This window comes from Aquabacterium sp. T101 (assembly GCF_057219775.1).
Genome location: NZ_JBXVVZ010000001.1, coordinates 616072 through 670999 on the forward strand (window position 1 = coordinate 616072; position 54928 = coordinate 670999).

General features: G+C 70.4%; 53 protein-coding genes (2 of these 53 running past the window's edge). 16 read left to right on the top strand and 37 right to left on the bottom strand.

Going from position 1 to position 54928, the window contains the following annotated elements:
* From AC2EAQ_RS02860 to xseB, 6 genes are all read right to left on the bottom strand, one after another.
* Positions 1-441, bottom strand: the 5' portion of a protein-coding gene (locus tag AC2EAQ_RS02860; protein ID WP_484640210.1) for a riboflavin synthase subunit alpha. 246 nt of this gene lie to the left of the window's left edge; the window shows 441 of its 687 coding nt (coding positions 1-441); its start codon is at positions 439-441; its stop codon lies off the left edge, out of view.
* A 71-nt stretch (positions 442-512) separates the two neighbouring features.
* Positions 513-971 (bottom strand): hypothetical protein, encoded by a 459-nt coding sequence (locus AC2EAQ_RS02865; protein WP_484640211.1) that lies wholly within the window; start codon positions 969-971, stop codon positions 513-515.
* Positions 972-1026: 55 nt separating this feature from the next.
* Positions 1027-1821, bottom strand: coding sequence for a GTP cyclohydrolase FolE2 (gene folE2, locus AC2EAQ_RS02870; RefSeq protein WP_484640212.1), 795 nt, complete (start codon positions 1819-1821; stop codon positions 1027-1029).
* 71 nt (positions 1822-1892) lie between these two features.
* The gene (gene dxs, locus AC2EAQ_RS02875) at positions 1893-3788 is read right to left on the bottom strand and encodes a 1-deoxy-D-xylulose-5-phosphate synthase (RefSeq protein WP_484640213.1); all 1896 of its coding nucleotides are present in this window, start codon (positions 3786-3788) and stop codon (positions 1893-1895) included.
* Positions 3789-3795: 7 nt separating this feature from the next.
* On the bottom strand, positions 3796-4689 hold the full coding sequence (locus AC2EAQ_RS02880) for a polyprenyl synthetase family protein (protein WP_484640214.1): 894 nt from the start codon (positions 4687-4689) through the stop codon (positions 3796-3798).
* A gap of 8 nt (positions 4690-4697) precedes the next feature.
* Entirely contained in the window at positions 4698-4943 is a 246-nt protein-coding gene (gene xseB / locus AC2EAQ_RS02885) for an exodeoxyribonuclease VII small subunit (RefSeq protein WP_484640215.1), read from the bottom strand.
* A gap of 254 nt (positions 4944-5197) precedes the next feature.
* Here xseB and AC2EAQ_RS02890 point away from each other — a divergent pair, with 254 nt between their 5' ends.
* From AC2EAQ_RS02890 to AC2EAQ_RS02905, 4 genes are all read left to right on the top strand, one after another.
* Entirely contained in the window at positions 5198-6331 is a 1134-nt protein-coding gene (locus AC2EAQ_RS02890; protein ID WP_484640216.1) for an aromatic ring-hydroxylating oxygenase subunit alpha, read from the top strand.
* 37 nt (positions 6332-6368) lie between these two features.
* Positions 6369-7268: a DMT family transporter gene (locus tag AC2EAQ_RS02895; protein WP_484640217.1), complete on the top strand. Its 900-nt coding sequence runs from the start codon at positions 6369-6371 to the stop codon at positions 7266-7268.
* Positions 7268-8116, top strand: a complete 849-nt coding sequence (locus AC2EAQ_RS02900; RefSeq protein ID WP_484640218.1) for a sulfurtransferase — start codon at positions 7268-7270, stop codon at positions 8114-8116. The genes AC2EAQ_RS02895 and AC2EAQ_RS02900 overlap by 1 nt, the downstream gene beginning before the upstream one ends.
* Positions 8117-8192: 76 nt before the next feature.
* Entirely contained in the window at positions 8193-8627 is a 435-nt protein-coding gene (locus AC2EAQ_RS02905; protein WP_484640219.1) for a universal stress protein, read from the top strand.
* Positions 8628-8753: 126 nt separating this feature from the next.
* On the opposite strand, the gene AC2EAQ_RS02910 is transcribed toward AC2EAQ_RS02905, so the two are convergent.
* Positions 8754-9542 (bottom strand): ZIP family metal transporter, encoded by a 789-nt coding sequence (locus AC2EAQ_RS02910; protein ID WP_484640220.1) that lies wholly within the window; start codon positions 9540-9542, stop codon positions 8754-8756.
* Between the two features lie 136 nt (positions 9543-9678).
* Between AC2EAQ_RS02910 and AC2EAQ_RS02915 the strand changes: the two genes are divergently transcribed.
* Positions 9679-11211 carry a Ppx/GppA phosphatase family protein gene (locus AC2EAQ_RS02915; protein ID WP_484640222.1) on the top strand — a complete coding sequence of 511 codons (1533 nt, stop codon included), beginning with the start codon at positions 9679-9681 and terminating at the stop codon, positions 11209-11211.
* A 25-nt stretch (positions 11212-11236) separates the two neighbouring features.
* Here the strand turns inward: AC2EAQ_RS02915 and AC2EAQ_RS02920 are convergent, their stop codons facing one another.
* The 6 genes from AC2EAQ_RS02920 to AC2EAQ_RS02945 form a co-directional block, all read right to left on the bottom strand.
* Positions 11237-12538 (bottom strand): glycerate kinase type-2 family protein, encoded by a 1302-nt coding sequence (locus AC2EAQ_RS02920; protein ID WP_484640223.1) that lies wholly within the window; start codon positions 12536-12538, stop codon positions 11237-11239.
* A 124-nt stretch (positions 12539-12662) separates the two neighbouring features.
* Positions 12663-13874, bottom strand: coding sequence for an HD-GYP domain-containing protein (locus AC2EAQ_RS02925; RefSeq protein ID WP_484640224.1), 1212 nt, complete (start codon positions 13872-13874; stop codon positions 12663-12665).
* 50 nt (positions 13875-13924) lie between these two features.
* Positions 13925-15859: a methyl-accepting chemotaxis protein gene (locus AC2EAQ_RS02930; RefSeq protein WP_484640225.1), complete on the bottom strand. Its 1935-nt coding sequence runs from the start codon at positions 15857-15859 to the stop codon at positions 13925-13927.
* Positions 15860-15991: 132 nt separating this feature from the next.
* The gene (locus AC2EAQ_RS02935; RefSeq protein ID WP_484640226.1) at positions 15992-17179 is read right to left on the bottom strand and encodes an MFS transporter; all 1188 of its coding nucleotides are present in this window, start codon (positions 17177-17179) and stop codon (positions 15992-15994) included.
* Complete coding sequence (gene aroC, locus AC2EAQ_RS02940; RefSeq protein WP_484640227.1) at positions 17176-18276, bottom strand: chorismate synthase; 1101 nt, start codon at positions 18274-18276, stop codon at positions 17176-17178. Before aroC ends, AC2EAQ_RS02935 begins: the two co-directional genes overlap by 4 nt.
* Positions 18277-18321: 45 nt before the next feature.
* Positions 18322-18798: a CBS domain-containing protein gene (locus tag AC2EAQ_RS02945; protein WP_484640228.1), complete on the bottom strand. Its 477-nt coding sequence runs from the start codon at positions 18796-18798 to the stop codon at positions 18322-18324.
* A gap of 75 nt (positions 18799-18873) precedes the next feature.
* Here AC2EAQ_RS02945 and AC2EAQ_RS02950 point away from each other — a divergent pair, with 75 nt between their 5' ends.
* From AC2EAQ_RS02950 to AC2EAQ_RS02960, 3 genes are read left to right on the top strand one after another with little or no spacing between them, the layout of a single operon-like run.
* Positions 18874-20172, top strand: coding sequence for an O-acetylhomoserine aminocarboxypropyltransferase (locus AC2EAQ_RS02950; protein ID WP_484640229.1), 1299 nt, complete (start codon positions 18874-18876; stop codon positions 20170-20172).
* The gene (locus tag AC2EAQ_RS02955; RefSeq protein WP_484640231.1) at positions 20169-20969 is read left to right on the top strand and encodes an alpha/beta fold hydrolase; all 801 of its coding nucleotides are present in this window, start codon (positions 20169-20171) and stop codon (positions 20967-20969) included. Before AC2EAQ_RS02950 ends, AC2EAQ_RS02955 begins: the two co-directional genes overlap by 4 nt.
* Positions 20970-20983: 14 nt before the next feature.
* Positions 20984-21322, top strand: coding sequence for an Mpo1-like protein (locus AC2EAQ_RS02960; protein WP_484640233.1), 339 nt, complete (start codon positions 20984-20986; stop codon positions 21320-21322).
* On the opposite strand, the gene AC2EAQ_RS02965 is transcribed toward AC2EAQ_RS02960, so the two are convergent.
* From AC2EAQ_RS02965 to polA, 3 genes are all read right to left on the bottom strand, one after another.
* Positions 21319-21780, bottom strand: coding sequence for a SixA phosphatase family protein (locus AC2EAQ_RS02965; RefSeq protein WP_484640235.1), 462 nt, complete (start codon positions 21778-21780; stop codon positions 21319-21321). The genes AC2EAQ_RS02960 and AC2EAQ_RS02965 overlap by 4 nt on opposite strands.
* Positions 21771-23834, bottom strand: a complete 2064-nt coding sequence (gene ppk1 / locus AC2EAQ_RS02970; protein WP_484641141.1) for a polyphosphate kinase 1 — start codon at positions 23832-23834, stop codon at positions 21771-21773. The genes AC2EAQ_RS02965 and ppk1 overlap by 10 nt, the downstream gene beginning before the upstream one ends.
* Before the next feature lie 179 nt (positions 23835-24013).
* Complete coding sequence (polA, locus tag AC2EAQ_RS02975; protein WP_484640236.1) at positions 24014-26809, bottom strand: DNA polymerase I; 2796 nt, start codon at positions 26807-26809, stop codon at positions 24014-24016.
* A 32-nt stretch (positions 26810-26841) separates the two neighbouring features.
* Here polA and AC2EAQ_RS02980 point away from each other — a divergent pair, with 32 nt between their 5' ends.
* Genes AC2EAQ_RS02980 through AC2EAQ_RS02990 form a run of 3 tightly spaced genes read left to right on the top strand, consistent with a single transcriptional unit; the run spans position 26842 to position 28979 of the window.
* Positions 26842-27144: a hypothetical protein gene (locus tag AC2EAQ_RS02980; RefSeq protein ID WP_484640237.1), complete on the top strand. Its 303-nt coding sequence runs from the start codon at positions 26842-26844 to the stop codon at positions 27142-27144.
* Between the two features lie 7 nt (positions 27145-27151).
* The gene (locus AC2EAQ_RS02985) at positions 27152-28144 is read left to right on the top strand and encodes a homoserine kinase (RefSeq protein WP_484640238.1); all 993 of its coding nucleotides are present in this window, start codon (positions 27152-27154) and stop codon (positions 28142-28144) included.
* Positions 28145-28160: 16 nt separating this feature from the next.
* Complete coding sequence (locus AC2EAQ_RS02990; protein ID WP_484640239.1) at positions 28161-28979, top strand: BPSS1780 family membrane protein; 819 nt, start codon at positions 28161-28163, stop codon at positions 28977-28979.
* On the opposite strand, the gene phoR is transcribed toward AC2EAQ_RS02990, so the two are convergent.
* From phoR to AC2EAQ_RS03050, 12 genes are all read right to left on the bottom strand, one after another.
* A complete protein-coding gene (phoR, locus tag AC2EAQ_RS02995; RefSeq protein WP_484640240.1) occupies positions 28980-30338 on the bottom strand; it encodes a phosphate regulon sensor histidine kinase PhoR in 1359 nt (452 codons plus the stop codon).
* Positions 30335-31045: a phosphate regulon transcriptional regulator PhoB gene (gene phoB, locus AC2EAQ_RS03000; RefSeq protein WP_484640241.1), complete on the bottom strand. Its 711-nt coding sequence runs from the start codon at positions 31043-31045 to the stop codon at positions 30335-30337. The genes phoR and phoB overlap by 4 nt, the downstream gene beginning before the upstream one ends.
* Before the next feature lie 10 nt (positions 31046-31055).
* A complete protein-coding gene (gene phoU / locus AC2EAQ_RS03005; protein WP_484640242.1) occupies positions 31056-31763 on the bottom strand; it encodes a phosphate signaling complex protein PhoU in 708 nt (235 codons plus the stop codon).
* A 15-nt stretch (positions 31764-31778) separates the two neighbouring features.
* A complete protein-coding gene (pstB, locus tag AC2EAQ_RS03010) occupies positions 31779-32582 on the bottom strand; it encodes a phosphate ABC transporter ATP-binding protein PstB (RefSeq protein WP_484640243.1) in 804 nt (267 codons plus the stop codon).
* Positions 32576-33529 carry a phosphate ABC transporter permease PstA gene (pstA, locus tag AC2EAQ_RS03015; RefSeq protein ID WP_484640245.1) on the bottom strand — a complete coding sequence of 318 codons (954 nt, stop codon included), beginning with the start codon at positions 33527-33529 and terminating at the stop codon, positions 32576-32578. The genes pstB and pstA overlap by 7 nt, the downstream gene beginning before the upstream one ends.
* Before the next feature lies 1 nt (position 33530).
* Positions 33531-34478, bottom strand: a complete 948-nt coding sequence (gene pstC, locus AC2EAQ_RS03020) for a phosphate ABC transporter permease subunit PstC (protein WP_484640246.1) — start codon at positions 34476-34478, stop codon at positions 33531-33533.
* A gap of 91 nt (positions 34479-34569) precedes the next feature.
* Entirely contained in the window at positions 34570-35556 is a 987-nt protein-coding gene (locus AC2EAQ_RS03025) for a PstS family phosphate ABC transporter substrate-binding protein (protein ID WP_484640248.1), read from the bottom strand.
* A 146-nt stretch (positions 35557-35702) separates the two neighbouring features.
* Positions 35703-36023, bottom strand: a complete 321-nt coding sequence (locus tag AC2EAQ_RS03030) for a hypothetical protein (RefSeq protein ID WP_484640249.1) — start codon at positions 36021-36023, stop codon at positions 35703-35705.
* 209 nt (positions 36024-36232) lie between these two features.
* Positions 36233-37570, bottom strand: a complete 1338-nt coding sequence (glmM, locus tag AC2EAQ_RS03035) for a phosphoglucosamine mutase (protein WP_484640250.1) — start codon at positions 37568-37570, stop codon at positions 36233-36235.
* The gene (gene folP, locus AC2EAQ_RS03040) at positions 37567-38418 is read right to left on the bottom strand and encodes a dihydropteroate synthase (protein ID WP_484640251.1); all 852 of its coding nucleotides are present in this window, start codon (positions 38416-38418) and stop codon (positions 37567-37569) included. Before folP ends, glmM begins: the two co-directional genes overlap by 4 nt.
* Positions 38419-38476: 58 nt before the next feature.
* On the bottom strand, positions 38477-40363 hold the full coding sequence (gene ftsH / locus AC2EAQ_RS03045; RefSeq protein WP_484640252.1) for an ATP-dependent zinc metalloprotease FtsH: 1887 nt from the start codon (positions 40361-40363) through the stop codon (positions 38477-38479).
* 118 nt (positions 40364-40481) lie between these two features.
* Complete coding sequence (locus AC2EAQ_RS03050; protein WP_484640253.1) at positions 40482-41156, bottom strand: RlmE family RNA methyltransferase; 675 nt, start codon at positions 41154-41156, stop codon at positions 40482-40484.
* A gap of 20 nt (positions 41157-41176) precedes the next feature.
* Here AC2EAQ_RS03050 and AC2EAQ_RS03055 point away from each other — a divergent pair, with 20 nt between their 5' ends.
* Entirely contained in the window at positions 41177-41659 is a 483-nt protein-coding gene (locus AC2EAQ_RS03055; protein ID WP_484640254.1) for a YhbY family RNA-binding protein, read from the top strand.
* Here the strand turns inward: AC2EAQ_RS03055 and greA are convergent.
* The 4 genes from greA to AC2EAQ_RS03075 form a co-directional block, all read right to left on the bottom strand.
* Complete coding sequence (greA, locus tag AC2EAQ_RS03060) at positions 41650-42126, bottom strand: transcription elongation factor GreA (protein WP_484640255.1); 477 nt, start codon at positions 42124-42126, stop codon at positions 41650-41652. The genes AC2EAQ_RS03055 and greA overlap by 10 nt on opposite strands.
* 74 nt (positions 42127-42200) lie before the next feature.
* Positions 42201-45458, bottom strand: coding sequence for a carbamoyl-phosphate synthase large subunit (gene carB / locus AC2EAQ_RS03065; protein WP_484640257.1), 3258 nt, complete (start codon positions 45456-45458; stop codon positions 42201-42203).
* A 1-nt stretch (position 45459) separates the two neighbouring features.
* Positions 45460-46611: a glutamine-hydrolyzing carbamoyl-phosphate synthase small subunit gene (gene carA, locus AC2EAQ_RS03070; protein ID WP_484640258.1), complete on the bottom strand. Its 1152-nt coding sequence runs from the start codon at positions 46609-46611 to the stop codon at positions 45460-45462.
* A gap of 156 nt (positions 46612-46767) precedes the next feature.
* Positions 46768-47181 carry a GlcG/HbpS family heme-binding protein gene (locus tag AC2EAQ_RS03075; RefSeq protein ID WP_484640259.1) on the bottom strand — a complete coding sequence of 138 codons (414 nt, stop codon included), beginning with the start codon at positions 47179-47181 and terminating at the stop codon, positions 46768-46770.
* A 160-nt stretch (positions 47182-47341) separates the two neighbouring features.
* On the opposite strand from AC2EAQ_RS03075, the gene AC2EAQ_RS03080 reads away from it, so the two are divergent.
* On the top strand, positions 47342-48040 hold the full coding sequence (locus AC2EAQ_RS03080) for a Bax inhibitor-1/YccA family protein (protein WP_484640260.1): 699 nt from the start codon (positions 47342-47344) through the stop codon (positions 48038-48040).
* A gap of 49 nt (positions 48041-48089) precedes the next feature.
* Here AC2EAQ_RS03080 and rlmD read toward each other — a convergent pair whose 3' ends face one another.
* Genes rlmD through surE form a run of 5 tightly spaced genes read right to left on the bottom strand, consistent with a single transcriptional unit; the run spans position 48090 to position 52730 of the window.
* Complete coding sequence (rlmD, locus tag AC2EAQ_RS03085) at positions 48090-49427, bottom strand: 23S rRNA (uracil(1939)-C(5))-methyltransferase RlmD (protein WP_484640261.1); 1338 nt, start codon at positions 49425-49427, stop codon at positions 48090-48092.
* A 34-nt stretch (positions 49428-49461) separates the two neighbouring features.
* Positions 49462-50241 carry a 3'-5' exonuclease gene (locus tag AC2EAQ_RS03090; RefSeq protein ID WP_484640262.1) on the bottom strand — a complete coding sequence of 260 codons (780 nt, stop codon included), beginning with the start codon at positions 50239-50241 and terminating at the stop codon, positions 49462-49464.
* 22 nt (positions 50242-50263) lie between these two features.
* Positions 50264-51205: a LysM peptidoglycan-binding domain-containing protein gene (locus tag AC2EAQ_RS03095; protein ID WP_484640264.1), complete on the bottom strand. Its 942-nt coding sequence runs from the start codon at positions 51203-51205 to the stop codon at positions 50264-50266.
* Complete coding sequence (locus AC2EAQ_RS03100; RefSeq protein WP_484640266.1) at positions 51202-51981, bottom strand: protein-L-isoaspartate(D-aspartate) O-methyltransferase; 780 nt, start codon at positions 51979-51981, stop codon at positions 51202-51204. The genes AC2EAQ_RS03095 and AC2EAQ_RS03100 overlap by 4 nt, the downstream gene beginning before the upstream one ends.
* Positions 51978-52730 (bottom strand): 5'/3'-nucleotidase SurE, encoded by a 753-nt coding sequence (gene surE / locus AC2EAQ_RS03105; protein WP_484640270.1) that lies wholly within the window; start codon positions 52728-52730, stop codon positions 51978-51980. The genes AC2EAQ_RS03100 and surE overlap by 4 nt, the downstream gene beginning before the upstream one ends.
* Before the next feature lie 41 nt (positions 52731-52771).
* Between surE and AC2EAQ_RS03110 the strand changes: the two genes are divergently transcribed.
* The 3 genes in view from AC2EAQ_RS03110 to AC2EAQ_RS03120 are tightly spaced (at most 34 nt apart) and all read left to right on the top strand, a layout consistent with a single transcriptional unit that may run on beyond the window.
* The gene (locus tag AC2EAQ_RS03110) at positions 52772-53740 is read left to right on the top strand and encodes an NADPH:quinone oxidoreductase family protein (RefSeq protein ID WP_484641142.1); all 969 of its coding nucleotides are present in this window, start codon (positions 52772-52774) and stop codon (positions 53738-53740) included.
* Between the two features lie 26 nt (positions 53741-53766).
* Positions 53767-54504 (top strand): LuxR C-terminal-related transcriptional regulator, encoded by a 738-nt coding sequence (locus tag AC2EAQ_RS03115; RefSeq protein WP_484640271.1) that lies wholly within the window; start codon positions 53767-53769, stop codon positions 54502-54504.
* Between the two features lie 34 nt (positions 54505-54538).
* On the top strand, positions 54539-54928 hold the beginning of the coding sequence (locus AC2EAQ_RS03120) for a sensor histidine kinase (RefSeq protein WP_484640273.1). Its footprint extends 1875 nt past the window's final position; the window shows 390 of its 2265 coding nt (coding positions 1-390); its start codon is at positions 54539-54541; the stop codon falls past the right edge of the window.

Here is a 54928-nt window from a genome sequence, read left to right on the forward strand (position 1 = left end):
CGTGAGGCTGGCGCCGTCCACCGCAACGTAGCCCTTGGCGAACACGTAGCGCATCCATGGCGCCGGCAGCGCGATGCGCAGCACCCGGTTGTTCTCGGGTTCGAGCAGCGCCTCCAGCCGGCCCTGCACGTCGACATGGCCCGACAGCACATGGCCACCGACCTCCGCGTCCTGGGCCGCCGCGCGCTCCACGTTGACGCGTGCGCCCGGGCGCAGGCGGCCCAGGGTGGTCAACGCCAGCGTCTGCTGCATCACGTCGAAGTCGGCGCTGCCGTCGTGCAGCGCGGTGACGGTCAGGCAGGTGCCGTCGACGGCCACGCTGGCGCCGATCGCGAGCCCGCGGTCGAAGCCGGGCGGAAAGGCCAGTCGCAGAGAGCGCAGGCCGGTGCGGTCATGGACGTCGGCGACCTGCGCGACGCCCTGGACGATGCCGGTGAACATGGCCGCACTGTAGCGCGGCATCGTCCACCGGCCCGAGGGTGCGGCGGCGCGGCGTGACGGCCGGACCGGGCTCAGTCGTCCGGCCGGCGCGCGTCGTCGCACAGCGGGTCGGCGGCGTAGTTTGCTTCGCGCACCTTGCCGTCCACCAGCCACACCTGGAACCAGCGGCACAGCGGGCTTTCGAAGCGGTAGGACCACACCTCCCCGACGCCGCGCCAACCGGTGCGGCGCTCCGACGGCAGGCCGATCTGCTCGCGCAGGTCCGCCACCGTGGCGCCGGGTGCGATGCGGTCGAAGCGGGCCTCCGTCAGCAGCTGGGTGACCGAGACCACGCGCCCGGACGCATCGACCACGACGCGCCAGGTGTGGGGCCCGAACGGCCCGCGCGCGAAGTCCAGCCGCGCACCGCCGCCGGGCAGCGCGGTCCGGTCGGAAGGCTCCCCGAGACGGGCCCGCACGTCGGCTTCGGTGCGGCCCGGTCCGAGATCGCCCGGGCCGTAGGTCGCGCAGCCCGCCAGGACCAGCGCCACCAGCGAGATCGTCCCGGCGGCGAGCCGAGCCCGGCCGGGACGGGCGGGGCCGTGTCTAGGGCCTGTCGATGCGGGCGTAGGCCGCATGGTTGTGGATCGACTCATGGTTCTCCACCTCCACGACATAGCGACCGACGCGCGGATCGGCGTTGAGCGCCAGCGCCACGTCGCGCACGAGGTCCTCGACGAACTTGGGGTTCTCGTAGGCCCGCTCGGTGATCCACTTCTCGTCCGACCGCTTCAGCAGCGCCCAGATCTCGCTCGACGCGTTGGCCTCGGCGAACTGGACGAGTTCGTGCCATTCCAGCGCCTGCTGCGCCTCGACGCGGATCGTCACCGTGGAGCGCTGGTTGTGCGCGCCGTAGTCGGAGATCTCCTTCGAGCAGGGGCACAGGCTCTTGACCGGCACCGCCACCTCGGACCACACGCTGGTGCGGCCGGCGCGCGTCTCGGCGATCCAGCGGCCCTGGTAGTCCATCAGGCTGCTCACGCCCGACACCGGGGCGCGCTTGCGCAGGAAGAAGGTGAAGCCGGCCTCGATGCGGCCTTCGGTGGCGCCCAGCAGCGCGAGCATCGCCTCGAGCCGCTCGCGCAGCACGGCTGCGTCGAGCACGGTCGTCCCCAGCGAGTCGAGCCAGGCCACGAAGCGCGACATGTGGGTGCCCTTCTTGTCGGCCGGCAGGGCCACGTCAAGGCTCCAGACCGCCGCAGTGGTCTGCTCCGCGCCTGCCACACGCAGGCGCAGCGGATAGCGCACGTCCTTCACGCCGACGCGCTGGATGGCCAGGTGCCGCTCGTCGCGCTCGCTTTGCGTGTCCGGAATGTGCAGGGCTTGGGTGGGATGGGTCATCTTCGGTCCGGGGCGCAACGATGCGAGCATGGCACCGATCGCGCTGTCGCCTGCGTGACGGGGTTATCGCCTCAGCTGTTGGCGCGCAGCAGGGACGGACGGGTGCCGAAGCGCTGGGTCACTGCGGCGGCGATGCCGTCGGCGTCCAGGCCGTTCATCGACAGCAGCTTGGCCGGGTCGCCGTGTTCGATGAAGGCGTCGGGCAGGCCGAGGGACAGCACGGGCGTCGACAGCCCGGCGGCCTGAAGAGCTTCCATCACGGCCGAGCCGGCGCCGCCGGGCAGGCAGCCCTCCTCCACCGTGACGACGGCCTCGTGCGTGCGCGCCAGCTCGCACAGCAGTTCGGTGTCCAGCGGCTTGACGAAGCGCATGTTGGCCACGGTGGCGCCCAGGCGCTCCGCGGCCGCCAGGGCCGGGTACAGCATGGTGCCGAAGGCCAGGATCGCGATGCGCTCGCCCTGGCGGCGCACCTCGCCCCGGCCCCAGGGCAGTTCCTCGAGCGGGCCCGATGCGTCGGTGCCGGCACCGGCGCCGCGCGGATAGCGCACCGCCACCGGCTGGTCGCGCCGATACGCGGTGGTCAGCGCCTTGCGGCACTCGGCCTCGTCGGCCGGCGTCAGCACCGCCATGTTGGGCACGCAGCGCAGGTAGGCGATGTCGTAGGCGCCGGCGTGGGTGGCGCCGTCGGCACCGACCAGCCCGGCGCGGTCGAGCGCGAAGGTGACCGGCAGGTTCTGCAGCGCCACGTCGTGGATCACCTGGTCGTAGGCGCGCTGCAGGAAGGTGGAGTAGATCGCCACCACCGGCTTGACGCCCTCGCAGGCGATGCCCGCGGCGAAGGTGACCGCGTGCTGCTCGGCGATGCCGACGTCGAAGTAGCGCGAGGGGAAGCGCTTGTGGAACTCGACCATGCCCGAGCCTTCGCGCATCGCGGGCGTGATCGCCACCAGGCGCGGGTCGGCCTCGGCCATGTCGCACAGCCACTGGCCGAACACCTGCGTGAAGGTGGTCTTGGGCGGCGTGGCCGGCTTCTGGATGCCCACCGCGGGATCGAACGGCGTCGGGCCGTGGTACTTGACCGGGTCGGCCTCGGACAGCTTGTAGCCGTAGCCCTTCTTGGTGACCACGTGCAGGAACTGCGCGCCCGGCTTGTCGCGCAGGTTCTCCAGCGTCGGGATCAGCGAGTCGAGGTCGTGGCCGTCGATCGGGCCGACGTAATTGAAGCCGAACTCCTCGAAGATGGTGCCGGGCACGACCATGCCCTTGGCATGCTCCTCGAAGCGGCGCGCCAGCTCGAACAGCGGCGGCGCGTTGCGCAGCACGGTCTTGGCGCCCTCTCGTGCGGCGGCGTAGAACTTGCCGCTCATCAGCCGCGCGAGGTACTTGTTCAGCGCGCCGACCGGCGGGCTGATCGACATGTCGTTGTCGTTGAGCACCACCAGCAGGTTGGGCACGCGGCCGGCATGCGGCATGCCGGCGTTGTTGAGCGCCTCGAAGGCCATGCCGGCGGTCATGGCGCCGTCGCCGATGATCGCCACCGCATGGCGCTTCTCGCCCTTGAGCTGCGCCGCCGTGGCCATGCCCAGCGCGGCCGAGATCGACGTGCTGCTGTGCGCGGTGCCGAAGGTGTCGTACTCGCTCTCGTCGCGGCGCGGGAAGCCGCTGATGCCGCCGAGCTGGCGCAGCGTGTCCATGCGGTCGCGCCGGCCGGTGAGGATCTTGTGCGGGTAGGTCTGGTGGCCGACGTCCCACACGAGGCGGTCGTTCGGTGTGTCGAACACGTAGTGCAGCGCGATGGTCAGTTCCACCGTGCCGAGGTTGGACGACAGGTGCCCGCCGGTGCGCGACACGCTGTGGAGCACGTACTCGCGCAGTTCGGCCGCCAGCGCGCCGAGTTCGGCGCGCGGCAGCCTGCGCAGGTCGGCCGGGCTGTCGATGCGCGACAGGAGCTTGGTCTTGGGGTTCATCGCCACGTCAGGATTCTCGCTCCACCACGCGGTCGGCCAACAGGGCGAGCCGGCCGGTGTCGCGCAGCCGGCTGCGCTCCAGCGCGGCCCGGGCCTCGTCGCGCAGTTCCAGTGCGTGGCGCTGGGCCGATTCCAGCCCCATCAGCGACACGTAGGTGGGCTTGTTGTGATGCTCGTCCTTGCCGGCCGTCTTGCCCAGGGTGTGCGACTCCTGCGTCACGTCGAGGATGTCGTCGACCACCTGGAACGCCAGCCCGATGGCCGCGCCGTACTCCTGCAGCGCCTGCCAGGCGCGCGCGTCGGTCGAGCCGCAGGCCGCGCCCATCAGCACGCTGGCCTGCAGCAGGGCGCCGGTCTTGCGCCGGTGCATGTCGCGCAACGCCGACTCGTCCAGCGCCCGGCCGATGCTGGCCAGGTCGATGGCCTGGCCACCGGCCATGCCGGCGTGGCCGGCACTGCGCGCCAGCAGGGCGCACAGGCGGGCCTGCAGGGCGGCGGGCAGCGCCGGCTCGTCGTCCGGCGTGAGTACCTCGAAGGCCAGCGCCTGCATCGCGTCGCCGGCCAGCATCGCCTGCGCCTGCCCGTACTTCACGTGCACCGTCGGCTTGCCGCGGCGCAGCACGTCGTTGTCCATGCACGGCATGTCGTCGTGCACCAGCGAATAGGCGTGGATCAGCTCGACCGCGACGCTGGCACGCAGGGCGGCCCGGCGATCGCCGCCGGCGGCGTCGCAGGCGGCCATCACCAGCAGCGGGCGCAGGCGCTTGCCGCCGTCGAGCACGCCGTAGCGCATGGCCTCGCCCAGGCCCGCCGGCGCGTCCATGGGCACCCAGGCCTCGAGCGCGGCCTCCACGGCCTGCTGACCGCCACGCACCCAGGCGTCGAAATCGGTGTGCTGCATCGGCAGGTTCATTTTCCAGGGTCGGCGGCCCAGGGCTGCAGTTCGCCCTGTTCGAGCACCTTGACCTGTTCCTCGATCGCCGTCAGGCGCGACCGGCACAGCGCCAGCAGTTCGGCGCCGCGGCGATAGCCGTCGAGCATCTGGTCCAGCGGCATCTGGCCGGTTTCCATGCGCTGCACCAGCCGCTCCAGTTCGGCCAGCGCGTCCTCGTAGGACAGCGGCTGAGGGTCGGCGGGGGCGTTGGCTCGCGGCATTTCGGCTCGTGAAAACGGGTGGGGGATTGTAGTCAGCACTACAGGCGCCGACCGGTGACGAACGGCAAGCGGGATCCACCATGCGGTGGACGCCGGGGCGGCTTCTGGGGATTGACCCCGCTCAAGCCGCGCCGCGGGCGATGGGTAGAATCGCCGCCCTGCTGCCGAGGCCCACCGTCGTGACGAGGGTACAGCCCCTGGGTCCCGGCGCACGCGCCGGGTGTTCGTGATGGTTCTTGGAGACCCTGAGGACTATGTCCGACCTGAGCATCAGCCGGGACGCGCTGGAACGCAGTGCGTCGCAACTGCCGGTTTCGGCCTACTTCGACGAAGCCCTCTACCGCCGCGAGCAGGAACTGCTCTTCGCCCGCGGGCCGCGCTACGTGGGCCACGCGCTGAGCGTGCCCGAGCCGGGCGACTTCCACACCCTGGGCCATGAAGGCGACGGCCGCGTGCTGGTGCGCAACGCCCAGGGCGTCCAGCTGCTGTCCAACGTGTGCCGCCACCGCCAGGCGGTGATGCTGCGCGGCCGCGGCCAGGCCGGCGCCAACGTGGTGTGTCCCCTGCACCGCTGGACCTACGGCCTGGACGGCCGCCTGATCGGCGCCCCGCATTTCGACAGCGACCCCTGCGTGGCGCTACGCAACTACCCGCTGACGGAGTGGAACGGCCTGCTGTTCGAGGCCACTGGCGCCAACCCGGTGACCGACCTCGCCGGGCTGGGCTGCCGCGCCGACCTCGACTTCTCGGGCTACGTCTACGACCGCACCATCGTCCACGAGTGCGACTACAACTGGAAGTCCTTCATCGAGGTCTACCTCGAGGACTATCACGTCGGCCCGTTCCATCCGGGCCTGGGCAACTTCGTGTCCTGCGATGACCTGCGCTGGGAAATGGGCCGCGCCTACTCGGTGCAGACCGTGGGCGTGGCGCACAGCGGCAGCGAGGCGCTGGGCAAGGCCGGCTCGCCGGTCTACCGCGCCTGGCAGGACCAGGTGCTGCGCTACCAGCAGGGCACGCCGCCGCGCCACGGCGCGGTGTGGCTGACCTACTACCCCGGCGTGATGGTCGAGTGGTATCCCAACGTGCTGGTGGTGTCGACCCTGGTGCCGCGCGGCCCGCGCAAGACGACCAACATCGTCGAGTTCTTCTACCCGGAGGAGATCCACGCCTTCGAGCGCGAGTACGTGGAGGCCCAGCAGGCGGCCTACATGGAGACCTGCGTCGAGGACGACGAGATCGCCCTGCGCATGGACGCCGGACGAGCCGCCCTGCTGGCCCGCGGCGAGAACGAGGTCGGCCCGTACCAGAGCCCAATGGAAGACGGCATGCAGCACTTCCACGAGTGGTACCGCCTGGAGATGGGCCTGGAGCGGCACGCCGCCTGAGCCTGGACCGCGCGACGGCGCGGCACACCGCCCCCGGATGTCGTCCGCGCCGTTCCTGATGCTGCTGTCGTCACTGCTGTTCGCGGTGATGGGGGTGTGCGTCAAGCTGGCGGCCGCCCGCTACAGCGCTGGCGAGATGGTGCTCTACCGGGCGCTGGTGGGCGTGGTCGTCATCGCCGCGCTGGCGCGCTGGCGCGGCGTGCCGCTGCGCACGCGGGTGCCGGCAATGCACTTCTGGCGCAGCGGCATCGGCGCGTCGAGCCTGCTGCTGTGGTTCTTCGCCATCACCGGGCTGCCGCTGGCCACCGCGATGACGCTGAACTACATGTCGTCGGTCTGGATGGCGCTGTTCCTGATCGGCGGCGCCGTGATGCTGGGATCGGCGCGCGTCGACGGGCGGCTGGTCGCCGCGGTGCTGGCCGGCTTCGCCGGCGTGGCGCTGGTGCTGCGCCCGAGCATGCAGCCCGACCAGGTCTGGCATGGCCTGGCCGGCCTGATGTCGGGCCTGCTTGCGGCGTTGGCCTACCTCCAGGTGACCGCGCTCGGGCGCCACGGCGAGCCCGCCGAGCGCGTGGTGTTCTACTTCTCGCTCGGCGGCATCGTGGTCGGGCTGGCCTGGATTCTGGTCGACGGCGCGCGGCCCCATGACCTGCGGGGCGCTCTGCTGCTGCTGGCGATCGGGCTGCTGGCCACGGCCGCCCAGCTGATGATGACCCACGCCTACCGCATCGGACACACCCTCACCAATGCCAGCCTGCAGTACCTCGGGCTGGCCTTCTCGTTCCTGTTCGGCGTGCTGCTCTTCGGCGACCCGGTCACGATCGCGGCGCTGGCCGGCATGGCCCTCATCGCAGGGGCCGGCCTGTATGCGACGCTGCTGCGCGCGCGCGAACAGCACGACGCCCCGGACACCCGTTCCCCACCCAACGACACCTGATGGCCATGAAGACCCTGATCGCTGCCGATGCCCTGGCCCGCGCGCTGGAAGGCACGACGCCGCCCCGCCTGCTCGACTGCCGCTTCGACCTCGTCGACACCGCCGCCGGTCGCGCCGCCTGGGCGACCGGCCACCTGCCCGGCGCGATCCATGCGCACCTCGACGACGACCTGTCCGGACCGAAGCGCGGCGCCGACGGCCGCTTCCGCGGCCGGCATCCGTTGCCGGACCGGCAGCACCTCGCCGCCACGCTGGGCCGGTGGGGCATCGGCGCGGCCACCCCGGTGGTGGCCTACGACGCTCAGGGGGGCATATTCGCGGCGCGCGCCTGGTGGCTGCTGCGCTGGATGGGGCATGCCGACGTGGCCGTGCTGGACGGCGGCCTCGGCACCTGGACGGCCGCTGGCGGCGCGCTGGACAGCGGCGCGCCGGCCGTGACGCCGCTGCCGCCGTACCCGGCGTCGGCTGCGGCGCTGCCGACGCTCGACGCCGACGGCGTGCGGGCCGGCCTCGGGCGCCTGCGCCTCGTGGACGCGCGCGCGCCCGAGCGATTTCGCGGCGATGCCGAGCCGCTGGACCGCGTGGCGGGCCACGTGCCCGGCGCCGCCAACCGCTTCTTCAAGGACAACCTCGCGCCGGACGGCCGCTTCAAGCCCGCCGCGGTGCTGCAGGCCGAGTGGGCGCCGCTGGTGGCCGGCGGGCCGCTGGTGCACTACTGCGGCTCGGGCGTCACCGCGTGCCACAACGTGCTGGCCGCGGCGCACGCCGGTCTCGACGCCGGCACGCTGTACCCCGGTTCGTGGAGCGAGTGGTGCGACGACCCGTCCCGACCCTGTGCGCGGGGATGACGCCGGATTGACGCCGCGCAAGGGGCGCGCGAACCTCGGGGCGCACAGTGACTCCCAACCACAGGAGGTCGACACCATGTTCACCCGCATCCTCGTTCCCACGGACGGCTCGGACATCACCAGCAAGGCCGTGAACACCGCCATCGGCATGGCCAAGGCGTCGGGCGGCCAGCTGTTCGCCATCTGCGTGAAGGAGCCCTTCCCCTACAGCGCGATCTCGGAGATGCAGCCGGTGCCGCCGCAGGAGTTCTACGACGCGCAGGAGCGCATCGCTTCGGCGCGCGTCAAGGCGGTGGTCGACGCGGCCCGCGCGGCCGGCGTGGCCTGCAGCGGCCACACGGTGGAGGCCCTGCACCCCTGGGAGGCGATCCTCGACCATGCCAAGGGGCAGCAGTGCGACCTGATCGTGATGGCCTCGCACGGCCGGCGCGGCGTGGCCGCGCTGCTGCTGGGCAGCGAGACGCAGCGCGTGCTGATCCATAGCAGCTTGCCGGTGCTCACGGTCAAGTAGACCCACCCCCGTTGCGGCTTCGCCGCTCCCCCTCAAGGGGGCACGCCGCAGCCCGGCCAAGCCGGGCTTCGGCGTTTGCTTGGGCGGGGTGGTGGCGTTGCGGCGCGGTGGTGCGGCGCGCTGGGGTCAGTGGGCGTGGCTGTGCAGCAACTCGCGGGCGATCAGCACGATGGCCAGGCCGGCGATGATCCAGCCGATCTGGGCCAGGGTGTCGCGGGCGGGAAGGCGGCGCTGCAGCTGCGGCAGCAGGTCGGCCACGGCCACGTAGACGAAGCTGCTGGCAGCCACGACCAGCAGGTAGGGAAACAGCGACTCCCAGGGCCCGACGACGAAGTAGCCGAGCACGCCGCCCAGCACCGCGGCCAGGCCCGACAAGGCGTTGAACAGCAGGGCCTTGGCGCGCGAGAAGCCGGCGTTGAGCAGCACGATGAAGTCGCCGACTTCCTGCGGGATCTCGTGCGCGATGATCGCCAGCGCGGTCACCACGCCCAGCGTCGTGTCGGTCAGGAACGCGGCGGCGATGATCACGCCATCGCAGAAGTTGTGGATGCTGTCGCCCAGCAGCACGCTCCAGCCGCCGCGGCCGGCCTGCTCGGCGTCGAAGCCATGGTGGTGATGGTGGTGCGGGTCGTCGCCCTCGTGGTGGTGCCCGTGGCGGTACAGCTCGGCCTTCTCCAGCAGGAAGAAGAACAGCAGGCCGCCCAGCAGCGTGGCGAACAGGGCCTGCGCGCCGGCTTCGCTCTCGAACGCCTCGGGCAGGATGTGCAGCAGCGCGGTGCCCAGCAGCACGCCGGCCGATAGGCTGACCAGGTTCTTGACCAGGCGCCCCAGCACGTTGACGGTGAGGCTGGCCGCCACCAGCACCGACAGCAGGCCGCCGGCCAGCGTGGCCAGCACGATCCACAGCAGCGTCATGCGGCGCGGGCCGGTCGGTCGGGGGCGAGGCGGGGCAAGGGTCGGGCTCCTACGGCGCCGCCGCGGCGGCCAGGGACGACATTCTAGGCAGCGCGGCGGGCCAGGCCGGGCCGCGCACGCAACGCACAATGCGGGCATGTCCCTTGCCCCCCTGCCCCTGGACGCGCCGCTGGCCGCGATCGACATGGGGTCGAACAGCTTTCGCATCGAGACCGGCCAGATCCTGCGCGGGCGCTACCGCCGCCTGCACTACGTGAAGGAGACGGTGCGCCTGGGCGCCGGCCTCGACGCCAACGGCCTGCTCACCGATGAGGCCGCCGAGCGCGGGCTCGACTGCCTGCGCCGCTTCTCCAAGCTGCTGACGGGCTTCGCGCCGTCGCAGGTGCGCGCGGTGGCGACGCAGACGCTGCGCGAGGCGCGCAACCGCGACGCCTTCCTGCAGCGCGCGCAGGCCGCCCTCGGGCAGCCGATCGAGGTGATCTCCGGGCGCGAGGAGGCCCGCCTCATCTACGCCGGCGTGGCCCGGCTGCAGCCCGGCGAGGGCCGGCGCCTGGTGATCGACATCGGCGGCCGCTCCACCGAGATGATCCTCGGCGAGGGCGAACGCGCGATCAAGGCCGAGTCTTTCGCCGTGGGCAGCGTCAGCCTGTCGATGCGCTTCTTTCCCGACGGCGTCCTCGACGCCGGGCGCTTCCGCGCCGCGCAGGTGGCCGCCGGTGCGGAACTGGAGGAGGCGCTGGTCCCCTTCGCCCCCGGCTGCTGGGACGAGGCCCTGGGCTCGTCGGGCACGGTCGGCGCGGTGTCGCAGCTGCTGGCCGCCCTCGGACGCGACGACGGCGTGATCACGCCGGACAACCTGCAGTGGCTGATCCGCCGCTGCATCGACGCCGGCCATGTGGACCGGCTCGACCTGCCCGGCCTGAAGGCCGACCGCCGACCGGTGATCGCCGGCGGCCTCGCCCTGCTGTACACGCTGGCTGCGCAGTTCGGCATCGGGCGGCTCGTGCTCGCCCGTGGCGCATTGCGGCAGGGCGTGATCTTCGACCTCCACGAGCGCCTGGCGGCGCTGCGCGGCGCACCGCTGACGGGCGTTCCGGCGGGCATGGCGACCACCGGGGACCGCCGCGACGCGAGCGTGGCCGAACTGCAGCGCCGCTTCGAGGTGGACGTGCCGCAGGCCCGGCGCGTGCGCGCGGTGGCGCTGGCGCTGTACCGGTCGATTCAGCCGGAGGACGACGAAGGCGAGCGCGAGCTGGGCTGGGCGGCCGACCTGCACGAGATGGGTCTGATGGTGTCGCACCACGACCACCACCGCCACAGCGCCTACCTGCTGGCCCACGTGGACGCGCCGGCCTTTTCGCAGACGCAGCAGCGGCGCCTGTCGGCCATCGTGCTGGGGCAGCGAGGCGGCCTGCGCAAGATCGAGACGGCCCTGGCCGAACGGCGCTTCGCGCTGCAGGTGCTGGCCCTGCGCCTGGCGGTCATCAAGTGCCACGCCCGCGACGGCGCCCGAACCGACGCCATCGGCCTGCGGGCCGAGGGCACGGACCTGCGCCTGCACTACACGCCCGAGTGGGCACAGTCGCGCCCGCGCACGGTGTACCTGCTGCAGGAGGAATGCGCCGCCTGGCAGCGAGGCGGCCCGTGGCGGCTGCTGCCGCCCGACTGACGGCGCGCGCTGCACACGCGCCGGCTCAGACGATCAGCAGCGCGCGAAAGTCGTTGACGTTGGTGAAGGTGGGCCCGGTGACCACCAGGTCCTGCAGCGGCGCGAAGAAGTTGTAGGCGTCGTTGGCGTCGAGCCTGTCGCGCGCCGACAGCCCCGCCGCGCGCGCGCGGGCCAGCGTGTCGGGCGTGACGATGGCGCCGGCGTTGTCCTCGATGCCGTCGATGCCGTCGGTGTCGGCGGCCAGCACGTGCACGCCGGGCTCGCCCTGCAGCGCCAGCGCGCAGCCGAGCAGGAACTCGGTGGCGCGGCCGCCGCGGCCGCCCTTGCGGCGCACCGTCACCGTGGTCTCGCCGCCGGACAGGATGACCACCGGCTTGCGCCAGGGCTGCCCCTGGCGTGCCACTGCGCGGGCCATCGCGGCGTGCACCTGACCCACCACGCGCGACTCGCCCTCGATCTCGTCGGACAGCACGACCGCCTCCACGCCGGCGCGGCGTGCCAGCGCGGCCGCCGCCTCCAGGCTGGCCCAGGGCGTGGCCAGCATGCGCACCTCGTGGCCGGCAAAGCAGGCGTTGCCCGGCTTGGGCGTCTCGAAGGCGCCGCTGTCGAGACCGGCGCGGGCCGCCTCGGGCAGATCGATGCCGTAGCGACGGCAGATCGCCAGCGCGTCGGCGCAGGTGGTGTCGTCCGGCACGGTGGGGCCGCTGGCGATGACGCCGGGCGCGTCGCCCGGCACGTCGGAAATCAGCAGCGTCCACACCGGCGCCGGCGCACAGGCGGCGGCCAGCCGCCCGCCCTTGATCGCCGACAGGTGCTTGCGCACGCAGTTCATCTCGTCGATGGCGGCCCCGCTCTCGAGCAGCGCGCGGTTGATCGCCTGCTTCTCGGCGAACGACAGCCCCGGCGCGGGCAGCGACAGCAGGGCCGAACCGCCGCCAGACACCAGCGCGATGACGAGATCGTCCGGGCCCAGGCCGCGCACGCGCTGCATCATCTCGGCGGCACCGCGCAGACCGGCCTCGTCAGGCACCGGATGGGCGGCCTCTCGCAGCTCGATGCGCCCGGGGCGCGCCGCGTAGGCCGGCGGCGTGTGGTGGTAGCGCGTGAGCACCAGCCCTTCCAGCGGCGCGTCGTGCGGCCACAGCGCGTCGAGCGCGGCGACCATCGCGCCGCTGGCCTTGCCCCCGCCCACCACCACGGTGCGGCCGCGCGGCGGGCGCGGCAGCTGCGAGGCCATCACCACGCCCGGTTGGGCCCGCGCGACGGCCGCGTCATAGAGCGCGCGCAGGAAGGCGCGCGGCTCGGCGTGGGGGGAAGGCAGGCTCATGGGGCGGGTCCGGCAGGCGTCGAGGGGCGCAAGCGTAACGCGCCCGGGCCCGGGGGCCGTTGCAGCGGCAGGGCGCGGCGGGGCCGCCGCGGCAGTCGGGCGCGGCGGGGCCGCGCCGGGCGGCTCAGCTCAGCACGTCACCGGCCCACAGGCCGTCGATCTGCTGCGCGATCCAGGCGGCCCGCGACTCGCGGCCGACGATCTTGTCGGTGCTTCGCGACAGGTCCAGCCGCTCTGGAGGCAGGCGCAGATTCGCCTTGGTCGAGTAGAACACCTTGACCACCGGCGTGGTCAGCGTCGCGGTGTTCTGCTCCAGCACCACGGCCAGCCGGCCCGAGGCCAGGCGCACGATGGAACCGGTGGGGTAGATGCCGACGGTCTTGACGAAGGCGGCGAAGATGGCACTGTCGAAGTGCCCCTCCCAGCTCGCCATGCGCGCGATCGCCTCGGACGGGTCCCAGCCCGGCTTGTAGGCCCGGTCGGAGGTGATGGCGTCGTACACGTCGCACACCGCGCTCATGCGGGTGATGTAGTCGATGCGGTCGCCGGTGAGCCCGTGCGGATAGCCCTTGCCGTCGATGCGCTCGTGGTGGTGCAGCACGACGTCCAGCGCCTCGGCCGCCACGCCGCGCGCTTCGGACAGCATCTCGTGGCCGCGCACCGGGTGCGTGCACATCAGCTTGTATTCCTCGGGCGTGAGCTTGCCCGGCTTGTTCAGCACGTCGGTGGGGATCACCGCCTTGCCCATGTCGTGGATCAGGCCGGCGAGACCGGCCTGGCGGCACTGCTCCTCGGGCAGGCCCAGCGTGCGGCCCAGCGACACCATCAGCGCGCACACGGCCACCGAGTGCATGTAGGTGTAGTCGTCGGCCGTCTTCAGCCGAGCCAGGCTGATCAGCGCGCCCGGGTTGCGGAAGACGGACTCGGTCACGTCGTTGACCAGCTCGGCGCTGGCGTTGGTGTCCAGAGCATGCCCCATGCGGGCCTCGCTGAACATCATCATCACGGCCTGGCGCGAACGCTTGCACAGCGCCGAGGCGCGGCGCAGTTCGTCGTCGAGCGAGGCGGTCTCGCGCCGGGGCGGCGCCTCGGCCACCGGCTCCGGCGCGCGCGGCTCGGGCGCCACCTTGGCCGACGTCGGCGCCGGCTCGGTGTCCAGGCCCTTGGACGTGTCGATCCAGCACAGCTTGACCGGGCTGGCCAGGATCGCGGCCAGGTCGGCCGGGTCCTTGAGCACGAAGCGCGTGCGCCAGAACGGGTGGTCGATCCACGCCGCCTCGAACTTGTGCAGGTGCATGCCGAGCTTGAGCTCGGCGACGGAGATCTTCTTCAGCATCGAACCGCCGTCGTCATGCCTTCACCGGGCCACTTGCAGGGACGCGCCGGTCAGGCCAGCGTGAAGCGGGACGCGATCGAGGCCAGGGCCTGGGCCTGGTGGTGCATCGACTGCGCCGCCGCCGATGCCTCCTCCACCAGCGCCGCGTTCTGCTGCGTGTTGCGGTCGATCTCGGAGACGGTCTCGTTGACGTGGGCAATGCCGGTGGTCTGCTCCGCGGTGGCGCTGGCCACCTCGGACAGCAGCGCATTGATGCGCTGCACCGAGTCGACGATCTGCTGCATCGTCTCGCCGGCCTGCTGCACCACCTGGGCGCCGCTCTCGGTCTTGACCACGGCGGAGTCGATCAGCGCCTTGATCTCGCGCGCGGCCTCGGCGCTGCGCTGCGCCAGGCTGCGCACCTCGCCCGCCACCACGGCGAAGCCCTTGCCCTGCTCGCCGGCCCGCGCGGCCTCGACCGCAGCGTTAAGCGCCAGGATGTTGGTCTGGAACGCGATGCCATCGATGACGCCGATGATGTCGGCCACCTTCGACGACGACGACTGGATGTCCTGCATGGTGGACACGGCCTGCGTGATCACCATGCCGCCGCGCGACGCCACCTCGGCGTTCTCCTTCGCCAGCTGGGCCACCTCGCGGGTGGTGTCCGCGGTGTTGCGCACCGCCGACTGCATCTGCTCCATCGCCGATGCGCTCTTCTCGAGGTTCGCGGCGGTCTCCTCGGTGCGCCGCGCCAGGTCGTTGGTGCCTTCGGACAGCTGCGTGCTGGCGATGGCCACCTGGTCGGCCGAGCTGCGGATGGTGCCGATGGTGCGCGAGAGGCCGCTGCGCATCTCGGACAGCCGGTTCAGCACCGCGCCGATCTCGTCGCGGCCCCAGGCATTGGGCTTGGCGCTCAGGTCGCCGCTGGCGATGCGGTCGATGTGCGCGCGCATGTAGTCCAGGCCACCGCCCATCACGATGGCGAAGCTGGCGAACAGGTAGGCGCCGATGGCCAGGAACAGCGCGATGACGCCGGCCACGACGTTGCGCTTGGCCTGCAGGCTGCCGATGCGCTCGGCCAGCAGCCGGTCCAGTTCGGCGGCCGTGGTTTTCTGCAGCAGAAAGAAGGCGCCAAGGGACTCCTCGCCCAACCGCTCGACCTGCCCCGCGTCCGCCTGCTCCGACGCAAGGATCTCGTGCATGCGGTGCATCGGCTCGGTGCCGGGCTTGTCGTCGAGCTTGCGTGCCAGTTCCGGCCGCACCGCCACCACCTTGGCCAGGCCCGCGAGCAGCCGGCCGTGATAGTCGTCGCCGAGGGCCTCGGCCGCCGCCATCTGCGGGCTGACGTCGAGCTTGCCGCCCGAGGTCTTGCGCAGATGCGCCAGGGCTTCGAGTCGTCCGACGGATTCCGCCAGCGACGGCACGGCCGTATAGGCGGCGTCCATCAGGTAGTAGGTGTCGATGTCGGGGTCCAGCGTCAGGTTGGAGCCGTCGGCGGCCGCGGTGACCAGGCCCACCAGGGTGGCCACGTAGTCGGAGTGGACCTTCATCGCGTCGCTGCCCGTGGCACCGGCGACCGCCTGCTGGGCCGCGAGCGCCGCCTTGTAGGCCGTGGCCGTGCCGAGTTCGGCGCCCAGGCGCTCCTGTACCTTGGACAGCTTGTCGAGCTGCGACTTGGTGTCGTCCGCGACGACGCCGCCCGACGCCACTTCGACGCGGGCGTGCAGCGCGCTCTTGAGCAGCGGCATCACCTCCTGCGCGTACTCGACGCCGATGCGTTCCTTGGCCGAGAAATCGATTGCAGCGGACTGCGCGGCAAACCAGTTCCAGCCCACGGTGGCCAGCGGCACCAGGAAGGCAGCACTGATGATCAGGGCCTTGGTGCGGAACTTGACGTTGCGGAACAGACGTACGCCGGGCGCCCAGGCGCCGTGGTAGCGGAAGAAGTCGCCGCTGTCGGGGCCCTTCGCCACGCCTGCAGTGGAGTTCGTCGTCACGGTCATCGCGTCAATCTCCTGCAGGGAAGGCCTCTCGCCACCCCGCCCTCGTTGCGTTGTTGGTGACCTGGATTGTTCGGAGCCCGGCCGCGGCCGATCCTCCGATTAGCGGGGCTCCCGGGCCCCAGTTCGTCGCCGTCAGCCGGCGGCGGTGCGCGCCACGGCCCGGGCGCGCCAGTAGCAGCCGAAGCCGGCCGCGGCCACGGCGGCGGCCGCGGCAAACACGGCCGGAAAGCCCCAGCGGTCGCTCAGGGCCCCACCGGCCACCCCGCCCAGCACCCCCGACACGCCATAGCCCAGCGTGCTGTAGAGCGCCTGCCCGCGACCGCGCAGCGAGCCCGGGAAATGCCGGTCCACCGTGGCGATGCAGGCCGCGTGATGTGCGGCAAACGTCACGGCATGCGTGGCCTGGGTCAGCACCAGCACCATCGCGCTGCCGCCCAGTAGCGCCATCGCGGCGAAGCGCAGCGCCGCCACGCCCGCGGCCAGCAGCAGCCAGGTCTGCGCGTTCCAGCGCGCGAACCAGCGCGCCTGGGTCCAGAAGAAGGCGATCTCCGCCGCCACCGACACGGCCCACAGCGCGCCGACGGCCGACTTGCCGTAGCCCAGGTCCACCAGATAGAGCGACAGGAACGCATACAGCGAGGTGTGCGCCAGCACGGTCAGCACCGTGCCGGCGAAGAACCACGCCACGGCCGGCTGGCGCAGCACCGCCCACACGCCGCGGCCCGCTGCCAAGGGCGCGGCCGATGCCGCTGGGGGCGACGCCGGCAGCCGCCACGACGCCAGCAGCAACGCCGCGAACAGCGCCACGGTGAGCCAGGGCAGCGCGGCGATGCCGATCCACTGCAGCAGCGCACCGGAGACCACCACGGCGGCGATGAAGCCCAGCGAACCCCAGGCGCGCACGCGGCCGTAGCGGCCCACGTCGAGCCCGCCGGCGGTGGACAGCCGTTGCGCCAGCGCCGCCTCGGTCAGCGGCATCACGCCGGCATTGGCCAGGTACACCAGCGTGACCACCACCGCCACCGCGGCGTACTCGCGCGCCACCAGCAGCCCGAGCGCGAACAGCACGGAAAGGCCTGAGGCGATGCGCAGCAGCCGATGGCGCTGCTGGCCGTGCTGCCAGTGGTCGCCGATCCAGCTCCAGCCGTAGGGCGCGACGACGCGGGTCCAGGCCTGCAGCGACGCGATCGCACCGATGGCCAGCGTGGAATAGCCCAGCGACTGGAACCACAGCGGCGCGTACGGGTTGAACAGCCCGATGGCGGCGAAATAGGCGAAGCACAGCGCGCCGAACGGCGCCAGCGAGGCCTGGGGCGTCAAGCCACGCTGCCCGGGATGGCGGGCACGGGAAGCTGCACGTCGGCGTTCTGGGCCCGGTGCCGCAGCGCGTGGTCCATCAGCACCAGCGCCAGCATCGCCTCGGCGATCGGCGCCGCGCGGATGCCCACGCAGGGGTCGTGGCGGCCGTGCGTTTCCACGGTGGTGGGGGCGTTGCGGCGGTCGATCGACGCACGCGGCAGCCGGATCGAACTGGTGGGCTTGATTGCGAGCGACACGCGCAGGTCCTGCCCGGTGCTGATGCCGCCGAGCGTGCCGCCCGAGTGGTTGGTGCGGAAGCCCTGCGGCGTGAGTTCGTCGCCGTGCTCGCTGCCGTGCTGGGCCACGACGCCGAAGCCGTCGCCGATCTCCACGCCGCGCACCGCGTTGATGCCCATCATGGCGAAGGCGATGTCGGCGTCGAGCTTGTCGAACAGCGGCTCGCCCCAGCCCGCGGGCACGCCGCTGGCCACGCACTCGATGCGCGCGCCGACCGAGTCGCCCGCCTTGCGCAGCGCGTCCATCGTGGCCTCGAGCTGCGGCACGATGCTCATGCTGGGCGCGAAGAACGGATTGTCGTGGATGACGGCGGCGTCCTCGAACGGAATTTCCACGTCGCCCAGCTGCGACATCCAGGCGCGGATCGCGACGCCGTGGTGCGCGGCCAGCCACTTGCGCGCCACGGCCCCCGCCGCGACCATCGGCGCGGTCAGCCGTGCCGAGGAGCGGCCGCCGCCGCGCGGGTCGCGCAGGCCGTACTTGCGCCAGTAGGCGTAGTCGGCATGGCCGGGGCGGAAGGTGTCGAGCAGGTTCGCGTAGTCCTTGCTGCGCGGGTCCACGTTGGGGATCAGCAGCGCGATCGGCGTGCCGGTGGTCTGGCCCTCGTAGACGCCGGACAGGATCTGAACCTGGTCGGTTTCCTGGCGCTGGGTCACGTGGCGGCTGGTGCCCGGGCGGCGCCGGTCGAGGTCGGGCTGGATGTCGCCCTCGGCCAGCGGCAGGCCGGGCGGGCAGCCGTCGATCACGCAGCCGATGGCCGGGCCATGGCTCTCGCCGAAGTTGGTGACGCGAAAGAGGTGGCCGAACGTGCTTCCCGACATGCGCCCATTCTAGGAGCGCCGCGCCGGGGCGCCGGCGCGCCCCGGCTACTGCGCGGGCGGGGCCGCGGTGGGCGGCTCGTCGCCCTCGCCCACCGGCCAGTCGCGGATGTAGGCCTTGAGCATGCGGTTCTCGAAGTCCTGGCTGTCGACCACGGCCTTGGCCACGTCGTAGAACGAGATCACGCCCATCAGCGTCTTCTGGTTCAGCACGGGCATGTAGCGGGCGTGGCGCTGCAGCATCATGCGGCGCACCTCGTCGAGCTCGGTCTCGGGCGTGCAGGTCAGCGGGAAGTCGTCCATCACCGTGCGCACGATCGTGGAGCCGACCACGCCGCCGTTGCGCACCACGGCCTGGATCACCTCGCGGAAGGTGAGCATGCCGGTCAGCTCGCCATGGCTCATCACCACCAGCGAGCCGATGTCCAGCTCGGCCATCGTGCGCAATGCGTTGGCCAGGGGTTCGTCGGGGGTCACGGTGTACAGCGTGCCGCCCTTGACGCGCAGGATGTCGATGACCTTCATGCTCGCCTCCGTCGTGTGCCGTTTCGCGACCAACATAGCACACAATCCCCGCCGTCCCCACCCCTGGACTACGCCATGCCCGGCCCCTCCGATCCCGGCTTCGACACGCTGGCGCTGCATGCCGGCGCGGCGCCCGACCCCGCCACCGGCGCGCGGGCGCTGCCGATCCACCTGAGCACGTCGTTCGTGTTCGAGTCCAGCGAGCAGGCCGCGTCGCTGTTCAACCTGGAGCGCTCGGGCCATGTGTACAGCCGCATCAGCAACCCGACCAATGCGGTGTTCGAGGAGCGCATGGCCGCACTCGAAGGCGGCGTGGGCTCGATCGCCACCGCCAGCGGCCAGGCGGCGCTGACGCTGGCCGTCACCACGCTGGCCGGCGCGGGCTCGCACATCGTGGCCAGCTCGGCGCTGTATGGCGGCTCGCACAACCTGCTGGCCTACACGCTGGCGCGCTTCGGCATCGCCACCACCTTCGTGCGGCCCGGCGACGTGGACGCCTGGCGCTCCGCGATCCGGCCCGAGACCCGGCTGCTGTTCGGCGAGACGCTGGGCAACCCCGGCCTGGACGTGCTGGACATCCCGACCGTCGCCGCCATCGCCCACGACGCCGGCCTGCCGCTGTTGGTGGATTCCACCTTCACCACGCCATGGCTGATGCGTCCCTTCGACCATGGCGCCGACCTCGTCTACCACTCGGCCACCAAGTTCCTGTGCGGCCACGGCACCGTGGTCGGCGGCGTGCTGATCGACGGCGGGCGCTTCGACTGGGGTCGCGCGACGCGCTTTCCCGAGCTGAACCAGCCCTATGCGGGCTTCCACGGCATGGTCTTCGCCGAGGAATCGACCGAGGGCGGCTTCCTGCTGCGCGCGCGCCGCGAGGGGCTGCGCGACTTCGGCGCCTGCATGAGCCCGCACACCGCCTGGCTGATCCTGCAGGGCATCGAGACGCTGCCGCTGCGCATGGCGCGCCACGTGGACAACACGCGCAAGGTGGTGGCGTTCCTGGCCGGGCACCCGATGGTGGCCGGCGTGGGCTACCCCGAGCTGGAAGGCCATGCGAGCCATGCGCTGGCGAAGCGGCTGCTGCCGCGCGGCTGCGGCGCCGTGTTCAGCTTCGACCTCAAGGGCTCGCGGCGCCAGGGCGTGGCCTTCATCGAGGCGCTGAAGCTGTTCTCGCACCTGGCCAACGTGGGCGACTGCCGCTCGCTCGTGATCCACCCCGCGTCGACCACGCACTTCCGGATGGACGACGCCGCGCTCGCCTCGGCCGGCATCGGCCCGGGCACGATCCGGCTGTCGATCGGCCTGGAGGACGCCGACGACCTGATCGACGACCTGAAGCGCGCGCTCAAGGCCGCGGAGAAGGCGGCATGAAGCTCGTCGTCCAGGGCCGCGAGGCCTACGCCTACACCGGCGGCAAACCCTTCGACCCGGCACTGCCCACGCTGATCTTCGTGCATGGCGCGGTCAACGACCACTCGGTGTTCACGCTGCTGGCGCGCTGGTTCGCGCACCATGGCTTCGGCGTGCTGGCGGTGGACCTGCCGGGGCACATGCGCAGCGAGGGCCCGGCGCTGCGCAGCGTGCCCGAGATGGCCGACTGGGTGCTGGCGCTGATGGACGCCGCGGGCGTGCAACGCGCGGCCGTGGCCGGCCACAGCCTGGGTTCGCTGGTGGCCCTGGAATGCGCCGCGCGCGCGCCGCAGCGCATGAGCCGGCTGGTGATGCTGGGCACCTGCGTGCCGATGCCGGTGCCGCAGGCGCTGCTGGACCTGTCGCGCACCGATGCGATGGCCGCGATCGACCGGGTGGTGGTGTTCTCGTTCTCGACGCTGGCGGCCAAGCCGTCGTACCCCGGTCCCGGCGTGTGGCTGCGCGGCGCCGGCCGCCACTTGATGCGCCTGGTGATGGCGCATGGCGGCGACCCGATGCTGTTCCACACCGACTTCACCGCCTGCAACGACTACCGTCATGGCCTGGAGTCGGCCGCCCGGGTGGCCTGCCCGGCGCATCTGGTGCTGGCGCAGGCCGACCAGATGACGCTGCCGCGCGGCGCGCGCGAGGTGGCCGCAGCGCTGAAGGCCACCGTGCACACCGTGCCCGGCGGGCATTACCTGATGCAGGAAAGCCCGGACGCGGTGTTGAATGCGATGCGGGCCGCCCTGGCCTGACCCGAACGCCCGGCATGGACACCCCCTCCCCCGCACCCACCGCCGTCGACCCCCGGTCGCTGCGCAGCTTTGCCGAGTTCTACCCCTTCTACCTTGGCGAGCACGCCAACCGCACCTGCCGCCGCCTGCACTTCCTGGGCTCGACGCTGGCGCTGGCGTGCCTGGCGATGCTGCTGGCCACCGGCCAGCCGCAGTACCTGCTGTACGGCCTGCTGTGCGGCTACGGCTTCGCCTGGATCGGCCACTTCGCGTTCGAGAAGAACCGGCCGGCGAGCTTCAAGCGCCCGCTCTACAGCTTCATGGGCGACTGGGTCATGTACCGCGACATCTGGACCGGGCGCATCCCGTTCTAGATCGACTCCGGCCCTCGCACCGTCACCAGCACGGTCTGCCCGTCGCCGTCGCGCTCGCGCCGGCGCAGCCACCACACCGCCCCCTTCTTCACGCTCCAGGGCTGCACCACGCCGGCCAGCAGGTGGGCGGCCACGAGCCCGAGCGTGGGCTGGTGCCCGATCACGAGCACCGGCTCCTTGGCGTCGGGCCAGCGTGCGGCGTCCAGCAGCTGCGGCACCGACGACTCCGGCCCCAGGCTCGGCACGGTGCGGAACCTGCGGTCCAGGGCGGCCGCCGTCTGCTGCGTGCGGCGCGAGGGGCTGGCCAGCACCCGCGTCGTCGCAGGCAGGTGCTGGTTCAGCCAGGCGGCCATGCGCGCCGCGTGGCGCTCGCCGCGCCCGGTAAGCGGCCGGTCGAGGTCGTCCTCGCCATCGGCGCTGTCGGCCGCCTCGGCGTGACGCCAGAGGATCAGGTCCATCCGTAGCGCCGCATCAGCGCCTGCTGGGCGGAGATGCCGTCGGTGGCCACGCGGGCGTAGCTGCCGTCGGGCCCCATGGTCCAGGCGTCGAGCGTGTCGTGCAGGTAGGGCACGAGGCATTCGTCGATGACCCGCTGGCGCAGCGACGGGTCGCGCACCGGCCAGGCCAGCTCGATGCGGCGGAACATGTTGCGCCCCATCCAGTCGGCCGACGACAGGTACAGCGCCTCGTCGTCGTCGCTCTCGCCCCAGCGGAAGTACATCACCCGCGTGTGCTCCAGGAAGCGGCCGACGACCGAACGCACGCGGATGCGGTCGCTGACGCCGGGCACTCCCGGGCGCAGCATGCAGGCACCCCGCACCACGAGGTCGATGTTCGCGCCCGCGCGCCCCGCGGCGAGCAGGGCGTCGATCAGCCCGACGTCGGTCAGCGCGTTGAACTTGGCCGCGATGCGCGCGGGCCGCCCGGCGCGGGCCGCGTCGGCCACGCGGCCGACCATCTGCACCAGGCTCCGGTGCAGGCCGAACGGCGCGGTGAGCAGGCGCTGCGGCGCGCGGGTGCGGGCCTGGCTGGCCAGCTGCTGGAAGATCGCCTCGGCGTCGGCGGTGAGCGCGGGGTCGGCGCTGAGGTAGCCGACGTCGGTGTACAGCCGTGCGGTGCGCGGGTTGTAGTTGCCCGTGGACAGGTGCACGTAGCGGCGCATGCGGGCGCCTTCGCGCCGCGTCACCAGCAGCAGCTTGGCATGCGTCTTCAGGCCGACGATGCCGTAGACCACCTGCGCGCCCACCGCCTCCAGCCGCTCGGCCCAGTTGATGTTGGCCTCCTCGTCGAAGCGCGCCTTGAGCTCCACCACGACGGTGACTTCCTTGCCGCGCCGCGCCGCGTCGAGCAGCAGTTCCATCAGCTCGCTGTCGCTGCCGGTGCGGTAGATGGTCTGCTGGATCGCCAGCACGTCCGGGTCATGCACCGCCTCGCGCAGGAAGGCAATCACGGGCTCGAAGCTCTCGAACGGATGGTGCAGCAGCAGGTCGCCGTCCTGGCGCAGCCGCTCGAAGACGGAGCGGCCGCGCGCCAGCCGCGCCTCGGGCCAGGCCGGCTCGAACGGGGCGAAGCGCAGCGCCGGCCCCCGGGACGAGTCCGAGGCCTGGTCGATCATCTGCGCCAGCCGCACCAGGTTCACCGGGCCGTTGACGCGGTACAGCGCCGCCTCGGGCAGCGCGAACTGCGTCAGCAGGAACTGCTCCAGGTCCTTCGGGCAGGTGCTCACCACCTCGAGGCGGATCGCCTGGCCGAAGTGGCGCGTGGTCAGGCCGGTGCGCAGGGCCTGGCGCAGGTTGACCACCTCGCGCTCGTCCACCGCCAGGTCGGAATCGCGCGTGACGCGGAACTGCGAGAACGCCTCCACTGTGCGCCCGGGAAACAGCGACTCGAGGTGGGCGCGGATCACCGACGACAGCAGCACGAAGCCCTGCCGGCCGCGCTGCACGATCGCGTCGGGCAGCCGGATCACCCGCGGCAGCACGCGCGGCACCTTGACGATGGCGATCTGGTTCTCGCGGCCGAAGGCGTCGGGGCGGCCGAGCCGCACGATGAAGTTCAGGCTCTTGTTGGCCACCAGCGGGAACGGGTGCGACGGGTCCAGGCTCACCGGCAGCAGCAGCGGCCGCACCTGCTCCTCGAAGAACGTGGCCACCCAGCGCCGCTGCGCCGCATTGCGCTGCGCATGGTTCAGGATCACCAGCCCGGCCTCGGCCAGCGCCGGCATCACCTTGTCGTTGAACAGCGCGTACTGCTCGTCGATCAGCGCATGGGCGCTGGCGGCCAGCGCCTCCATGTCGCTGCGCGCCTGCGCCGAATCGCGGTCCCGCACGGCTTCCAGGTAGTCGGCGAAGCGCACCTCGAAGAACTCGTCGAGGTTCGACGACACGATGGTCACGTAGCGCAGCCGCTCCAGCAGCGGCACGTCGGCCCGCTCGGCCTGCGCCAGCACGCGCCGGTTGAACTCGAGGATCGCCTCCTCGCGCCCCACCAGCGCCGCATCGGCCACCGGCATCACGCCCGCCCCCGCGCCGTCCGCTCCACGTTCGTCGTTCATTCCCCGAGCCTATGACCGATCCAAGACAGGCAAATGACAGGCACCCGCACTTCCCAGCAGACGCGAGGGGTCCGGCTCCGCCGGCCCCTACGCGTCGCCCCCCTGGGGGGGAGCCGCGAAGCGGCATCGGGGGGGAGTCAATGAGCCTCTTCCCAGTTCGCCCCCACCCCCACCTCGGCCAGCAGCGGCACGTTGAAGCGCGCCACGCCGGCCATCAGCGCCGGCACGCGCTCGCGCACCCAGTCGACCTCGGCCTCGGGCACCTCGAACACCAGCTCGTCGTGCACCTGCATCACGATGCGCGTGCCGCGGCGCTCGGCGTCGATGGCGGCCTGCACCGCGATCATCGCCAGCTTGATCAGGTCGGCGGCCGTGCCCTGCATCGGCGCGTTGATGGCCTGGCGCTCGGCGCCGGCGCGGCGCGGGCCGCTGCCGCCCTTGATCTCGGGCAGGTAGATGCGGCGGCCGAACCAGGTCTGCACGTAGCCCAGCTCGGCGGCGCGGGCGCGGGTCTCGTCCATGTAGCGCTTGACGCCGGCGAAGCGCGCGAAGTAGCGATCGATGTAGTCGCGCGCGGCCTTCTGCTCGATGCCCAGGGCCTGGGCCAGGCCGAACGCCCCCATGCCGTAGATCAGGCCGAAGTTGATCGTCTTGGCGTAGCGGCGCTGCTCGGCCGACACCGATTCCACCGGCACGTTGAACACCTCGCCGGCAGTGGCGCGGTGCACGTCCAGGCCCTGCGCGAAGGCGCGCGTCAGGCCCTCGTCGCCGGAAATGTGGGCCATGATGCGCAGCTCGATCTGCGAGTAGTCGGCGCTGGCGATCACGTGCCCCGGCGGCGCGACGAAGGCCTCGCGGATGCGCCGGCCCTCGGGCGTGCGGATCGGGATGTTCTGCAGGTTCGGGTCGTTGCTGGACAGCCGGCCCGTCACCGCCACCGCCTGCGCGTAGCTGGTGTGCACGCGGCCGGTGACCGGATTCACCATCAGCGGCAGCTTGTCGGTGTAGGTGCCCTTGAGCTTGGCGAAGCTGCGGTGCTCCAGGATCTTCGCCGGCAGCGGGAAGTCCGCCGCCAGCTCGGCCAGCACCTCTTCGTCGGTGGACGGCGCGCCGGTGGCGGTCTTCTTCTTCACCGGCAGGCCGAGCTTGCCGAACAGGATCTCGCCGATCTGCTTCGGGCTGCCCATGTTGAAGGGCTGCCCGGCGATGGCATGGGCCTCCTGCTCCAGCGCCACCATGCGCTCGGCCAGTTCGCGGCTTTGCTGCGCCAGCAGCGCGCTGTCGATCAGCACGCCGTGGCGCTCGATGCGCAGCAGCAGCTCGCTCACCGGCATCTCGATGGACTCGTAGACGAAGCGCTGGCCGAAGGGCGCGGGCGGGTCCGCCTCGAGCTGCGGCCACAGCACCTGGTGCACCGCCAGCGTCATCTCGCTGTCCTCGCCCGAGTACTCGGCGGCACGGGTCACGTCGACCTGTGAGAACGGGATCTGGTTCACGCCCTTGCCGCACAGGTCCTCGTAGGCGATGCCCTTGCGGCCCAGATGCCGCTCGGCCAGCTTTTCCAGGCCGTGGTTCAGGTGCGCCTCGAGCACATAGCTCTGCAGCAGGGTGTCGTGGCGGAAGCCGCGCGCGACGATGCCGTGGTTGGCCAGCACGTGGGCGTCGTACTTGACATGCTGCCCCACCTTGGCGGCGGCCGGGTCCTCGAGCCAGGGCTTGAGCAGTGCCAGCACCTCGTCGGCCGGCAACTGCTCCGGGGCGCCGGGATAGTCGTGCGCCAGCGGCACGTAGGCGGCCTCGCCCGGCTGCACCGCGAAGGACACGCCGACGATGCGCGCAGCCATCGCGTCGAGCGAGGTGGTCTCGGTGTCGAAGGCGACCAGCGGCGCCGCGCGCAGCCGGCCCAGCCAGTGCTCCAGCCTCTCGCGCGTGAGGACCGTCTCGTAGTGGCGCGCCACGGGGGCGGCGGGTGTTGGCGTGGCCGGGCCCGGCGCACCGTCCGCGGCGGCTGCGCCGGCCGCGCCGACGCTACCGCCCTCCTCCAGCTCGCGCTTGAAGGTGCGAAAGCCGTAGCGGCCATAGAAGTCCAGCAGCGCGGCGCGGTCGATCGGCGCCAGCGCCAACCCTTCCAGCGCCGGCCAGCCGGGCACATGGCCCGACAGGTCGCAGTCGGTGGCCACCGTGACCAGGCGGCGCCCGGTGGGCAGCCAGTCCAGCGCCCGGCGCAGGTTCTCGCCCACCGCCCCGCCGATGCGGTCCGCCGCGGCCATCACGGCGTCGAGCGAGCCGTGCTCGGCGAGCCACTTGACGGCCGTCTTGGGGCCGACCTTGTCGACGCCGGGCACGTTGTCCACCGTGTCGCCCACCAGGGTGAGGTAGTCCACGATGCGCTCGGGCGGCACGCCGAACTTGGCCTGCACGCCGGGCCGGTCGAGCACCTCGCCGCTCATCGTGTTGATCAGCGTCACGCGGTCGTCCACCAGCTGCGCCAGGTCCTTGTCGCCGGTGGAGACGATGACGCGATGCCCGGTCTCGGCGGCGCGCCGCGCCAGCGTGCCGATGGCGTCGTCGGCCTCGATGCCCGGCACCGACAGCACCGGCCAGCCGAGCAGGCGCACCGCCTCGTGGATCGGCTCGATCTGGCGCCGCAGGTCGTCGGGCATCGGCGAGCGCTGCGCCTTGTACTCGGGGTACCAGTCGTCGCGGAAGGTCTTGCCGGGGGCGTCGAACACGCAGGCGGCATGCGCGCTGGGATGGTCGGCGCGCAGCTTGCGCAGCATCGCGATGAAGCCGTGGATCGCGCCGGTAGGCACGTCGCCCGGGCCGCGCAGGTTGGGCAGCGCGTGATAGGCGCGGTAGAGGTAGCTTGAGCCGTCGATCAGCAGCAGCAGCGATGCGTCGTCGGTCTTGTCGGGGGCCGGGTCTTGTGCCATGCGGCGATTGTGCGCTGGCTAGAATGGGTCGCATGAGAACGCCGCTGGTCATCGCCTTCGCCGTCGTCGCCGCCGGCCTCGGGTCCGCCGCCCGGGCCCAGGAGGCCCGCCTGCCGCCGGAGCCGAACGTGCAGCGCACCGTGGTCCAGGACGACGCAGTGCGCATCGAGGAACTCAAGGTCCGCGGCCAGACCCAGCGCGTGACGGTCAAGCCGCGTCATGCCGCGGCCTACGAGATCGTGCCGCCCGCCGGCGGACGCGACCCGTCGCAGAACCGTGCCGGCCAGCAGCCGGGGGCCGGCGGCCAGCGCGTCTGGCACCTGCTGTCGTTCTAGCCGCCGGATGGCCGTCTTCACCCCGGTCTCGCGCGACGAGGCGAGCGAGTTCGTCGCCCGCCTGGGCGTGGGCGCGCTGACCGACCTGCGCGGCATCCAGGCCGGCATCGAGAACAGCAACTTCTTCGTCGACACCCTCGACGACGGCACCACCCGGCACTGGGTGCTCACCGTGTTCGAGCGCCTGACCTTCGAGCAACTGCCCTTCTACCTGGAGCTGATGCGCCACCTGGCGCGGCGCGGCATCCCGGTGCCGATGCCGCAGGCCGACGCGTCCGGCGAGATCCTGCACTCGCTCAAGGGCAAGCCGGCGGCCCTGGTGGACCGCCTGCCCGGCGGGCACCAGCTCGCGCCCGACGCCGACCACTGCGCCCAGGTCGGGGCGATGCTGGCCCGCATGCACGCCGCGGGCAGCGACTTTCCCCTGGTGCAGCCCAACCTGCGCGGCCTGGCGTGGTGGGTGGACACCGTGCCCCAGGTGCTGCCGCACGTCAGCGAGGCCGAGGCGGCGCTGCTGCGGTCCGAGCTGGGGTTCCAGCAGCAGCTGGCCGCGTCGCCGGCCTACGCCGCGCTGCCGCGCGGCCCAGTGCATGGCGACCTGTTCCGCGACAACGTGATGTTCGAGCCGGGCGACGTCGGCCACGAGCGCCTGTGCGGCTTCTTCGACTTCTACTTCGCCGGCGTCGACACCTTCCTGTTCGACGTGGCGGTGTGCCTGAACGACTGGTGCATCGACCTGTCCAGCGGCCATCTGGCCGAGGACCGGGCGCGCGCCTTCGTCGCCGCGTACTCGGCGGTGCGCCCGCTGGGCGGCAACGAGCAGCGCCTGCTGCCGGCGCTGCTGCGCGCCGCCGCGTTCAGGTTCTGGCTGTCGCGCCTGTGGGACCTGCACCTGCCGCGCCAGGCCGCGATCCTCAAGGCGCACGACCCGACCCACTTCGAGCGCGTGCTGCGCAGCCGCATCGACCAGCCGTGGCATGCGGCCGAGGCGGCCGCATGACCCAGGAGACCTCCCGGTGAGCCTGCGCATCCTCGACGCCGCACCCGGCCGCGGCCCGGCCTGGGTCAGCCAGTCGTTCTCGCTGTTCCTGAAGCGGCCGCTGGGCTTCTCGATGCTCTTCCTGCTGTTCCTGGTGGTGGCGATGATCCTGCTGGCGCTGCCCTGGGTCGGCGCGCTGCTGGTGCTGGCGGCCCTGCCGCTGCTGACCCTGGGCTTTGCCGCGGCCACCCGCGCCGCCCTGGCCGGCCAGCCGGTGCACGCCGGCCTGCTGGTGGAGCCGCTGATGGGCGGCGACCCGGTGCGCCGGCGCACGCTGCTGGCGCTGTGCCTGGCGTTCGCGGCGGCCAGCGCGCTGTCGATGCTGGCCGCCGACGCGGTCGACGGCGGCGCGTTCGAGAAGCTGCAGGTGCTGCTGGCCAGCACGCGGGACGACAAGGCCAACCAGCAGATCGATGCCCTGCTGTCGGATCCGGACCTGCTGGCCGGCATGTGGCTGCGCGTCGGGTTGACGGCACTGATCGCGGTGCCCTACTGGCACGCGCCGATGCTGGTGTGGTGGCATGGCCAGGGCGCGGCTCAGGCCCTGTTCTCCAGCACCCTGGCCTTCTGGCGCAACAAGGGCGCCTTCGCGCTGTACTTCCTGGCCTGGACCGCCACGGTGGCGCTGTTCGGCATCGTCAGCGGCGTGCTGCTGGCCGTGGTGGGAGCGCCGCAGATGCTGGCGCTGGTGGCGCTGCCCGCGGGGCTGATGTTCTCGACCGCGTTCTACGTGTCGCTGTACTTCACCTTCACCGACAGCTTCGCGGGCGACGACGCCCCGGCCGCGACGGCCTAGTCAGGCCCCCTGCCGGTCGGCGTCGGGCTGCAGCGCGGCCAGCTCGCCCCGGGCACGCACCCGCGCCGCGGGAAACACCAACCGGAAGCGCGAGCCCTTGCCGGGCTCGCTCTCGATCTGCAGTTCGCCGCCATGGCGCTGCACGACGTGCTTGACGATGGCCAGCCCCAGGCCGGTGCCGCCCGTGTCGCGCGAGCGGCTGCCGTCGACGCGGTAGAAGCGCTCGGTCAGGCGCGGCAGGTGCTCGCGCGCGATGCCGATGCCGGTGTCGGCCACCTCGAATACGGCGCTGCCGTCGCTGTCGCGCAGCCCCCAGCGCACGTCGATGCGCCCGCCCTCGGGCGTGTAGCGAACTGCGTTGGACAGCAGGTTGCTCATGGCGCTGACGAGTTCGCCTTCCGCGCCGGCCACCTCCAGGCCGCTCTGGCGGTCCAGGTGCAGGTCCTGCCGTCCGGCGCACAGCAGCTCGGCATCGGCCATGACCGTCGCCAGCAGCGCGTCGATGGACACCCAGCGGTCCGCCGCGGGGCGCGGGCTGCCTTCCAGCTGGGCCAGGGTCAGCAGGTCTTCGACCAGGGTCTGGATGCGCGTGGTCTGCTGGCGCATCAGGCCGAACACGCGCGGCTGCTCCGCCGCCGACAGCGGCACGCTGGCCAGGGTCTCGACGAAGCCGGCGAGCACGGTCAGCGGCGTGCGGATCTCGTGCGACACGTTGGCCACGAAATCGCGCCGCATGGTCTCCATGCGCTCGCGCTCGGTCACGTCCTGCGACAGGATGAGCTTCTGGCCGTCGCCATAGGGCCGCACCAGTACCGACAGCGTCATCCGCCCCTGGGGGCCGGCGAACTCGACGGCGTGGTCGAACTCGCCTGCGGCCAGGTGCGCCACGAAGCTGGGCGAACGCAGCAGATTGGTCACCTTCTGCCGCTGATCGCGCACCGGCATCAGACCGAAGTGGTCCGCAGCCTGCGCGTTGCACCACTCGATCCGATCCTCGGCATCGACCAGAAGCACGCCGTTGGGCGAGGCATCGATGGCATCCAGGAATTGGCGCAGGCGCTCGCGCTCGGACTCGGCCTGCCGTTCCCGCATGCGCAAGGCGCGTTCGACTCGATAGGCGATGTCACCCCAGAAGCCGGAAACTCGTGGCGCGGGCGCTTCCTGCGTACCACGCAGCCATCGGAGAAACCGCGCCGCGCGCGCCGCATCGACCAGCGCCATCGACGCCACGCCGACCAGGGCACCGAATCCAGCTCCGATCGGTACCGCTTCGTTCCAGGAACCGATCCATCCGCCAACGAGACCACCCAGCAGCAGGCCCATCAGCACGGCCGCTACGCGGCCGAAAGAGGCGCTCATGCCGATGCCAGGGCCCTTGGCGCCAGTCGGTAGCCGGCACCCCGAACCGTTTCCACCATGTGGGCACAGTTCAACGGCGACAGCGCTTCGCGCAGGCGCTTGATATGGACGTCGACCGTTCGCTCCTCGATGAACACGTGATCGCCCCAGACGCGGTCCAGAAGCTGGGATCGACTGTGCACCCGCTCGGGATGCGTCATCAGGAAGTGAAGCAACCGGAACTCGGTCGGACCGACCTTGGCCTCGCGGCTGGCTCCATCGAGCAACCTCGTGACACGCCGGGTCGCAGGATCGAGCACCAGGCCCCCCACCTCGACAGCGTCGTCCAGGGCCTGGGGCGCCTTGCGGCGCAGCACGGCGCGCACTCGCGCAAGCAGTTCCTTCGGCGAGAACGGCTTGGTGACGTAGTCGTCGGCGCCACCGTCGAGCCCGGACAGCTTGTCCGCCTCGGCGGCTCGAGCCGTCAGCATGATGATCGACAGAGCCCGGGTGCGGGGATCGGCCCGCCACCGCTTGGCCAAGGCCAGTCCGGACTCCCCGGGCAACATCCAGTCCAGGATGACCAGGTCTGGCAGCATGCGGTCCACGAAGGCCGCCGCGGCGACCGCATCCGCAGCCAGGGTGACCTCGAAACCCGAGTGACGCAGATTGATGGCGACGAGTTCGGCAATCGCCGCTTCATCCTCCACCACCAGGACGCGAGTCATGGCATCGACCTCAACGGACAGCGTCTTCGACCGCCGTCATCGGCGCGTGCCGCACGTCGGTGCCCTTGACGATGTAGATCACCGCTTCCGCCAGGTTCTTGCCGTGATCGCCGACCCGCTCGATCGCCTTGGCGACAAAGACGAGGTCGATCGACGCCGAAATCGTGCGCGGATCTTCCATCATGTACGTGATCAGCTTGCGCATCAGACCGTCGAATTCCTGGTCGATCAGGTCGTCCGCCTTGAGCACCTGAAGTGCCTGCTCGGTGTCGAGGCGGGCGAAGGCATCGAGAGAGCGCCGCAGCTGGGCAATGGCCAGGTCCGCCTCGAACCCGAGATCGGCCACCGGCAACCGCAGGCGGCTGGACACGCCGGTGTTGATCAGACGCTGAACCGTCCTGGCAATCCGCGCCGCCTCGTCACCCACGCGCTCCAGATTGGCAATCGCCTTGCTGATGGCGATCAGGAGCCGCAGGTCGCGGGCCGTGGGCTGTCGACGCGCAATGATGGCAGACAGATCGAAATCGATCTCGACTTCCATCTGGTTCACGCGCTCCTCGGTCTTCAGGACCTGCGTCGCGGTTTCCCCGCTGAAGTGGGACAGCGCATAGATCGCCTGCGCAACCTGCGACTCGACCATGCCTCCCATTTCGAGGACGCGATTGGAGATACCCGCCAGCTCGGCGTCGAACTGGGTGGATAGATGCTTGTCTGGCATGGTGCGCTCCCTGTTTCAGCCGAAACGACCGGTGATGTAGTCCTCGGTCTCTTTCCTCTTCGGCTTCATGAAGAGTTCCGCGGTGGGACCGAACTCGATCAGATCGCCGAGGTACATGTAGGCCGTGTAGTCGGACACGCGTGCGGCCTGCTGCATGTTGTGGGTGACGATCAGGATCGACACCCGGGAGCGGATCTCCTGGATCAGTTCCTCGATGCTGCCGGTGGCGATCGGATCCAGCGCGGACGTCGGCTCGTCGAACAGGAGCAGTTCGGGCTCCGTGGCCAGCGCCCGGGCGATGCACAGCCGCTGTTGCTGACCACCACTCATGGCAAAGGCGACTTCGTCCAGACGATCCTTCACCTCGCCCCACAGGGCCGCCCCCTTCAGGGCCTGCTCCACCCGGTCGTCCAGCTCGGTCCTGTTGTTCACGCCGCGCACCCGAAGGCCGTACGCCACGTTCTCGTAGATCGACTTCGGAAAAGGATTGGGCTTCTGGAAGACCATGCCGATGCGCATGCGAACCTCGATCGGATCCACGTCGCGCGCCAGGATGTTCACGTTGTCCGGCTTGAGGATGATCTCGCCTTCATAGCGGTTGCCGGGATACAGATCGTGCATGCGGTTGAAGCAGCGCAGCAGCGTGCTCTTGCCGCACCCGCTGGGCCCGATCAATGCCGTGACCTTGTGCTCCTCGATCGGCATCGAGACGTTCTTCAGGCTCTTGAAGTCGCCGTAGTAGAAGCTGAGGTTGCGGACCTCGGCCTTGTTCACCGTGGCCGGCTTCTCAACCGGACGCTCCAGAGTGTCGATCACCATTTGATGCTCTTTCGGACTTGATAACGCAGATAGATGGCGAGGCCATTCATCAGCAGCGTCATGAACAGGAGGACCACACCGGCCGCCGCGGCATTGATCTGGAAGGCCTTGTCCGGCCGCGACACCCAGTTGTACATCTGGATCGGCAACACGGTGAACTCCGACCAAAGCCACTGGGTGCTGAGGAACGGGAACTCACCTGTCACCGGCATCGGCGGCAGGAAGGCGATGAACGTCAATGCGCCGATCGTGATGATCGGTGCGGTCTGGCCGATGGCTTCGGCCATGCCGAGGATCACGCCCGTCATCATCCCTCCCCGGGAGTAGGGCAGGAGATGGTCGCTGACCATCTGCCAGCGGGTGGCTCCAGCGCCGTAGGCCGCCTCGCGGATGTGGATCGGCACGGAGCGAAGTGCCTCGCGCGAGGACACGATGACGATCGGAAGGATGAGCAGGGCCAATGTCAGCCCGGCGGTCAGGATGCTCTCGCCGAAACCGAACTGATAGACGAACAGCCCGAGCGCCAGCAGGCCGTAGACGATGGAAGGCACACCGGCCAGGTTCGTGACATTGATCTCGATGAGGTCCGTGAACCAGTTCTTCTTGGCGTACTCCTCGAGATACACCGCTGCGCCAATGCCGATCGGCACTGCGGCCAGCATCGTGACCAGCATGACGAGTGCGCTGCCGACCCATGCCGAAAGGATGCCCGCCCTCTCTGCCCTCCGCGAGGGAAAGCTCGTCATGAACTCCGAGGAAAGGCGCGGCAGGCCGTCGATGAGCAGGTCGAGAAAGGCTGCGATCAGCACCAGCACGGCGAACGCGGTGAAGGTCACCCCGACGAAGGCGAAGACCTTCTGGTTGCGCACACCTGCCGCGATGCGGGAACGCAACTCGGACAGGCGCTGTTCGCGCGCTGCGGTGCTGTGATCAGCTGTCGTACTCATGTCAGTAGGCCTTGCGATAGCGGCGACGCAGGAAGTGGCCTGCGACGTTGAGGACCAGCGTCATCAGCAGCAGCACCAGGCCGGCAGCGAAGATGCTGCGATAGCCCACCGAACCGTGCTCCAGATCACCCATGCTGACCTGGGCGATGTAGGCGGTCAGGGTGGCTGCAGCATCGAGAGGGTTGAAGGAGAAGTTGGCGTTCTGTCCTGCCGCGATCGCCACGATCATCGTTTCGCCGATCGCCCGCGCTGCGGCCAGCACGAACGCCGCCACGACACCGGAGATCGCCGCAGGCATCACCACCTTGAGCGACACCTGCATCTTGTTGCTGCCCAGCGCGTAGGCGCCTTCGCGCATGGCCATGGGCACGGCTCTCATGGCGTCTTCGGACAAGGACGCGATGGTGGGAATCGTTGCGATGCCGATCACCAGACCGGGCACCAGCATGTTGAAGCCCGGCAGGTTGGGCAGGATCGTGCCTTGCAGCAGGGGCGTCACGAACAGGAGCGCGAAGTATCCGAAGACGATCGTCGGCACGGCCTGGATCAGTTCCAGGGCAGGCTTGATGATCTCGCGCGCCTTGTGTGGCGCGAACTCCGACAGGTAGATCGCGATCACGGTGCCCATGGGCACCGCCACCAGCAGCGCGATGAACGTAATCGTCAGCGTGCCCGAGACCAGGGGAAGGATCCCGTACTGGGGGTTCTCGAACAACGGTGTCCAGACCGTGCCGGTAATGAAATCCCAGACCGACACGAAGCTGAAGAAGCCGATCGACTCGTAGACCAGGATGACCGTGATCGCCAGCGTGGTGAACACGGCCACCAGGCCACAGCCCATCAGCAGCAGCTCGATGAACAGTTCCTTGAGGTGGCGGGTGGCCTTGCGCTTGAGCCGCATGGGGTCGACTTTATCGCCCACGACGGCGGGATGGGAAATCGCAGCCAAAGTACCCCCTCCGGTTCTCGATCCAAAGCGGCTTTTGCGAAAGCCGCCAAGCCGGGCCGCTTCCCGCGGCTCCGGCTCGACTCAGTGCCCGCTATTCCTTGGCTTCCAAGGACATCAGTTGCTCAACGGTCAGGCCGACCTTGTTCTCACCACCCATCTTGGTTCCCACGCGACCCTTCTGCAGTGCAGCGAGGTTGTACTCGTAGGCCTTCGACGGCAGCGGCACGTACTTCACTTCGGCCACCAGCTTCGGCGCGTTCTTCATGTAGTACTCGGCAAACGCCTTGATCTCGGGCTTGGCCAGAGACTTCGCATTGACGTAGATGAAGATCGGACGAGACAGCGGCTGGTAGGTGCCGTTGAGCACGTTGGCAGCGCTGGGTTCGACGGCCTTGCCACCCTTCCAGCTGATCGGCAGGCCCTTGAGCTTGTCCTTGTTCTCTTCGTAGTAGGCGAAGCCGAAGAAGCCCAGCGCATTGCGGCTGCGGCTGACGCCCTGGACGATGACGTTGTCGTCCTCGCTGGCCGTGAAGTCGCCACGGCTGGACTTGCTCTTGCCCGTGACGGCTTCGGTGAAGTAATCGAACGTGCCCGAGTCGGCGCCGGCACCGAACAGCTGAAGCGGCGCGTCAGGCAGGGCCGGGTTCGCGTCCTTCCAGCGCATGATCTTGCCCTGCGCCGCGGGCTCCCACATCTTCTTGAGGTCCTCGATCGAGATCTCCTTGACCGGGCTGTCCTTGTGAACCACGACGGTGAGGGCATCGAAGGCCACAGGCAGTTCGATGTACTGAACACCGGCCGCCTTGCAGTCCTTCATCTCGCCAGCAAGGATCGGGCGCGAGGCGTTCTGGATGTCGGTCTCGCCGCGGCAGAACTTCTTGAAGCCGCCACCCGTGCCACTGATGCCGACGGTGACCTTCAGGTTGCGGTTGGCCTTCTGAAACTCCTCGGCGACCGCTTCGGTCACCGGGAACACGGTGCTGGATCCATCGACCTTCACCGACTGGGCGTGCGCCAGCGTCGAGAACAGAGAACCGGCCAGCGCCACCGCAGTGACTGAACCAAAGGCGAACTTCATGGGATTCCTTTCAACTCGTAAGGGCCTAGATCAACGTGAAGAGGACTCTAGGAGCGGGATATGACGACACGGTGACAGGCTCGTGAAGGAAAACTGACTGTCCCGAGCCCGCCCCCAGGCGCGAACGCACCACTAAGGTGCAGCGGTCAAGCCTGCGGCTTGCATTTCTCGCCTTCGGACTTGCCTTGGTGGCTCAGCGCGGAGCCATCTCCGGACTTGAGGGTGAGTCGGTAGCCATCACCCTCGAACTGGTCGGCACCCACGGCACCCAGTTCCGCGGCCCCATGGTGGCCCCGGACCCGGGCGGTCCGACCGTCCTCGCTGACACGGACGGCAAAGGTCTTGCCGCCCTCACAGGCGAAGCGAACGAACTGACCTGCCTTGACACCGGGGGGCAGGGTGGGCGACGAGGCGCAGGCCCCGAGGGTCAAGCCGGCGGCCAGGATGAGGAGGAGGTTCTTTGGCATGGCGTTTCACTGTGCAGGGTTGAACTCGCTCGCCAGTCTCGAACCGGACCATGACGATGATGTGACGGTTTGACGTCACGATGAGGGCGAAGCGGCTGGAGCGTCAGGCCCGCCATGCCACGGCGCGGCACCGCCATGCCCGTCTCGAGGCGCGTCTGCACCGCGCCCGGCCTGACGGCCCCGCCCGCGTGGGACCCGCTTCCCGCCGATCAGCCCGAAGCGACCGCGTCGGCCAGCCTTCTGGCGCTTTCGCGCGCCATCGCGGCATCTCGCGCCTCGACCATCACGCGAAGCACGGGCTCGGTGCCCGAGGCGCGGATGAGGACGCGACCTTCGCCCTGCAGATCGCCTTCCACCGCAGCCTGGGCCGCGATCAGCGCAGGGTTGCTGCGCCAGTCTCCGAGTTCCGCGACGCGAACGTTGATCATCGTCTGGGGAAACAGATTCACTCCGTCGAGCATCGCCTCCAGCGACTGCCCGCTGCGCCGCACGGCTTCCAGGATCTGCAGCGCGCTGACGATGCCGTCGCCGGTGGTGTGGCGGTCCAGCGCGAGCAGATGCCCGGAGCCCTCTCCGCCCAGCACCCAGCCGCGCGCATTGAGTTCCTCGAGCACGTAGCGGTCACCGACCTTGGCCCGCACCAGCGGCACGCCGCGGGCATTGAGCGCCAGCTCCACGGCCATGTTGGTCATCAGCGTGCCCACGGCCCCGGGCACGGCTTCGCCCCGCGCCAGCCGGTCGGCCACCATCACGTAGAGCAGTTCGTCGCCGTTGAACAGGCGCCCGCTGCCGTCCACCACCTGCAGGCGGTCGGCGTCGCCGTCGAGCGCGATGCCGTAGTCGGCCCGGTGCTGCCGCACGGCGGCCACCAGGGCGTCCGGGGCGGTGGCGCCGACGCCGGCGTTGATGTTGGTGCCGTCCGGCGCGCAGCCGATGGTGACCACCTCGGCGCCCAGCTCGTGGAACACGTCGGGCGCGACGTGGTAGGCCGCGCCATGCGCCGCGTCGACCACGAGCTTGAGCCCCTTGAGCGACAGCTCGGACGAGAAGCGGCTCTTGCAGAACTCGCCGTAGCGGCCACCGGCGTCGTCGAGCCGGCGCGCCTTGCCCAGCCCGGCGGAATCGGCCCAGACCGGCGCGGCGTCGAGCGCCGCCTCGACGGCCAGCTCCCAGGCGTCCGGGAGCTTCTGGCCCATGGCCGAGAAGAATTTGATGCCGTTGTCCGGGAACGGGTTGTGTGACGCGCTGATCACCACGCCGAGGTCGAGCCGCAGCGCCCGCGTCAGGTAGGCCACGCCGGGCGTGGGCAGCGGCCCCGACAGCAGCACGTCGACGCCCGCCGAGGCGAAGCCCGCCTCGAGCGCCGACTCGATCATGTAGCCCGAGATGCGGGTGTCCTTGCCGATCAGCACCGTGGGCCGGGCCGTGTCGCGGCGAAGCACCTGGCCCACGGCATGGCCGAGCCGAAGCATGAAGTCCGCCGTGATGGGCGCCTGGCCCACCGTGCCGCGGATGCCGTCGGTGCCGAAGTAACGTCGATTGCTCATGTTGTCCTGTCCTGAGGGCGCGGCGTGGCCGCCTGCCAGATCGCCAGCGCGTCCACCGTCGCGGCCACGTCGTGCACGCGCAGCACGCCGGCGCCCCGTTGCGCCGCCAGCAGCGCCGCCGCGACGCTGGCCGCCAGCCGCTCCCCTACCGCACGGCCCGTCACGCTGCCCAGGGTGGACTTGCGCGACCACCCCACGAGCAACGGCCGCCCCAGCGCCAGCAATTCGTCCTGCCGTGCCAGCAGCGCCAGATTGTGCTGCGGCAGCTTGCCGAAGCCGATCCCCGGATCGAGGACGATTCTCGCGGCACCGATGCCGGCGCCCTCGGCGACGGCGAGCCGGCGTGCCAGAAACGCACGCACTTCGGCGACCACGTCGCCGTAGTCGGGGGCGGCCTGCATCGACTGCGGCTGGCCCTGCATGTGCATCAGGCACACCCCCGCGCGGGGATGCGCCGCCACCGCCTCGATGGCCCCCGGCAGGGCCAGCGCCCGCACGTCGTTGACGATGTCGGCGCCGAGGTCGAGCACGGCCCGGATCACCTCGGGCCGGCTCGTGTCCACCGACACCGGCACGCCGAGCGTGACCGCGTGTCGAACCACCGGCACCACGCGGGCGAGTTCCTCGTCGACCGAGGGCGTGCGGGCGCCCGGGCGGGTGGACTCGCCGCCGATGTCCAGCAGGTGGGCTCCTTCGCGCAGCAGCGTTTCGCAGTGCGCCATTGCCGCCTCGGGGCGGTCGTGGCGCCCGCCGTCCGAGAACGAGTCCGGCGTCACGTTGACGATGCCCATCACGCGCGGCGTCGACAGGTCGACGTCGAAGCGCGAGGTCTGCCAGGTCGGGGTCATGGAGCCGGAAAAAGGCGACGGGGCCGAAGCCCCGCCTTCAGAGATCGGGCGTGCCGCCTCAGGCCGTGGTGGCCGCGGGGCCGCCGACCGCCGGCGCCGTGCCGCTGCCGCCGGAGGGCGGCGTGCTGCCGCTCCAGTCCTTCGGCGCCCGCGGCGGACGGCCGGCCATGATGTCGTCGATCTGTTCGCCGTCGATGGTCTCCCACTCGAGCAGCGCCTTGGCCATCGCGTGCATCTTGTCCTGGTTGTCCTCGATCAGCTTGCGGGCGATGCCGTACTGCTCGTCGATGATGCGGCGCACCTCGACGTCCACCCGGCGCATCGTCTCCTCGCTGATGTTGGTGGTCTTGGTGACCGAGCGGCCGAGGAACACCTCGCCCTCGTTCTCGGCGTAGACCATCGGGCCCATCACGTCGCTCATGCCGTAGCGCATGACCATGTCGCGGGCCATCTGCGTGGCGCGCTCGAAGTCGTTGGACGCGCCGGTGGTCATCTGGCTCATGAACACTTCCTCGGCGATGCGGCCGCCGAAGAGCATGGAGATGCGGTTGAGCATCTGGACCTTGTCGACGCTGTAGCGGTCCTTCTCGGGCAGCGACACGGTGACGCCCAGCGCGCCACCGCGCGGGATGATGGTCACCTTGTGCACCGGATCGAGCTTGGGCAGCATCTTGCCGATCAGGGCATGACCGGCCTCGTGGTAGGCGGTGTTGCGGCGCTCGTCCTCGTCCATGACCATGGACTTGCGCTCCGCGCCCATCATGATCTTGTCCTTGGCGCGCTCGAAATCGATCATCTCGACCACGCGGCCGTTGCGGCGCGCGGCGAAGAGGGCCGCCTCGTTGACGAGGTTGGCCAGGTCGGCGCCGGAGAAGCCCGGCGTGCCGCGCGCCAGGATGTCGGCACGGATGTCCTGGCCGACCGGCACCTTGCGCATGTGCACGTTGAGGATCTGCTCGCGGCCGCGGATGTCGGGCAGCGTCACGTAGACCTGGCGGTCGAAGCGGCCCGGGCGCAGCAGCGCGGGGTCGAGGATGTCCGGCCGGTTGGTGGCCGCCATCACGATGACGCCGAGGTTGGTGTCGAAGCCGTCCATCTCGACGAGCATCTGGTTGAGCGTCTGCTCGCGCTCGTCGTTGCCGCCGCCCAGGCCGGCACCGCGGTGACGGCCGACGGCGTCGATTTCGTCGATGAAGATGATGCAGGGCGCGCTCTTCTTGGCCTGCTCGAACATGTCGCGCACGCGGGCCGCGCCCACGCCGACGAACATCTCGACGAAGTCGGAGCCCGAGATGGTGAAGAACGGCACCTTGGCCTCGCCGGCGATGGCCTTGGCCAGCAGCGTCTTGCCGGTGCCCGGGGGGCCGACCAGCAGCACGCCGCGCGGGATGCGGCCGCCCAGCTTCTGGAACTTCTGCGGGTCCTTCAGGAAGTCGACCAGTTCCTTGACCTCCTCCTTGGCCTCGTCGCAGCCGGCGACGTCAGCGAAGGTGGTGGTGTTGTTGGCCTCGTCCAGCATGCGGGCCTTGCTCTTGCCGAAGCTGAACGCCCCGCCCTTGCCGCCGCCCTGCATCTGGCGCATGAAGTAGATCCAGACGCCGATCAGGAGCAGGAACGGGCCCCAGCTGATCAGGATGGTCATCAGCAGCGACGGCTCCTCCTCGGGCTTGGCCGAGACCTGGACGCCGTACTTCATCAGGTCGCCCACCATCCACAGGTCGCCCGGGGTGGCGATCGTGTAGGCCTGGCCCTCGGTGGGGCTGACCTTCAGGTTGCGGCCCTGCACCTCGACGCGCTTGATCTTGCCGGCACGCGCGTCTTCCATGAACTGCGTGTAGGTGATCGACTCGACCGGACGCGTCTTGTCGAGCTGCTTGAAGACCGTGAACAGGACCAGTGCAATCACCAGCCAGACAGCGATCTTCGAAAACCATTGATTGTTCACCGCGGCTCCTTGTGCCGTTGCACCACGCCGGTTCGGCGCTGGGGTGCATGTGGTGCCGATTCTAGACGCGTCAAGTGCGTCACCGCCCGGCAGATTTCGACGCCAACCCCGCGTCGCGTCAGGACTTTTTCAGACCAATCCCGACGATGAAAGTTTCCGATGACCGGTCCCGGCTCGCCTTGGGCTTGATCGGCTTGACGACCCGGAAGCTGCGCTTGAACAGTTCGACCAGCTGGCTGTAGCCGCTGCCGTGGAACAGTTTGGCCACCAGCGCGCCTTCCGGCTTGAGGTGGCGCAGTGAAAAGTCCACGGCCAGCTCGACCAGGTGGGCGATCCGCGCCGAGTCGGCGCTCTCGATGCCGGACAGGTTGGGCGCCATGTCGGACACCACCAGATCCACCGCCCGCCCGCCCAGGGCCGCCTCCAGCCGGGCCATCACCGCGTCGTCGCGGAAGTCGCCCTGGATGACCTGCACGCCCTCGATCGGCTCGAACTCCAGCAGGTCGAGCGCGATGATGGTGCCGTCCAGCTCGCCGGTCGCCGCACCGCCGGCGCCCAGGGCGCGCGGCGCGAAGCGCCGCCGCAGGTACTGGCTCCAGGCCCCCGGCGCCGCGCCCAGGTCCACCACCACCTGCCCCGGGCGCACCAGCCCGAGGGCCTCGTCGATCTCCTTGAGCTTGTAAGCGGCACGGGCACGGTAGCCCTCGCGCTGGGCCATCTTCACATAGGGGTCGTTGACGTGATCGTTGAGCCACGCCTTGTTGACCTTCTTGCTTTTCGTCTTGACTTTCATCGCACCCGGATAATAGGGACATGACAGCCCTCAGCCTGACCGCCGCCCAGCGCCGCGAGCACCGCGCCGCCTCGCATCATCTCGACCCGGTCGTGCTCATCGGCGCCGACGGCCTGACGCCCGCGGTGCGCAAGGAGGCCGACGCCGCCCTCACCGCCCACGGGCTGATCAAGGTGCGGGTGTTCAGCGACGACCGCAACCAGCGCGAGCTCCTGCTGGCCGAACTGGCCGACGCGCTGGATGCCGCCCCGGTGCAGCACATCGGCAAGCTGCTGGTGCTGTGGCGGCCGGTGCCGCCCAAGGAACGCGCCCCCCGGGAGGACCGCGGCGCCGCGCCCCGCGTGGTCAAGGTGCTCAAGTTCAGCAAGAGCGGCAACCACCGGCCCCAGGTCAAGAAGCTGACGGTGCGCGGCAACGAGCGGCTGACGGCCGGCGGCACGGTCAAGCGGGCCCGCAAACGGCCGGCCGGCACCGGCACCAAGAAGAAAGCGCTTCAGACGTAGCGCACGCCGATGATCTCGAAGCTGCGCGTGCCGCCGGGCGCCTGGAACTCGGCCACGTCGCCGGCTTCCTTGCCGATCAGGGCGCGGGCGATCGGCGAACTGATGGAGATCAGGCCCTGCTTCAGGTCGGCCTCGTCGTCGCCGACGATCTGGTAGGTCACGCCGGCGCCGCTGTCCTCGTCCTCCAGGTCGACGGTCGCACCGAACACCACGCGGCCGCCGGCGTCCAGCGTGGCCGGGTCGATGATCTGCGCCGCGGCCAGCTTGGCCTCGAGTTCGAGGATGCGGCCTTCGATGAAGCCCTGCTTGTCCTTGGCCGCGTCGTACTCGGCGTTCTCGGACAGGTCGCCCTGCGCCCGCGCTTCCGAGATCGCCTGGATCACGGCATGGCGCTCGACGGTCTTGAGCCGATGCAGTTCGGACTTGAGCTTTTCCGCGCCGCGCACGGTGAGAGGAACGGTGGCCATGGGCTGTGGGGGGTGGTCCGAAACGAAGCCGCCGCCGGCGCGATGCACCGGCGGCGGACAGATGGGCAGGAATTCTAGCGGGGAAGCTGCGCGTGAAGCTCCTGCAGCGACATCACGCCGATGTCGGCGCGGTGCTTCAAGGCCTCGGTGGCCGCCTCGCAGCCGGCCATCGTGGTGTAGTAGGTCACGCGGTTGGCGATCGCGGCGGTGCGGATGTAGCGCGAGTCGGCGATCGCGGTGCGGGTCTCGTCCACCGTGGTGAACACGAGCTGGATCTCTCCGCCCTTGACCATGTCGGCGATGTGCGGCCGGCCGTCCTTGATCTTGTTGACCACCTTTACCGGCACGCCGGCCGCGGCGATGGCGGCAGCGGTGCCCTTGGTCGCGAGCACGCTGAAGCCCAGCGCATGCAGGTCGGCGGCGACCTGGGCCGCGCGCGGCTTGTCGCCCTTCTTGACCGTGATCACGACCGTGCCCTTGGAAGGCAGGCGCGAACCGGCACCGAGCTGGCTCTTGAGCATGGCCTCGCCGAAGGTCGAGCCCACGCCCATCACCTCGCCCGTCGAACGCATCTCCGGACCCAGGATCGGATCGACGCCGGGGAACTTGTTGAACGGGAACACCGCTTCCTTGATGCTGTAGTACGGCGGGATGACCTCGCCGCGCACGCCCTTCTGCGCCTTCAGCGCCGTGCCGGCCATGCAGCGCGCCGCGATCTTGGCCAGCGGCTGGCCCGTGGCCTTGCTGACGTAGGGCACGGTGCGCGACGCCCGCGGGTTGACTTCGAGCACGTAGACCGTGGCCGCGTCGCCCTCGCCCTGGATCGCGAACTGCACGTTCATCAGGCCCACCACCTTGAGCGCCTTGGCCATCACGGTGGTCTGGCGCCGCAGCTCGTCCTGCAGCGCCGCGGACAGCGTGTAGGCCGGCAGCGAGCACGCCGAGTCGCCGGAATGGACGCCGGCCTGCTCGATGTGCTCCATGATGCCGCCGATCATCACGTCGGTGCCATCGCTGATGCAGTCGACGTCGACCTCGATCGCGTCGTCGAGGAAGCGGTCGAGCAGCACGGGCGACTTCTCCGACACCCGCACCGCCTCGCGCATGTAGCGCTCGAGATCCTTGTCGCCGTGCACGATCTCCATCGCCCGGCCGCCCAGCACGTAGCTCGGCCGCACCACCAGCGGGTAGCCGATCTCCTGCGCCAGCTGCAGGGCCTGCTCCTCGGTGCGCGCGGTGCGGTTGGGCGGCTGGCGCAGGCCGAGCGCCGTCAGCAGCTTCTGGAACCGCTCCCGGTCCTCGGCGATGTCGATGCTGTCGGGCGTGGTGCCGATGATCGGCACGCCGGCGCGTTCCAGGTCGAGCGCGAGCTTCAGCGGCGTCTGGCCGCCGTACTGCACGATCACGCCGGTGGGCTTTTCCTTGTCGACGATCTCGAGCACGTCCTCCAGCGTGACCGGCTCGAAGTAGAGCCGGTCGCTGGTGTCGTAGTCGGTCGACACGGTCTCCGGGTTGCAGTTGACCATGATGGTCTCGTACCCGTCCTCGCGCATCGCCAGCGCCGCATGGACGCAGCAGTAGTCGAACTCGATGCCCTGCCCGATGCGGTTGGGGCCGCCCCCGAGCACCATGATCTTGCGGCGCGTCGTCGGCTCGGCCTCGCACTCCTCGTCGTAGGTGGAGTACATGTAGGCCGTCTCGGTGGCGAACTCGGCCGCGCAGGTGTCCACGCGCTTGTACACCGGCCGCACGCCGAGCTCGTGACGGCGCTCGCGCACCTCATGCTGATGGGTGCCCAGCAGCCTGGCCAGCCGCTTGTCCGAGAAGCCCTTGCGCTTGAGGTAGCGCATCTCGTCGGCCGTCAGGCTGGCCGCGGTGCGGCCGGACAGTGCCTTCTCGGTGGCCACGATCTGTTCGATCTGGGCCAGGAACCACGGGTCGATCCGCGTTTCCTCGAAGATTTCGTCGAGCGTCATGCCGATGCGGAACGCGTCGCCCACGAACAGGATGCGCTCGGGACCCGGGTTGCCGATGGCCTCGACGATCTCGTCGCGGTCGCCGCCGTGCACGTCGGTGCGCTCGGACAGGCCGTCGATGCCGGTCTCCAGGCCGCGCAGCGCCTTCTGGAAGCTTTCCTGGAAGGTGCGGCCCATGGCCATCACCTCGCCCACGGACTTCATCTGCGTGGTCAGGTGCGGGTCGGCCTCGCGGAACTTCTCGAAGGCGAAGCGCGGGATCTTGGTGACGACGTAGTCGATGCTGGGCTCGAAGCTGGCCGGCGTGGCGCCGCCGGTGATGTCGTTGCGCAGCTCGTCGAGCGTGTAGCCCACCGCGAGCTTGGCCGCCACCTTGGCGATCGGGAACCCGGTGGCCTTGGAGGCCAGCGCCGAGGACCGCGACACGCGCGGGTTCATCTCGATCACGATCATCCGGCCGTTGTCCGGGTTGATCGAGAACTGCACGTTGGAGCCGCCGGTGTCCACGCCGATCTCGCGCAGGATCGCGATCGACGCGTTGCGCATCAGCTGGTATTCCTTGTCGGTCAGCGTCTGCGCCGGCGCCACCGTGATCGAGTCGCCGGTGTGGATGCCCATCGGGTCGAGGTTCTCGATGGAGCACACGATGATGCAGTTGTCCGCGCGGTCGCGGACGACTTCCATCTCGAACTCCTTCCAGCCGATCAGCGACTCCTCGATCAGCAGCTCGTTGGTCGGCGACAGGTCGAGGCCGCGCTTGCAGATCTCCTCGAACTCCTCCGGGTTGTAGGCGATGCCGCCGCCGGTGCCGCCGAGCGTGAAGCTGGGTCGGATGACCATCGGGAAGCCCGAGCCGCCGATGTCGGCCTGGATGCGCTTCTGCACCGCCCAGGCCTCTTCCATCGAATGCGCGATGCCGCTCTTGGCCGAGTCCAGGCCGATGGAGGTCATCGCGTCCTTGAACTTGAGCCGGTCCTCGGCCTTCTCGATCGCGCGTTCGTTGGCGCCGATCATCTCGACGCCGTACTTGGCCAGCACGCCGTGGCGATGCAGGTCCAGCGCGCAGTTCAGCGCCGTCTGCCCGCCCATGGTGGGCAGCACCGCGTCGGGCCGCTCCTTGGCGATGATCTTCTCGACCACCTGCCAGGTGATCGGCTCGATGTAGGTGGCGTCGGCCGTGCCCGGGTCGGTCATGATCGTCGCCGGGTTGCTGTTGACGAGGATGACGCGGTAGCCTTCCTCGCGCAGCGCCTTGCAGGCCTGGGCGCCGGAGTAGTCGAACTCGCAGGCCTGGCCGATGACGATGGGGCCGGCCCCGATGATGAGGATGCTCTTGAGGTCTTGACGCTTCGGCATGTCAGCGTTGCTCCATCAGCTTCACGAAGCGGTCGAACAGGTAGGCGATGTCGTGCGGGCCAGGGCTGGCCTCCGGGTGGCCCTGGAAGCAGATGGCCGGCCGGTCGGTGCGGGCCAGCCCCTGCAGGGTGCCGTCGAACAGGCTCACGTGCGTCGGACGCAGGTTCGCGCCGAGCGACTTCTCGTCGACCGCGAAGCCGTGGTTCTGGCTCGTGATCGACACGCGGCCGGTGTCGAGGTCCTTCACCGGGTGGTTGGCGCCGTGGTGGCCGAACTTCATCTTGAAGGTCTTCGCCCCCGAGGCCAGCGCCATGATCTGGTGGCCCAGGCAGATGCCGAAGGTGGGCACGCCGGTGTCGATCAGGGTGCGCGCCGCCTCGATGGCGTAGTCGCAGGGCTGCGGGTCGCCCGGGCCGTTGCTGAGGAACACGCCGTCGGGCTTGAGGGCCAGCACCTGCGCGGCAGGGGTCTGCGCCGGCACGACGGTGACCCGGCAGCCCCGCGATGCGAGCATGCGCAGGATGTTGCTCTTGATGCCGAAGTCGTAGGCCACCACGCGCCAGCGCGGCGCCTGCACGGTGCCGTAGCCCGAACCGAGAGCCCACTCGGTCTCGGTCCACTCGTAGGGCGCCTGCGCCGACACCACCTTGGCGAGATCCAGGCCGGCCATGCTGGGCGCCGAGCGCGCGGCCGCGATGGCCTGCTCAATGACCGCGGCGTCGACCCTTGTGCCCGGCTCGAAGGCCAGGATCGCGCCGTTCTGCGCACCCCGGGTACGCAGCACGCGCGTCAGGCGACGGGTATCGATGTCGGCGATGGCGACGGTGCCTTCCCGTCGCAGGTACTCCGACAGACCCATCGTCGCGCGGAAGTTGGACACGCGGATGGGCAGGTCCTTGATCACCAGGCCCGCGGCAAACACCTTGCGGGACTCGACGTCCTCGGTGTTGACCCCGTAATTGCCGATGTGCGGATACGTCAGTGTGACGATCTGCTGGCAGTAGCTCGGGTCGGTGAGGATTTCCTGGTAGCCGGTGAGCGCGGTGTTGAACACCACCTCGCCGACGGTGCGACCGGGCGCGCCGATCGAGGTGCCGTGGAAGACCGTGCCGTCGGCAAGGGCGAGCACGGCGGGAGGCAGGACAGGCAGCAAAAGAAGCTCCGGGGCGAAGCGCTCCCGGTTTGTCCACCGGCCCACCGGGCGTGGGGGGCCGAGTTGCTGGACCGTCGTGGCGTGCTGGAAAACCGGGTGCGCGGGGGCTGGCGAAAAAGCCAGCGATTGTAGCCGCCCCCCTCGCCGGACGCCGGCCTACCCCCCCAAAGCGGCGATGCCGGCCTTGGCGATCTGCGCGTCCTCGGTCGACTTCACGCCGCTGACGCCGACCGCGCCGACGCAGTGGCCGTCGACCATGACCGGCACGCCGCCTTCCAGCAGGCCGTCGATCTCGGGCGCGCTGAGGAACGCGGTGCGCCCGCCGTTGACGATGTCCTCGTACACCTTGGACTCGCGCCGCCCGAGCGCGGCCGTCCGCGCCTTGGACGGGGCGATGTGCGCGGACACGGGCGGCGTGCCGTCCAGCCGCTGCAGCCACAGCAGGTGGCCGCCGTCGTCGACGATGGCGATCGCCACGGCCCAGCCGTTGCGCCGCGCCTCGGCCTCGGCGGCCGCCGCCATGCGGCGCGCATCGTCGTGACACAGGTAGGGTTTCTTCTGAAGAGCCATGCCAGCAGGGGTCGGGGTTGCAGTCGTTTCACTGTAAGTCACCGCCGGGCCGGCATTGGTGGACGCGGCGTGAGGGCATTCCTGACCGGGATGACGGGGAACTAGAATCGTCGGGCCCGGTCTATGACCGGCGTCACCATCAACATTGGAGGTTCGTGACATGGAAGACCGCCTGCACACCGCATATGCCAGCCAAGCTGGCGCCGGCGCGCTCGCCGGTAACCGCAACCGCGTCCTGCGCAACACCTACTGGCTGCTGGCCCTGTCGCTGGTGCCCACGGTGCTGGGGGCCTGGATCGGCGTGTCCACGGGCATCATGGCCCGCATGGGCACGGGCCTGTCGCTGATCGTCTTCTTCGCCGGCGCCTTCGGCCTGATGTTCGCGATCGAGAAGTTCAAGAACTCCGGCATGGGCGTGGCCCTGCTGCTGGGCTTCACGTTCTTCATGGGGCTCATGCTGTCGCGCCTGGTCGGCACCGTGCTGGGCTTTTCCAACGGCTCGTCGCTGGTCATGATGGCCTTCGGCGGCACGGCGGCGGTGTTCTTCGCGATGGCCAGCCTGGCCAGCGTGGTCAAGCGCGACCTGTCGAACATGGGCAAGTTCCTGCTCGTGGGCGCGATCCTGCTGCTGGTGGCCGGCGTCATCAACGTGTTCGTGCAGTCCAGCGCGCTGATGGTCACGCTGGCCGTGATCGCCATCGGCCTGTTCTCGGCCTTCATGCTGTACGACATCAAGCGCGTGATCGACGGCGGCGAGACCAACTACGTGTCCGCCACCCTGGCGATCTACCTGGACATCTACAACGTGTTCCAGAGCCTGCTGGCCCTGCTGGGCATCTTCGGCGGCGAGCGCGAGTAAGCCAGCAGCGGCATCACCGCCAAGCACGAGGGGCCTTCGGGCCCCTTTTTCATGCCCGCTCGAAGACCGCGATCGACTCCACGTGTGCCGTGTGGGGAAACATGTTGACCACGCCGGCCGCCGCACAGCGGTAGCCGGCCTGATGCACCAGCAGCCCCGCGTCGCGGGCCAGCGTCGCCGGGTTGCAGCTGACGTAGACGATGCGCTCCGGCGGCTGCCAGTCGCCCGCCTGGGCCAGGTCCGCCGCGGCCTTGACCAGGGCGAAGGCGCCTTCGCGCGGCGGATCGATCAGCCAGCGGTCGGCAGCGCCGTCGGCCCGCAGCAGGTCAGGCGTCATCTGGAACAGGTCGCGGGCCGCGAAGGCCGCCTGCAGCCCGTTGCGTGCCGCGTTGTCCCGCGCGCGCTGCACCAGCACCTCGCTGCCTTCGATGCCGAGCACCTCGTGCGCGCGCGTGGCCAGCGGCAGCGTGAAGTTGCCCAGCCCGCAGAACCAGTCGATCACGCGATGCGTCGGCCGGACGTCGAGCAGGTTCACCGCCCGCTGGACCAGTACGCGGTTGATCTGCGGGTTGACCTGCGTGAAGTCGGTCGGCCGGAACGGATGGGTCACGCCGAACTCCGGCAGCGCGTAGGCCAGCACCGGCCCGCCCTCGTCGAGCAGCTTCACGGTGTCGGGTCCCTTGGGCTGCAGCCACCACTGCACGCCATGGAGCTGACCGAAGGCCCGCAAACGCTGCAGGTCGGCCGCGCCCAGCGGCTCGAGGTGGCGCAGCACGAGTGCGAGCACGTCGTCGCCCATCGCCAGCTCCACCTGCGGCAGGGTCTCGCGCGCGTCCATCTGCATCACGAGGTCGCGCAGCGGCATCAGCAGCGCCTCGGCGCGGGGCGGCAGCACGGGGCACACGCGCATGTCGGCGATGTAGCGCGACTTGCGTTCGTGGAAACCCACCAGCACCGTCCCCTTCTTGGCGACGTAACGCACGGACAGTCGGGCGCGCTGGCGGTAGCCCCAGGCCGGCCCCTCGATCGGACGCATCACGCGATCCGGCCGCACCTTGGCCAGGTGCCAGAGGTTGTCCTCGAGCGTGCGCTGCTTCACCGCCACCTGGGCCGCCGGGTGCAGGTGCTGCATCTTGCAGCCGCCGCAGGCGCCCGCATGCAGGCCGAAGTGGGGGCAGCGCGGGGCCACCCGCTGCGAGCTCTCGCGCGACCAGGCGGTGACACTGGCCTGCTCCCACTGGTTCTTGCGGCGGTGGACCTGCACCTGCACGCGCTCGCCCGGCAGGGCTCCTTCGATGAAGACGACCTTGCCTTCCGACTCGTGAGCCACGCCCTGGGCTTCCAGGTCCAGCGACTCGACGTCGAGCCATTCGCCTTGAGATGTCATGCCCGGATTATCCCGGGCAGGCCGCGAGGCCCGGTCAGGCCCAGGCGGCCAGGTACTCGGGCCAGTGGGGCTCGTCGATCAGCCCCAGCGTCTCGCGCACCAGCGCCAGCTCGCGGTCGTGCTCGGCGTCGGTGAAGCCGCCGCGCATCTTCTGGAATCGGCAGTAGACGAGGTAGGTGTTGACGACGTCAGTCTCGCAGTAGCGCCGGATGTCCTCCAGCTTGCCGTCGAGGTACGCGGGGTATACCTGCGACCCGTCCATGCCCAGCTTGCCGGGCAGGCCGCACAGCCGGGCCATCGCGTCCAGCGGCGCGCTCGCTCTCGGCTGGTACAGCGCCAGCAGGTCCATCAGGTCCAGGTGGCGGGTGTGATAGCGCGAGATGTAGTTGTTCCACTTGTACTCGCGGTCATCCTCGCCCAGGTCCCAGTACTTGTCGGCGCGCACGCCGTGCTTCAGGCCACGGTAATGCAGCACCGGCAGGTCGAAGCCACCGCCGTTCCAGCTGACCAGCTGCGGCTGATGCTTCTCGATCTTGTCGAAGAAGGTCTGGATCAGGGCGCCCTCCTCGTCGCCGCTGCGGTCGACGAAGGACTGCACCGTCAGGCCCTTGGCGTTGCGGAACACGCAGGACACGACCAGCACGCGCTGCAGGTACAGCGGCAGCATGTCGGACTTGCCGGCCTCCTTGCGCTCAGCCAGCTCCTGCGCCAGCACCTGGGCGTCCGTCAGCTCGGGATCGGCCTCGCGCAGCAGCCTCAGGCCGGCGATGTCGGGAATGGTCTCGAGGTCGAAGACCAGAACGGAAGCCGCCATGACACCCCGCTTCGGGAGATGCTCAGCGCGCAGGCAGCAGGCGCGCCGGGTCGACCGGCTTGCCGAGCCGGCGGATCTCGAAGTGCAGCTGCACGCGTTCGGCGTCGCTGGAGCCCATTTCGGCGATCTTCTGGCCGCGGCGCACGACCTGGTCCTCCTTGACCAGCAGCGCCTGGTTGTGCGCGTAGGCCGTGAGGTAGCTGTTGTTGTGCTTGACGATCACCATGTTGCCGTAGCCGCGCAGACCGGAGCCGGCATAGATGACGCGGCCGTCGGCCGCCGCCAGCACCGGGTCGCCGGCCTTGCCGGTGAAGACCAGCCCCTTGGTGCGCACCTCGTCGAACGGCACTGCCACGGCAGCGGCCGCGGGCCAGCCCCAGGCGATGTCGTCGTCGCCTTCGCGCGTACCCGTCGCCCCGGTACCGGTGGCGGCTGTTGCCGCTGCCGGCGCGGTGGACGGCGCCGGCGCGGCGGCCGGCGATGTCGGCGTGGCGGCCGACGCCGCGGTGCCAGCCGGGCGCGCGTCGAGCGGGCGCGTCTCCACCCGGGCGGTCGCGCCGGCCACGGGACGTGCGGCGGCAGCGGACGCGTCGACGCCAGGCGGCACCACACGCAGAACCTGCCCGACCTCGAGCACATTGGGGTTGTCGATGCCGTTCCAGCGGCCGATGTCGCGCCAGTTCTGGCCGGTCTCGAGCCCGATGCGCATCAGGGTGTCGCCGGGCTTCACGGCGTAGTAGCCGGGCTTGCCGAGGTTCTCGATGCCCGGCGGCGGCTTCGGCGCTTCGGTCGGTGCCGTGGTGGTGGTCGTGGCGGCAGGTGACGCGGCACGCGGCGCCGCCCGGTCTTCCACCGGCGCCCGATGCGTCGGCGACGCGCAGCCGGCCGCGAGAGCCAGGGCCAGCGAGGCCAGGGCCAGGTTCGACAAGGACCGGATCGAACGATGCATTGCGAGGAACTTCATGCCGTGCCGGATCTTAACGGGACGAATCGGACGGCTTCGTGAACCCGGCGGGTCCAGCCCGACGCGTCCCGGTCCACCGTGGCCAGGGCCTGGGCGCCAGCGGTACTGGTGTGGACCGGCGCCACCAGGCGGCCGCCTTCGGCCAGCTGCTCCAGCCAGGCCGGGGGAATGTCTTCGCCGCCCGCCGCGCTGACGATGGCGTCGTAGGGGGCGTTGGGCGGGTGGCCGAGCCGGCCATCGCCGTAGACCAGCCTCAGGTTGTCGCTGCGCATCGGCGCCAGCGTCTCGCGCGCGCGCTCGTGCAGCGGCTGCAGGCGTTCCACCGACACCACCTGGCGCGCCAGGCAGGCCAGCAGGGCCGCCTGGTAGCCGCAGCCGGTGCCGATCTCCAGCACGCGGCCGAGCCGGGTCTGACCGGGATGGCGTTCGAACAGCAGTGCGAGCATGCGCGCCACGACCGACGGCTTGGAGATCGTCTGGCCATGCCCGATCGGCAGGCTGGTGTCCTCGTAGGCCTGTGCGGCCAGACCGGTGTCGACAAACAGATGGCGCTGCACCTGGGCCATGGCCGCTAGCACCGGTGGGCAGTCGATGCCTTCGGCGCGGATCCGCTCCACCATGCGCAGGCGCAGGGCCGGCGACACCAGGCCGGGATCGTCGGCCACGGCGCGCGCCACCGGCCGAGGCGGCGCAGCCGCCGGCGCAATGGCCGGCCGCGTGCCCACCTTGTCCAGCGGCAGCGGAAAGCGCGACGGTCGGGCCGGCCGGTCGGTCATGACCGCTGCGGAAACAGCGCGCCCCAGTGGCCGAGCGCCGCATGGTCGGTCAGGTCCACCTGCAGAGGCGTGATCGACACCTGGCCTTGCGCCGTGGCGTGGAAGTCGGTGCCCTCCCCGGCCTCGCGGGCGTCCCCGGCCGGCCCGATCCAGTAGAGGGTGTCGCCGCGCGGGCTCTGCTGCCGCACGACCGGCTCGCTCGCGTGACGCCGCCCGAGACGGGTGACCCGCCGCGGCAGGGCCGCCGCGTCGGCATGGTTGGGGATGTTCACGTTGAGCAGGAAGGGTCGGCCGCCGTGGTCGGTGGCGATCACGGACTCCACGATGGAGCGCGCCGTTGCCGCCGCGGCGTCGAGGTGGCCCCAGCCCTTGTCGACCTGCGAAAACGCGATGGCCGGAATGCCGAACAGGAAGCCTTCCATCGCGGCGGCCACGGTGCCCGAGTAGAGCGTGTCGTCACCCATGTTGGCGCCGTTGTTGATGCCCGACAGCACCAGGTCCGGCCGCTGCGGCAGCAGGCCCGTGAGGGCGACGTGGACGCAGTCCGACGGCGTGCCGTTGACGTAGCGAAAGCCGTTGACGCCCTGGTACAGCGACAGCGGCCGGTGCAGCGACAGCGCGTTGGACGTGCCGCTGGAGTTCTGCTCCGGGGCGATGACGTCAATGTGCCCGAGCCCCTGCATGGCCTGCACCAGTGCCGCCAGCCCGGGGGCGAGATAGCCGTCGTCGTTGGCGATCAGAATACGCATGCGGACCATTGTAGGGACGCATCCCCTTCCAGGAGTCGATGATGCAGGCATGGCTTTGCGAGAACCCGATCGGCGTCGAGGCGCTGCGATGGACGACGCTGCCGACGCCGGAGCCCGGGCCGGGCCAGGTGCGGGTGGCCGTTCGGGCCGCGAGCCTGAACTTTCCGGACCTGCTCACGGTGCAGGCCAAGTACCAGGTCAAGCCGCCCCTGCCCTTCGTGCCGGGCTGCGAGTTCTCCGGCATCGTCGAGGCCGTGGGCGACGGCGTGACGCACCTGCGACCGGGCGACCCCGTGGCTTCGCTCGGCTCCACCGGGGGCTTCGCCACCCATGCGTGCGTGAGCGCCTCGCAGGTGATGCCCGTGCCTGGCGGCGTCGACATCGAGGACGCGGCCGCCTTCGCGTTCACCTACGGCACGTCGCACCATGCGCTGGCCGACCGCGCGCAGCTGCGCCCGGGCGAAACGGTGCTGGTGCTCGGCGCCGCCGGCGGCGTGGGCAGCGCCGCGATCCAGATCGCCAAGGCCATGGGCGCCCGCGTGATCGCCGCCGCGTCGAGCGCGGACAAGCTCGCCTTCTGCCGCGGTCTGGGTGCCGACGTGCTGATCGACACGTCGACGCAACCGCTGCGCGACGCGCTCAAGGCCGCCGGCGCGACGCCCGACGTGGTGTACGACCCGGTGGGTGGCGACCTCGCCGAGCCCGCGTTCCGATCGATCGCCTGGCGCGGCCGCTATCTCGTGATCGGCTTCGCTGCCGGCCCCATCCCGGCGCTGCCGCTCAATCTGGCCCTGCTGAAGGGGGCGTCGATCGTGGGCGTGTTCTGGGGCGACTTCGTCCGCCGCGAGCCCGAGGGATTCCGTGCCTCGATGGCCGAGCTGATGCGCTGGTACGCGCAAGGCAAGGTCAAGCCGGCCATCGACTGCCGCCTGCCGATGGACCGCCTGCCCGACGCCTACGCACGCATGGCCACCCGTGGCGTGATGGGCAAGGTATTGCTGGTGAACTAAGATCGGTCGGCACGGGAGCAAAGAAGATGGCGGTCAAGGTCCTGATCCTCGAAGACAACCCGGTGGCCAGGGCCTTCCTCTGCCGCGTGGTGCGCGAGAGCTTCAGCGACCTGATCACCATCACCGAGGCCGGGGACCTCGAGGCCGCGCGCCGGCACATCGCCCTGGCCGGCGGCGCCAGCGGGCTGCACGGCACCGACCCGTTCAAGCTGATCCTGGTCGACCTGGAACTGCCCGACGGCAACGGCATGGATCTGCTGGCCGAACTGGCGCATTACCCCGCCACCAAGATCGTCACCACGCTTTATTCGGACGACGACCACCTGTTCCCCGCGCTGCAGCGCGGCGCCGACGGCTACCTGCTCAAGGAAGACCGCTTCGAGGTGCTGGTGGAGGAACTGCAGAAGATCGTGCGCGGGCAGCCGCCGCTGTCGCCGGCGATCGCGCGTCGCCTGCTGACGCACTTCCGCTCCGGTGGCGACACGGACGCCGCACGCCCCGGCACGGGCCTGTCGAGCGCCGGCTTCACGTCCAGCAAGCCGGTGCCGCTGGTGGAGAAGCCGCTCGACCACGAGCGCCTGACGCCGCGCGAGAGCGAGGTGCTCACCTATCTCAGCAAGGGCTTCACGATCAAGGAGATCGCGAACCTGATGGGCATCAAGTGGTTCACGGTCAACGACCACATCAAGTCCATCTACAAGAAGCTCAACGTGTCGAGCCGCGCCGAAGCGGCGGTGCTGGCCAGCAAGCAGGGCCTGGTCTGACCGCACGCGGTCCGTGACGGCCGGGCGCCCGATCGTGTCGACGCCGAAGCCCGCCCCCCTGGCCGCGTCCCTGGGCGAGCCGCCCGCGGACTCCACCTTCGACGATGGCGCCTGGGACCGGCGCGCGCGCCAGCGCACGCCGTCGGCGCGTTGGATCGGCTGGCGCCTGCGCGCCCTCGTGGTCGCCGCCCTGCTCGGCTGCTTCGGCATGTTCCTGGTGCTGCGGGCCGTGGCGCTGGTGCCGGCACTGGACGGTCACCTGCGCGCCGACGACAGCGGCGTGCTTCGGCTCGTCGACGGCACCCCGCCGTCGCCGCAGATCGTGGCCCTGGTCGGCGCCGACGGGCAGCCGCAGCGCGTCGATGCCGTTCTCACCCGGCGCAGCGCGCGCTGGCTCGCGTCCGACATCGAGCGTGCCGAGCAC

What these genes read in the sequence shown, in the direction of transcription:
- folE2 (WP_484640212.1), bottom strand. Translation starts at nt 1,821, where the DNA reads ATGACCCATCCCACCCAAGCCCTGCACATTCCGGACACGCAAAGCGAG.
- dxs (WP_484640213.1), bottom strand. Translation starts at nt 3,788, where the DNA reads ATGAACCCCAAGACCAAGCTCCTGTCGCGCATCGACAGCCCGGCCGAC.
- AC2EAQ_RS02880 (WP_484640214.1), bottom strand. Translation starts at nt 4,689, where the DNA reads ATGCAGCACACCGATTTCGACGCCTGGGTGCGTGGCGGTCAGCAGGCC.
- xseB (WP_484640215.1), bottom strand. Translation starts at nt 4,943, where the DNA reads ATGCCGCGAGCCAACGCCCCCGCCGACCCTCAGCCGCTGTCCTACGAG.
- AC2EAQ_RS02890 (WP_484640216.1), top strand. Translation starts at nt 5,198, where the DNA reads ATGTCCGACCTGAGCATCAGCCGGGACGCGCTGGAACGCAGTGCGTCG.
- AC2EAQ_RS02895 (WP_484640217.1), top strand. Translation starts at nt 6,369, where the DNA reads ATGTCGTCCGCGCCGTTCCTGATGCTGCTGTCGTCACTGCTGTTCGCG.
- AC2EAQ_RS02900 (WP_484640218.1), top strand. Translation starts at nt 7,268, where the DNA reads ATGGCCATGAAGACCCTGATCGCTGCCGATGCCCTGGCCCGCGCGCTG.
- AC2EAQ_RS02905 (WP_484640219.1), top strand. Translation starts at nt 8,193, where the DNA reads ATGTTCACCCGCATCCTCGTTCCCACGGACGGCTCGGACATCACCAGC.
- AC2EAQ_RS02910 (WP_484640220.1), bottom strand. Translation starts at nt 9,542, where the DNA reads ATGACGCTGCTGTGGATCGTGCTGGCCACGCTGGCCGGCGGCCTGCTG.
- AC2EAQ_RS02915 (WP_484640222.1), top strand. Translation starts at nt 9,679, where the DNA reads ATGTCCCTTGCCCCCCTGCCCCTGGACGCGCCGCTGGCCGCGATCGAC.
- AC2EAQ_RS02920 (WP_484640223.1), bottom strand. Translation starts at nt 12,538, where the DNA reads ATGAGCCTGCCTTCCCCCCACGCCGAGCCGCGCGCCTTCCTGCGCGCG.
- AC2EAQ_RS02925 (WP_484640224.1), bottom strand. Translation starts at nt 13,874, where the DNA reads ATGCTGAAGAAGATCTCCGTCGCCGAGCTCAAGCTCGGCATGCACCTG.
- AC2EAQ_RS02930 (WP_484640225.1), bottom strand. Translation starts at nt 15,859, where the DNA reads ATGACCGTGACGACGAACTCCACTGCAGGCGTGGCGAAGGGCCCCGAC.
- aroC (WP_484640227.1), bottom strand. Translation starts at nt 18,276, where the DNA reads ATGTCGGGAAGCACGTTCGGCCACCTCTTTCGCGTCACCAACTTCGGC.
- AC2EAQ_RS02945 (WP_484640228.1), bottom strand. Translation starts at nt 18,798, where the DNA reads ATGAAGGTCATCGACATCCTGCGCGTCAAGGGCGGCACGCTGTACACC.
- AC2EAQ_RS02950 (WP_484640229.1), top strand. Translation starts at nt 18,874, where the DNA reads ATGCCCGGCCCCTCCGATCCCGGCTTCGACACGCTGGCGCTGCATGCC.
- AC2EAQ_RS02955 (WP_484640231.1), top strand. Translation starts at nt 20,169, where the DNA reads ATGAAGCTCGTCGTCCAGGGCCGCGAGGCCTACGCCTACACCGGCGGC.
- AC2EAQ_RS02960 (WP_484640233.1), top strand. Translation starts at nt 20,984, where the DNA reads ATGGACACCCCCTCCCCCGCACCCACCGCCGTCGACCCCCGGTCGCTG.
- AC2EAQ_RS02965 (WP_484640235.1), bottom strand. Translation starts at nt 21,780, where the DNA reads ATGGACCTGATCCTCTGGCGTCACGCCGAGGCGGCCGACAGCGCCGAT.
- ppk1 (WP_484641141.1), bottom strand. Translation starts at nt 23,834, where the DNA reads ATGCCGGTGGCCGATGCGGCGCTGGTGGGGCGCGAGGAGGCGATCCTC.
- polA (WP_484640236.1), bottom strand. Translation starts at nt 26,809, where the DNA reads ATGGCACAAGACCCGGCCCCCGACAAGACCGACGACGCATCGCTGCTG.
- AC2EAQ_RS02980 (WP_484640237.1), top strand. Translation starts at nt 26,842, where the DNA reads ATGAGAACGCCGCTGGTCATCGCCTTCGCCGTCGTCGCCGCCGGCCTC.
- AC2EAQ_RS02985 (WP_484640238.1), top strand. Translation starts at nt 27,152, where the DNA reads ATGGCCGTCTTCACCCCGGTCTCGCGCGACGAGGCGAGCGAGTTCGTC.
- phoR (WP_484640240.1), bottom strand. Translation starts at nt 30,338, where the DNA reads ATGAGCGCCTCTTTCGGCCGCGTAGCGGCCGTGCTGATGGGCCTGCTG.
- phoB (WP_484640241.1), bottom strand. Translation starts at nt 31,045, where the DNA reads ATGACTCGCGTCCTGGTGGTGGAGGATGAAGCGGCGATTGCCGAACTC.
- phoU (WP_484640242.1), bottom strand. Translation starts at nt 31,763, where the DNA reads ATGCCAGACAAGCATCTATCCACCCAGTTCGACGCCGAGCTGGCGGGT.
- pstB (WP_484640243.1), bottom strand. Translation starts at nt 32,582, where the DNA reads ATGGTGATCGACACTCTGGAGCGTCCGGTTGAGAAGCCGGCCACGGTG.
- pstA (WP_484640245.1), bottom strand. Translation starts at nt 33,529, where the DNA reads ATGAGTACGACAGCTGATCACAGCACCGCAGCGCGCGAACAGCGCCTG.
- AC2EAQ_RS03025 (WP_484640248.1), bottom strand. Translation starts at nt 35,556, where the DNA reads ATGAAGTTCGCCTTTGGTTCAGTCACTGCGGTGGCGCTGGCCGGTTCT.
- AC2EAQ_RS03030 (WP_484640249.1), bottom strand. Translation starts at nt 36,023, where the DNA reads ATGCCAAAGAACCTCCTCCTCATCCTGGCCGCCGGCTTGACCCTCGGG.
- glmM (WP_484640250.1), bottom strand. Translation starts at nt 37,570, where the DNA reads ATGAGCAATCGACGTTACTTCGGCACCGACGGCATCCGCGGCACGGTG.
- folP (WP_484640251.1), bottom strand. Translation starts at nt 38,418, where the DNA reads ATGACCCCGACCTGGCAGACCTCGCGCTTCGACGTCGACCTGTCGACG.
- AC2EAQ_RS03050 (WP_484640253.1), bottom strand. Translation starts at nt 41,156, where the DNA reads ATGAAAGTCAAGACGAAAAGCAAGAAGGTCAACAAGGCGTGGCTCAAC.
- AC2EAQ_RS03055 (WP_484640254.1), top strand. Translation starts at nt 41,177, where the DNA reads ATGACAGCCCTCAGCCTGACCGCCGCCCAGCGCCGCGAGCACCGCGCC.
- greA (WP_484640255.1), bottom strand. Translation starts at nt 42,126, where the DNA reads ATGGCCACCGTTCCTCTCACCGTGCGCGGCGCGGAAAAGCTCAAGTCC.
- carB (WP_484640257.1), bottom strand. Translation starts at nt 45,458, where the DNA reads ATGCCGAAGCGTCAAGACCTCAAGAGCATCCTCATCATCGGGGCCGGC.
- AC2EAQ_RS03075 (WP_484640259.1), bottom strand. Translation starts at nt 47,181, where the DNA reads ATGGCTCTTCAGAAGAAACCCTACCTGTGTCACGACGATGCGCGCCGC.
- AC2EAQ_RS03080 (WP_484640260.1), top strand. Translation starts at nt 47,342, where the DNA reads ATGGAAGACCGCCTGCACACCGCATATGCCAGCCAAGCTGGCGCCGGC.
- rlmD (WP_484640261.1), bottom strand. Translation starts at nt 49,427, where the DNA reads ATGACATCTCAAGGCGAATGGCTCGACGTCGAGTCGCTGGACCTGGAA.
- AC2EAQ_RS03090 (WP_484640262.1), bottom strand. Translation starts at nt 50,241, where the DNA reads ATGGCGGCTTCCGTTCTGGTCTTCGACCTCGAGACCATTCCCGACATC.
- AC2EAQ_RS03095 (WP_484640264.1), bottom strand. Translation starts at nt 51,205, where the DNA reads ATGAAGTTCCTCGCAATGCATCGTTCGATCCGGTCCTTGTCGAACCTG.
- AC2EAQ_RS03100 (WP_484640266.1), bottom strand. Translation starts at nt 51,981, where the DNA reads ATGACCGACCGGCCGGCCCGACCGTCGCGCTTTCCGCTGCCGCTGGAC.
- surE (WP_484640270.1), bottom strand. Translation starts at nt 52,730, where the DNA reads ATGCGTATTCTGATCGCCAACGACGACGGCTATCTCGCCCCCGGGCTG.
- AC2EAQ_RS03110 (WP_484641142.1), top strand. Translation starts at nt 52,772, where the DNA reads ATGCAGGCATGGCTTTGCGAGAACCCGATCGGCGTCGAGGCGCTGCGA.
- AC2EAQ_RS03115 (WP_484640271.1), top strand. Translation starts at nt 53,767, where the DNA reads ATGGCGGTCAAGGTCCTGATCCTCGAAGACAACCCGGTGGCCAGGGCC.